This is a genomic window from Flavonifractor sp. An52, assembly GCF_002159385.1.
GTDB lineage: Bacteria > Bacillota > Clostridia > Oscillospirales > Oscillospiraceae > Flavonifractor > Flavonifractor avicola.
Window position 1 is genome coordinate 1 of the sequence record NZ_NFIB01000003.1, and the last position, 57,671, is coordinate 57,671.

Consider the following 57,671-nt stretch of genomic DNA (forward strand, 5'->3'; position numbering starts at 1 on the left):
ATCTCTATTACATCACGATCTTTTTTTCCACGTTCCAGCATCTCCCTCACCTCCACCTCTATCTTATCTCATCTAAATGAAAAAGCCCAGCTTTTGCTGGACTTTTTCGACAGGCTGAAAGGTGCCCTCCATAGGAGGGCACCTTTTTTATCAGAAATTGTGGCTCTTCCTTCTGTGGGGCGGCATCTCCGCTCCGGCCCCGGCTTGGCTAAGCACCGGCAGCAGCACAACACCTACAACGATACCGCTCAGCCCCTGCACCACATTGAAGGGCACGCCCGCCAGCACCGCTGTTGCGGCGGCAGTCAGGTTACTGCCTGCCAGCGCCATCATTCCCACTTCATAGAGGAAATAACCGGCGACCATCACCGCTTCTGCCGGAATGCCGCACAAAATCACACGCAACGGCGGGGCGATGTGTTCCCGGCTCAGGCAAAGGCGATACAGGCTCCCGCCCACCAGCGCCGTCAGCGCCTTGATGGCAAAGGTCCCCGGCGCCCATGCCGTAAAGCCGCCGAACAGGTCGGCCAGCATTGACCCGATTCCGGCCGCCGCCGCGCCCAGTCCCGGCCCCAGCAGGATGCCGCAGAGCAGCACCATGCTGTCACCCAGATGGATGTACCCCAGGGTCGGGGTGGGGATCCGGATCACCATGGTAGCCGCGGTGGTCAGTGCTGCAAGCAGCGCCGCCATGACCATACGTCTGGTTTTTTGATTTACCATACCGGAACGCCTTCCTTCTGTTTTTCTTCTGTGCCTCCAGTATAGTTCTAATCTGATCTTTTTAAAAGTGTCAATTTTATTCTATTTTATAAGGTCAGATTTACAAAACAGAAGCGCCCGCCGGCAATGCCAGCGGGCGCTGATTTCATAACTTATACCCGGGTCCAGGTGGTTCCTTCCTTGCTGTCCTTGATCTCCACGCCCATCTCCTTGAGCTGATCCCGGATGGCATCGGCGGTAGCCCAATCCTTGGCCTTCTTGGCCTCCAGCCGCTTAGCAATGAGAGCCTCGATCTCCTCGGCACCCTCCACCGGGGCGGACGCCTTCTCGTTCAGGGCGGCGGCTTTTTTCAGCAGGTCCAGACCCAGCACTTGGTCAAAGCTGTCGATGAGGGCCCGCTTGGTGGCGTCGTTGGTGTTGGCCTTGAGCACGTCGTACAGAGCGGTAACACCCAGAGAGGTGTTTATATCGTTGCCCACCGCCTCGATGAACTGGCCCTTGTACTGATCGAAGGCAGCCTGATCCACTTCTCCCTCCTCTGACAGAGCGGCCACCCGGGCCACCAGCTTATCGTAGGCCACCTTGGCGTTGTCCAGGTTCTCCCAGGAGAACACCAGGCTCTTGCGGTAGTGGGACTGGAGGCAGAAGAAGCGGTAGACCAGAGGATCGTACCCCTTCTCCTCCAGCAGAGAGACGGTAAGGAACTCGCCTTTGGACTTGCTCATCTTGCCGTCGTTGGTATTCAGATGGTGGACGTGCATCCAGTATTTGCACCAGGGATGGCCCAGATAGGCCTCAGACTGGGCGATCTCATTGGTGTGGTGGGGGAAGGCGTTGTCGATGCCGCCGCAGTGGATGTCCAGATACTCACCGGCATACTTCATGGAGATGCAGGAGCACTCGATGTGCCAGCCGGGATAGCCCACGCCCCAGGGGGAGTCCCACTTCAGGGCCTGATCCTCAAACTTGGACTTGGTGAACCACAGTACAAAGTCGTTCTTGTTGCGCTTGTTGGTATCCTCCTCCACGCCCTCACGGACGCCCACCGCCAGGTCCTCCTCGTCGTGGTCGTTGAATACATAGTATTTCTCCAGCTTGGAGGTGTCAAAATACACGTTGCCCCCCGCCACATAGGCGTAGCCGGTGTCCAGCAGCTTGGTGATAACCTTGATATAATCGTCGATCATGCCGGTGGCGGGCTGCACCACGTCGGGGTACTTGATGTTCAGCTTCTTGCAGTCGGCAAAGAAGGCGTCGGTGTAGAACTGGGCAATCTCCATGACGCTCTTGTGCTCCCGCTTGGCGCCCTTCACCATCTTGTCCTCGCCGGTATCGGCGTCGGAGGCCAAATGGCCCACGTCGGTAATATTCATAATCCGCTTCACATCATAGCCGTCATAGCGGAGAAACTTCTCCAGCACATCCTCCATCAGGTAGCTGCGCAGGTTGCCGATATGGGCGAAGTGGTACACCGTGGGGCCACAGGTGTACATGGTCACCTTGCCCGGCTCGTGGGGAACAAACTCTTCCTTTTTGTGGCTTGCGGAGTTATACAGTTTCATAGCAATTCGCTCCTTATTGATTTTGGCTTCTGGCCTGTTCATCCATCAGCTTTTCCAGCCACTCCAGCCGGGAACTGATGGCTTGCAATTCTTTCTGTACCGGGTCGGTAACGTGGATCTGGTCCACGGAGGAGGCGTAGTCCACCTTCTCCCCGGCAATGCGCACCACCCGGGCGGGCACACCCACGGCGGTGGCGTTGGGCGGGATCTCGCTGAGTACCACCGCGTTGGCGGCAATGCGGGAGTTATCCCCCACCTTGAAAGGGCCCAGCACCTTAGCGCCGGTGGACACCAGCACGTTGTTGCCCAGGGTGGGGTGGCGCTTGCCTTGGTCCTTGCCGGTACCGCCCAAGGTGACGCCGTGATAGATGAGGCAGTCGTCGCCGATCTCGGCAGTCTCGCCGATAACGATGCCCATGCCGTGGTCAATGACGAACCGGCGGCCGATTTTGGCCCCGGGGTGGATCTCAATGCCGGTCCAGAACCGGCTCCACTGGCTGACAAACCGGGCCAGGAACTTCAGGTGGTGCCGGTAGAGGAAATGGGCCAGCCGGTGATAGATGATGGCGTGTACGCCAGGATAGAGCAAAAAGATTTCCAGACGGCTCCGTGCCGCCGGGTCGCGGGCCTGATAGGCCCGCAGGGTCTCGCCAAGTCGGGTCAGGGAAAACACCTCCAAAGAAAAACGCCTCTTACGCATACGCATAAGAGGCGACAAGATCGCGGTTCCACTCTCATTTCTCACTCAAAGGCCGATAACGGGGCCAGCCGGGGGGCATCCACATCCCCCGCGCTCCCGGACGCACATTCTCCAGTTACCCCCTGGGACCGCTCTCAGCCGGTGACGTTCCCTCTCTGGCGGGTACTCGCTGGATACTATTTCCGTTCCTCGCGCTATTTGGTTACCATAGTATACTACCACGTTTTCTATTTGGTGTCAAGTCAACGAACACCTGGGTCATACTTGGCGCAGAAGGATGCCACGTCGTCAAAGTCCCGCAGCCGCTCCCGCAGCTCTTCATGGCTCCAGTCCCACCACTGGATGCGCAGGAGGGCGGCGATGGTATCCTCATCGTACCGCCAGCCGATGTGTCGGGCGGGCACGCCTCCCACGATCTCATAGGGGGCCACATCGTGGGTGACCACAGCCCCTGCCCCCACCACCGCGCCATGGCCCAGGGTGACCCCCGCCATGATGACGGCGTTGTGGCCGATCCACACGTCGTTGCCCGTGGTCACATGGTGGTTGTCCCGCCGCCATTGGAGCAGAGCCTGATCATCCGGCCCGAAGCCGTAGTGGGCGCAGCGGTAGGTGAAATGGTGGGCTGCCGCCCGAGTCTTGGCCGGGTGCTGTACCGGGTTGATGCGTACCCCTGTGGCAATGGAGTTGAACTTACCGATATGGGAGTAGATCACATCGTTGGACCCGAAGAGGTAGGTGTAGTCCCCCACATGGGTCTCCTCCACGATACAGTGGTCCCCCAGCTCCACATAGCGGCCAAAAGTGCAGTTTTTCACCACACAGGTGGGATGGATGAGGGGCCGGTCCTCCTCCAAAGTTCTGGTAAAGTCCAGCATTATACTTTACTCCAGTCGATAACGTCCTTATTTTTTACAAAATACTCGATACCGGAATAGATGGTGGTAGCCAAAATAATGGCCACGCATACCACATCCAGGGTCAGGTTGTGGAACATCAGCATAATGCAGATGCACACCATGGTGGAGGCGGTCTTGATCTTGCCCGACCAGGCAGCGGCAATGACCCTTCCCCGCTCCACGGCGATCAGCCGCAGGCCGGTAACGGCAAACTCCCGCACCACCACAATGAGCAGAGCCCAAGCGGGGAAACGGTTCATCTCCACGAACCACAGCAGGGCGGCCATGACCAGCATCTTGTCCGCCAGAGGGTCCATGAACTTGCCGAAATCGGTAATCATGTTGTAGTGACGGGCAATATAGCCGTCCACAAAATCAGTGACGCTGGCCAGGATGAACACAGCCAGGGCATAGTACATATGGAAGGGGAACTGGAGGTAGAGCACCACCAGAAAGACGGGGATGAGCAGTACCCGAAGCAAAGTCAGCTTATTGGCGGTATTCAAAACACGTCACTCCTCTATTTCCCCGGTCAGGTCACCATCGCTGGTACCGGTAATACGCACGTTGACAAAGGTCCCCGCAGGCACCAGACCGGCGGCGGTAAAGAACACCTTGCCGTCCACGTCGGGGGAATCGGCATAGGAGCGGCCAGCGTAGCAGCCCATCTCCTGGTCAAAGCCCTCGCACAGCACCTCCAGGGTCTCCCCCAGGCGACTCTCGTTCCAGGCGTCCATCACCCGGCTCTGGAGCTCCACCAGCAGCTCCACACGCCGCTTGGCGGTATCCGGGTCCACCTGATCAGGCATGACGGCGGCGGGGGTCCCCTCCTCAGGAGAGAACTGGAAGATACCCGCCCGCTCAATACCGCTCTCCCGCAGGAAGTCACACAGCTCCTCAAACTCCTCCTCCGTCTCGCCGGGCAGGCCGCAGATGAGGGAGGTACGCAGCACCAGACCGGGCAACCGCTCCCGCAGCTTCTTCAGCAGGGCGATGATCTCCGCCTTGGTGGAGCGCCGGTTCATGGCCTTGAGGATACGGTCATTGATATGCTGGAGGGGGATGTCAATATACTTGAGGATCTTATGCTCCCGGGCAATGACGTCGATGAGGGCGTCATCCAGCTCATCGGGGTACAGGTAGTGGAGCCGCACCCAGTGGAAGGGCAGCTTGCACAGCTCGGTCAGCAGTTCCGGCAGCATCCGCTTACGGTACAGATCGGTGCCGTACCGGGTGATGTCCTGAGCGATGACGATGAGCTCCTTCACCCCGTCGTCGGCCAGCTTCTTGGCCTCAGCCAGCAGTGACTCCATGGTGCGGCTGCGGTATCGGCCCCGGAGGGAGGGAATCACGCAGTAGGCACACCGGTTGTCGCACCCCTCGGCAATCTTCAGGAACGCGGTATAGGGGGGCGTGGAGACGATGCGCGCACCGTCCTCGATGGTATGGTCGATATCCCCGAAGTAGGTGGGGGTATCCCCTTCCATGACAGACTCGATAGCGGGCACGATGTCGGTATAACTGCCGGTACCCAGAATGCCGTCGATCTCGGGCAGTTCCTCCAGGATCTCGTCCCGGTAGCGCTGGGTCAGACAGCCCGCCACCAGCAGCTTGCCCAGCTTACCCTGGTCCTTCAGGGCAGCCAGCTCCAAAATATTCTGGATGGCCTCGCTCTTGGCGGAATCGATAAAGCCGCAGGTATTGAGCACCGCCACATCGGCCCCCTCGGGGTCGCCGGTAACGGTATGGCCGGCAGCCTTCACCAGGGCCATCATCTGCTCGGTATTCACCAAATTCTTGGCACAGCCAAGGGATACAAATGCAATCTTCAAGAGACTGCCTCCTTATACGATGGTATATCTGCCCTCCCGGCGGGGAGGCATTTGGGGCTGCTGATCAGGATAGCCCAGGGTAATGGCCGCCACAAATTCTCCCTTGTCAGGAGCAAACCGCTCCTGAAAGGCGGGGCCGAAGCCCATCCGCTGGGGCGCGGACAGCCAACAGGAGCCGATCCCCTTGTCCCAGGCAGCCAGCAGTACATTTTCAATGGCGGCGGACACACTCTGCATGGCGCCGTCCCGGTCTGGATAGTCAGGTTTCAGGAAGAACACCAGTACACATACCGGCGCCCCTCCCAGAGTGGACAGGAACTTGTTGGTGATACCCACCTGCTCCGGGTTGCGGGCAAAGCGCTGCTCCAGCACCGGGGTGAACTTCTCCACTACCCCGCCCATGATGGTCTTGACCTCCTCCAGCGCTTCGGGGCTCTGAACGGCTACAAAGTACCAGTGCTGCAGGTTGATAGCGGACGGGGCAGCCAAACCGGCCTCCAGGATGTCCTTCAAATCGGCCTCCGGAATGGGGTCGGCCTTATAGCGGCGGATGCTGCGGCGGGTCATCAGGGCTTCGCGGGTATCCATCAGAATTCCTCCTCCAGTGCCCCGCCGTACCGGCGCAGGCCCTCTTTGATATCCTCCCACCGGAACCCCCGGCGGGCCAGGGCGTTGGCCGCCCGTTGATAACTTTTGGGGTCGGCGAGATCCGCCCCACGGAGTTTTTTCTGCAAAAAAGCGTCAATAGCGTCGTCAGGAGCCTCCAGATCCTCCAGGGCTTCGTCCCAATAGTCCCGGGGCACACCCCGGCGGTAGAGTTCGTCCCGGATGCGGGCCGGGCCCCAGCCCTTGGCAGCATAGTGGTCGGCCACCGTACGGGCATAGGCCTCATCGTTCAGGTAGCCCAGTTCCTCCAGCCGGTCGGCCACCGCTTCAGCGGTCTCCCGGTCAGCCAGCGGTTCCTTCTCACGGTTCCGGGGCCGGGCAGTCAGCTTGTCCACCAGTTCCTTCCGGGACAGGGGTCGGGCAGCCAGCAGGTCCAGAGCCTTGTCCCGCACAGCGGCGGCTTTGGCAGCCCGTTCCACCTGCTCTAACTGCTCCTGGCTCAGCTCCAGGCCTGAGCACAGCCCAAAGGCGACGATCTCATTTTCTGTGATGCGGAGGATGGTCCCATCCTCCAGGTGGCACAGCCAGCGGCCTTGAATGCGCTCCGAGGGGGCCAGCTTACTGATCCGCATCCTCGAAGTCCTCGGCGGATACATCCACCGCCCGGCCAGCAGCACGGGCAGCGGCCCGGGCCTGGCTGCTCATCAGCTTGTAGGAGTTCTTCCGAATGTCGGCCTCCAGCCGATCGCATACCTCCGGGTTGTCCTTCAGGTACTGCTTGGCAGCATCCCGGCCCTGACCCAGACGGGTCTCACCCATGGCAAACCAGGAACCCGACTTCTGAACCAGGTCCAGCTTGGTGGCCAGATCCAGGATCTCGCCCACCTTGGAGATGCCCTCGCCGTACATGATGTCAAACTCCGCCTCCTTGAAGGGAGGAGAAACCTTGTTCTTGACCACCTTGACCCGGGTACGGTTACCAATGATCTCAGAGCCATTCTTCAAAGACTCCACCCGGCGCACATCCATACGGACGGAGGCATAGAACTTCAGAGCCCGGCCGCCGGTGGTGACCTCCGGGTTGCCGTACATAACGCCCACCTTTTCGCGCAGCTGGTTGATAAAGATGACCACGCAGTTGGTCTTGGCAATGGAGCCGGCCAGCTTCCGCAGAGCCTGGCTCATGAGGCGGGCCAGCAGACCCACATGGGAGTCGCCCATGTCGCCCTCGATCTCGGCACGGGGGGTCAGGGCGGCCACCGAGTCCACCACCACCACGTCGATGGCGCCGGAGCGGACCAAGGCTTCACAGATTTCCAGGCCCTGCTCGCCGGTGTCGGGCTGGGAGATAAGCATGGAGTCGATGTCCACGCCCAGAGCCCGGGCATAGTAGGGATCCAGGGCGTGCTCGGCGTCGATAAAGGCCACCTCGCCACCCCGCTTCTGGGCCTCGGCCACAATGTGGAGGGCCAGGGTGGTTTTACCGGAGGACTCGGGGCCATAGATCTCGATGATACGTCCCTTGGGGACGCCGCCGATGCCCAGGGCCAGGTCCAGGGACAGAGAGCCGGTAGGGATGGCCTCCACCACAATGTCGGCGTTGTCGCCCAAGCGCATGATGGAGCCCTTGCCGTAGGCCTTCTCGATCTGGGCCATGGCGGTCTCCAGCGCCTTTTTCTTGTCAGAGGCGGGAGCGGCGCTCTCCACCACAGATTTCTTCTTGTCTGCCATGTATCCTTTTCATCCTTTCACGGCGGGCCAGAAGCCCGCCCTTACCGATTCAAAACGCCTTCCACCACACGCCAGATGCCCTGGGTGTCCTGACTGGACTGCACGTTAGAGAAGCCCTGCTCAATCAGCAGCTGCTCCACATCCGGAGCCTGTCCAATCCCCACCTCAAAAAGGAGGGAGCCGCCCAGCCGCAAAGCGGGGCCCCACTGGGCAGTCACCGCCCGGTAGAAATCCAGGCCGTCGGCGCCGCCGTCCAGAGCGGTACGAGGCTCAAAATCCCGGACAGAGCGGTCCAGCCCGGCAATATCTCCGGTGGGAATGTATGGCGGGTTGCAGGCAATGACGTCAAAATCCCACAGCGCTCCGTCCGGAGGCTGAAGGGCGTCGGCCTGGAAGCAGGTCACCCGGGCATTCAGGTCACACCGTCGGATATTCTGCTTACAGGTTTTCAGGGCCGCCTCGCTCAGGTCAGCCAGCACCACCCGGCAGTCGGGCACGTTGGAGGCCACCGCCAGACCCACGCAGCCGCTGCCAGCGCACAGATCCAGCACCCGTGCCCCCTCCCCTGCCGCCCGGGCCAGCAGAATGGCCCGCTCAGCCAGCAGTTCAGTATCCATGCGGGGGATGAGTACATCCCGGTTGACGGTGAGAGACAGGCCGTAAAATTCCCACTCTCCAATGATGTAGGCCACCGGTTCTCCGGACAGCCGCCGCTCCACCAGCTCCTTCAGCTTCTCCTCCACCGCGTCAGAAGCATAGAGGGCCATATCCCGGTAATACTGCTCCCGGTTCTTTCCGGCGGCAGCGCACACCAACTCCCGGGCCTCCAGCTGGGCACCCTCCACCCCTGCTTCCCGCAGGCGGCGGCGTACGTCCAGATAGAGGTTGTTGTAGGTGGTTGCCATGCTGTAACCACTCCTCGTCTCTCTTGTTCTCTCTCAAAACACCTTTATTGGGTGTTACCACCGATCTTTGCCCTGCTCCTGAGGCAGCACCAGGGTAAAGGCCCGGATGCCCACCTCGATCATGGAATCGTCCGGCTCAAAGGTGGTCCAGTTCTGGAGCCACATACCGGGGGCGGACATCGCACGGGTAAACCAGTTGTCATGCCGGCCTACCAGACGGTTGAACTCATAGGTCAGGCTGACGATTACCGGCAGCATCAGCAGATGCAGGCCCATCCGCAGGAAGGTGTTGGTCACCTCCACAAAGGAGAACACCACGCTGGACAGCAGGATACTCACCACGATGACCACAAAGAGGAAGCTGGTACCGCAGCGGGGATGGTGCCGGGGCTGCTTGCGGACGTTCTCCACCGTCAGGGGCAGACCGTGTTCATAGCAGAAGATGGTCTTATGCTCCGCCCCGTGATATTGGAATACCCGATGGATATCCTTCATGCGGGAGCACAGGATCAGATAGCCCACAAAGATCACAATACGAACCACACCCTCCAGCACGTTGCGCAGCCACATGGCCAGAGGGGTAAAGTGGCCCAATAGGCCCACCAGGGCGGTAGGCAGCAGAATAAAGAGTCCCACCGAGAAGCAGATACCCAGCACCACCGCCAGGGTCACCAGGGCGGAGGCCGCCTTTTCGCTGCCCAGATGTTTATCCAGCCACTGCTCAAATTTAGAGGGTTCCTCCGGCTCCTCCTCGTCCTCAGGCACAAAGGACGCCGAGTACATCAGTGCCTTGACGCCGTTGGCCATGGAGGAACAGAAATTAAAGACGCCCCGGATGAAGGGCACACCCAGCACCGGATGCTTGTCCTTGATGAGCACCCGCTCCTCCACCTGCTCGGCCAGTTCCCCGTCCGGCTTGCGGACCACCACGGCCTTTTTCTCCGGCCCCAGCATCATGATGCCTTCGATCAGGGCCTGACCGCCGATCATGGTCTTATACGGCGTGTCGCAGGCACGTTTCGTCTGTTTTGACATTCGTTCCATGTTCTCCTTGCTATTTGGATTCATATCTAACATATTGTATCAGACCCGCACCCCGATTGCAAGGGGTGCGGGTCTCTTTTTTAAAACAGATGTTCGATTTGCCTAAGATTTCCTCACTGAGTCTGGATGGGCAGACGAACGGTAACGATACAGCCGCCCCCCTCGGCGTTGCCGATCTCCAGTACACCCTCATGGCGGCTGACAATCTCATCGCACACCGCCAGGCCGATGCCGGAACCTCTGGCTTTGGAGGAACCCTTGTAGAACTTGTATTTGACGTGGGGCAGCTCCTCCTCGGGGATACCAGGACCGTAATCCCGGATGGTGATAACCACCATATCCTCCTCCCTGCGGATGGCGGTATCAATGCGTTTACCCGAGCCGCCGTGCTTGGCGGCGTTGTCCAGTAGGTTGCAGAATACCTGCCGCAGCCGCTCCGGATCACCTTCAATGGGCGGAAACTCCTCGTCGCAGTCGAAATGGTTGAGCTCGATGCCCTCCCGGCGGAAGAACTCCCGGTAGGTGTATACCGCGTCCTCCAGCTCCGCCTTGATGTCCATGGGCTCCACCGACAGGGTGAAACGACCGTCCTGGATGCGGGAGAACTCCAGCAGCTCCTCCACCATGTTGGTCAGCCGCCGGGCCTCAGAGACGATGATGCCCATGCCCTTCTTCACATCGGCACCGTCCCGCACCTCGCCGTTCATGATGGTCTCCGCCCAGCCGTTGATGGCCGTCAGAGGGGTACGCAGCTCGTGGGACACTGAGGAGATAAATTCATTCTTCATCTTCTCGCTCTGGTTGATCTTCAGAGACATATCATTGATGGCGTCGGTCAAATCACCGATCTCGTCGTCAAAGCGCTTTTCGATCTGCACGCCGTAGGACCCGGCGGCGATGCGCTTGGCGGTCTCCGTGATTCCCGCCACCGGCTCCACAATGGAGCGGACAAAGTACAGGTTGGAAAAGTAAACAATAGCCAGGATCACCATACCGATGCCCAGGGAGATGGCTACCACAATAACGATCTGCCAGTCCACGTTCCGCAGAGAGGTAACGTAGCGCATGGCACCCACCACTTCCCCGTCGATGATGAGGGGGCTGGTGGCAGCCATAATGTGCTCCCCAGTGCTGGGATCGGAGCCGGTCCACACCTCGGTCTTGCCCTGGCTCAGCGCCTTGGAGATATCAGGGGTACCCGGAGAACGGAAGGCAGTCAGGTCCGAACTGGAGTAGCGGATCTGACCGCTGGCGTCCAGGAACTCCACCTCCAGCTGGTCGCTGGACTGGTCGCTGCCCACCAGCGTCCGGGCATACTCATAGTAGGAGTCGCCGCTGGCCCGGTAGTAGTTGAAGCTGCGCACCGCGCTTTCCGCCTTTTGGGACAGAGATTCGCTAAGGGTCGAATAGTAGTAGCTGCCCATGGCTGCGGAAAAGGCAGTCACCGCCAGCAGCACGATGAAGAGTACCACGCTGATGGAGTTGACCATCCACCGCTTCCGAATGCCGCGGATGCCTTTGATTTTCTTCATAGGTCGATGTTTCACCACCTGGGTTTGATAAAAAATAGCGCGTCACAGGGTTGGGCGGCCGCCGTCAGAAGCCCCACTTGTAGCCGTAGCCCCATACCGTCGTTATAAAGGTAGGATTCGTCGGGTCGTCCTCGATTTTGATCCGCAGGCGGCGGATATTCACGTCCACGATTTTCAGCTCGCCGAAATAGTCCCGGCCCCACACGGAGTCCAGGATCTCCTCCCGGGACAGAGCCTTCCCCGGATTATCCATAAACAGCTTCATAATGGAATACTCCACCTGGGTCAGCTTGACCCGCTGTCCGTTCTTCTCCAGAGTTCGGTTACGGGTGTTCAGCAGGAAGGGCGGCTGACTGATCTCGCCGGTGTCCACCGCCTCCGCCCCGCCGGTACGGCGGTACAGGGCATCAATGCGGGCGGTGAGCTCCGCCGGGGAAAAGGGCTTGGTCACATAGTCGTCGGCGCCGGTCATCAGCCCGGTGACCTTATCCATCTCCTGAGTGCGGGCGGTAAGCATAATGATGCCGATGTTATTGTCCCCCGCCCGGATACGGCGGCATACCTCAAAGCCGTCCATATCAGGCAGCATGATGTCCAGCAGCGCTACCTTGATATCCGGGTTGCGCTTGAGTTGGGCCAGGGCCTCCTCGCCGGTCTCGGCCTCGATGGCCTCATAACCGGCCCGCTTCAGGTTGATGACCACAAAGCTGCGGATGTTGGCCTCGTCTTCCAGTACGAGTACCTTTTTCATCCCATTCCCTCCTTATATTCCTGTCCGTGTCAGGACCAGTCGTTGGTAATCAGTGCAAAGTGTGCCTTCACGCCGCTCTCGTCCAGTCCGCAATCCCAGCTGTTCTGGATGAAGCGGGCGGCATAGATGGTGTCGCTGTCGTCATCCCCCTCCAGCAGCCGGAAGCGGCCCGACATATTGGCCCGCATATAGCGGTTGTCACCCCGCAGGGTGTAGATCACCAGGAAGGGGGCCGGGTCCACACTGGCGTCTCCCTCCCAGTAGGAGAAGATGACCGCCCGCTCTCCCCCGCCGGCCACGTCGTTGCGGGACAATGTGATCTTGCCGTCCCAGCTATCCGGCAGGATAAAATACCAGCCGTCCTGATCGTTGTAGTAGGTGGAGAAGACCGGATGGGAGTTGCCGTTGATATCGTACTGCCGCCAGCGGATGGCCCAGAAGTTCACCGCAATGCTGGTGCTGCTGGGATCAGGCAGCGCATAGGGGTCAGGCAGCTCCATAATGCCGTCATTATTGATGTCTTTTGCTGTCACCGCTGTATACCAACGGATGGTATTGTCACTCTCCCCTGTCTCAGGATCCAGGGTGATGTTCTGGATCCGTCCGTTTTTCCAGGCGAAAATATCGGTGATCTGCCCGGTCTGGCTGTAGGCGGTGCTGGAATCGTAATCGGTCTCGCTGCCGCTGCGGCCATAGGCAGAGCTGACAAAAACCGCCGGGATGTTATCCTGCAAATATCCAGTCTTAACTCCGCCCTCCGGCAGGCTGGTAACATTGTGGGACAGGAGCGCCGAGGAGTCCAATCCCAAGATGCCGTTCTTGTAGTTATACAGCTCCACCCGGTTGCTCTCCTCTGTGGCGCCGGTCTGGATCACCACGACCTCGTCCTGGCCATCCTGGTCCATATCGCAGATCTGGAAATTGGTATAATTGGTACGCATCAGCTCCAGTACCTGGCCGTTATGAATGGAATAGGCAGCCAGGGAGTGGTTCTGATCGCTCATCATCTGCCAGCTGACGATGATCTCCTTGCTGGGACTGTCGTCCAAATTCTCATAGGAGACATAGTTGATGGCCGAACCCTCGCCTTCAATAATGGCCGCCACCTCATAGTCGTCTCCGGTCTGACGATAAATGTAGATCTTCAGGGGGCGCTCCGACGAACTGACCCGGAAAAAAGCGATGGCCTCCTGAACACCGTCGCCATCCAGATCCTGAAGCTGTACCTTCTGGGTCAGTTCTCCGGTGAGGGGGGCGGCGTACTCGCCGCCGGCGTTAAGGACTTCGTTGATCTTATTATCCAGCTTCAGATAGTCGTCCGGCGCTCTGGGCGGGGCGTAAAGGTCGTCCACCGACTGGGAAAAGCAGCCTGTCAGCAGCATTAACAGCCCTGCCGCCAAAATCAGTCTGAGTTTTTTCATGGATTTTCTGCCCTCCGTGGGAATTTTCGATAGTGTTATCATAACACATCTTCCGGTGAAATGGTATGGCGTTTTCTGAATTTATTCCGATTACAGGGCTTGCCATCTGTCCGCAATTCGTGTATAATACCATCCAGACCGCATATAGGACGCCGGTGTGATGGAATGGTAGACGTGACGGATTCAAAATCCGTTGGTGGCAACACCGTGTGGGTTCGAGTCCCACCACCGGCACCACGCCGGAGCAGGCTTTGTATCGCTTGCTCCGACGTCTTTTTATGCCGATAACAAACGGAAGGCACACCCAACGGTGTGCCTTCCGTTTTCTGCTTCATCGGGACAAAATACCTACCAACTGCTGTTCCAGTTCCTCTGCCCGGACACAGATCTGGTTGATGCTCTCCAGCATCTCATCCAGCTGTTCCTTCTCCTTGGAGCCGGATACCTGCTGCTGGGCCAGCTCCACCTTGATCTGGGTCAGCTGGTTCTGGGTATCCTCCAGAATATTTTCAGTCTCCTTGCGGATCTTCTCCTTCAGAGCACCAAACGCCTCGTCCACCTGCCGGCGCACCGTCTCGGCGAAGTTGTTCTCACCCTTCATCCGCTGGATCTCTTCCAGCACCTGCGCCTTGAAGGATGCCTTGTAGGTCTCGATCTTCTCTCGGGAGAAGGTCTTGTCCACCACCCACTTACTGCTGAAAAGGCTGAGGGTACCTACCACCAGGGAGCCAACAATCACTACCGGCCAGGTGATCGGAATGGCCAGCGCAGGCATCAGCAGGCCGAACACACCGATGTTGCCCAGGGCCATGCCGCCCACACCGGTGGCGCCGCCCAGCAGCGCCCCCTTCCAGCCGGCCTCCTTGAAGCCTACATACACACCGCCGATGCCGAAACCAACCAGCGAGTTGGCTACCACACCGATCACCGAGTCGCCTCCCGACGCGCTGGTACGTTGGGGCATAAACATTCCATGGATGCGCTCGGTGGCCTGGAAGAAGTAATTCTCAAAGCCGGCCAGGCGCTGGGCCTCCCCCTCCAGTGCCACATTGATTGCATTCTGGATGCGCTCACTTACTGTCTGGCTTACCTTGGCCACAGCATTTTTCACCTGGTTGGTCAGCGCCTGCGCCGTAGCGGCGGCATTTTCCTTCTTCAGGTCGGAGTTGCTGATGGGATAGGCGTCAATGGCATCGGATACCGCCTGCTCCACTGTATCCCAGTAACTGTCGATCATGGGCAGCAGGCCCGCAAAGGCCTTGTCGGCATTTTCATTGACGGTATCAAATTCCCGGCTGCGCTCCTTTCGGACCGACTCAATCTCCCCCAGCGCAGCTGTATATTTCTTTTCAAACTCGCTGGCCATCATGTCCATGCTGCTCATCCGCAGCTGAATGGCCTTCACCAGCTCCATGGAGGCGGTTTTGATCCGGCTCACCGGCACGCTGAGGGTAATCGCTCCCCGCTCCTCCGACAAGAACTTCTCCAGTGCCGCTTCAAACGTGGGGAAGCAGCTGTCCTCCAGCATCTGCACATCGCCCTTGACCTTGGCCTTCAGCGCCTTCTTGGCAGACAGGCCGTACAGATTGATGTTGCCCAGCTTGCGCTGATAGGTCTGATACTCCCGGGAATCCACGCCATAGACGCTTTCCGCCTTCTTCAGCACGTGCTCCTGGATGCGGCGCTTGATGTTCTCCAGGACCCGATCCACATCCTCCTCGTCCAGCAGATCGATGCCGGTGACCACGAACAGCACCCGCCCCAGATCGCTGGTGATGATCTTGCTCTCCAGGAAGTCCCGCTCCGACTCGGAGAAGGGCGCCTGAGCCATAATAACCATCAGGGCGGCGTCAATGGTAGGCAGTACCGACATGGTCACCTCGGTCATAGCCGCGTCGTCGTTGAGGCCGGGGGTATCGATGATGGTAACGCCATTTTTGCAGTAGTTGATAGGATAATAAACCACTGCCTCCTTGATGGTCTTGGCCCGCTCCTCGCTCTCCCGGGTCAGCTTGGTGACGTAGTTGTCCAGCTCCTCAATGCCGATCTGCTCCTTGCGTCCGTCCTTATATTCCACGGTGACAAAGGGCGTCACATTGTAGGTGATCTTATTGAGGGTGGCGGTAGTAGGCAGCACGTCCACCGGTAGGATGTTTTTACCCAGCAGGGCATTGATAACGGTGCTCTTGCCCCGCTTGAACTCACCCACAATGGCCACGTTGAAGTTATCATTGGCCATCCGCTTGAGGATCTCGTCAATGCCATTGATGTTGCCGTTCAGATCCAGCTTCTCACTGTACTCCCGCAGTTTCTTCAGATCGGTAGTAATGCTGGTCATGGTCTGCTTATAGTTGATAAATCCGCTGAATGAAGTCTCCTGGCTGTTCTTCTCCTCTGCCATAGGTGTTCCCGCCTTTCTCTCTGTCAATGGCGCCGGAAAAGTGGGTCTCCTTTTCCGGTCGTTCTCTGTATCTTATCCAACTCTGGGACCGTCTTCCCACTCCCGCAGCAAAGCCTGGGTATTACTCCAGGCCTGATTGACCGTCTGGCGCAGATTGTCCAGATTCTGCTCGTAGGCCCTGCGCTGACCGTCCAGCTGGCGATACTGCTCCTGCTGCCTCTGGGCCAGGCGTTCCCGCAGTGGTTCATTGCGCTCCGGCAGCTGAGCGCAACAGCTGCCCTTCACCGCCTCGGCGGTGTCTACAATTCGCTGAGCCATGGCTTGCACCGAGCGCTGCAAATAGGGGCGGAAATAGCGGATGAAGTTGCAGTGAGCCAGATCCGGCACGTTGGGATAAGGGCCGTCCACCCAAACAAAGCTCTGGGCAGTCCATGTATCCTCTGCTTCCTGCAACAGATAGCCGTACTCCTTCATCAGCGGCTCATCCACACCGGCCTGGTTGCCCACCACGCTGATCTGCTCCAGCACCTGGGCAAGCCGGCTGAGCAGCATGGGTTTTAATTGTTGCTGCCAGCAGCCATCCATCTGTTCCGGGATCTGCAAGATCACCGGATTGATCGCCTGGAATACCACCATATGTTCCGCAACCCTGACCCCGCTCAGCGCCCGGATCACAGCGGCTGTCGCCTTCTCTTTCTCCTGACGCAGGGGCTCCAGCACCAGCTCCATGACGTCCGGCTGCTGCCGGAAAAGTTCCTCCAGCTGTTGGGAAAAATCCCCAAAAAAGCGTTGGGTACGCCGCTGCATCTCCCGAAGTCTATCCTCTTCCCGCCGGAAAAAGCCCTCCCGCTCCCGCTGGGCCTCCTCCAGATGGGTCACTACCCACTCCATACCGGCAGCCGCCTTCCAGACGGCACACTCCATCTGGCGGCCTGCCAGAGTCTTTTTCAGGTCGTTGAGAAAACCTTCAAAATGACTCTGAGCCAGCAGCTTTTTCTGGTTGCTCACGAAGGACTTCAGGGCCAGGGAGGCCGAGACACCGCTGAGCCGAACCTGGTCCAGAACTCGGTGGGCCTTCCGCAGCACCTCTTCTGAGGCCCGGCGTTCCTCCAGCGCCCTAAAAACCTCCTGCCGGATGCGGCGGCTCACCGCCTCCACGTAGTCCTCGTACACATAGTCGTCCTCGTCCAGCTGGTCCAGAAAGGTCATGACGAAGATAATGTCATCGATGTTTTTGCTCTCCAGCATCTGACAAACAAAGTCCCGCTCGGTGCTGCTGAAGGGTACCCGGGCGTGGATGGGCATAATGACCGCATCCACCTGGGGCAGAGTCTCCAGGGTAATGCGGGTCATTTCCCGCTCGTCGTTCAGGCCCGGAGTGTCAATGATCTCAATATGGTTCTGACAGATAACGCTGGGATAGTACAGCACCGTCTCCTGTACGGTCTCAGAGACCGCCCGGCCCTCCTCCGTCAGCTTGGTCACATAGTCCGCCAGCCGGTCCACCGGGATCTCCTGCTCCCGACCGTCCCGGAAGCGCACCACCGCCCGCTCCTCCACTCCGTAGGTAATACGGTTTACGGTAGCAGTGGTGGGGGTAGCGTCCGCCGGCAGCACCGGCAGACCCAACATGGCGTTGATGAGGGTACTCTTTCCCCGCTTAAACTCCCCCATCACCGCCACGCGGTAGCGCTTGGTGCGAATCAGCTCTTTACACTCCTCTAACCGCTCCGTCAGGGCCGGATCCAGCTCCATGACCTCCAGCATCTTCTGCATCTGGACCAAATCCTCATATAATTGAAACTCAACCGCCTTGACAGAGTGCTCCATCGTCCGTACCTCCACCTTGATGTCTGGTCAGCCGTGCGATGAGGTTCTCTGTCTCCAGCAGCAGCTTGTCCAGGCTGCCGCCCCGCTCGTCCGCCATGGATTCCGCCGGTTTTCTGGTCTGTGTATCCAACCAGAGTTCCTTCCGCTGCATGATCTCGCCGCACATCCGGCGGTAGGCCTGATTGATGTTTTGCTCAGCGGCGGAAATTGCCCGTTTGGTAAACTGCTCCACCTGTCCCTTGACCGCTTCCAGCACCTTGCCCCTCTGCACGTCCACACTGGAGCGGAATACCTTCTCACCCAGCACCGTGCTGCCCGCGCCCAGGCACAGATTGGTAACAATGGCAGCTGGACCGCCTGTACCGGCCAGCAGTACATACCCGGCGGCAGTAGCCAGGGTTCGTCCTACCTGAAAGTTGACCTTTTTCTTCTGGATGTCCTCCAGTCCGGCGATCTGTTCGCCGCTGCCGATATCGATCAGATCCTTGTCCATGATGCCGATGCGGCCCACCGACAGGGTCTGCCGGTAGTTGCGGGCCATAGTCTCGTTGATTCCCCGAAGATCATCGCTGAAGGTCCTGGCAAACTCCTGCTCCATGGCGGTGGAAAATCCGGTCATCTCCATTTTCATCCGGTAGGGGTAGTCCTCCTCCCACCACCGCTTGGGTTCACTGACATGGGACAGCTCATATTGGAATTTCTCCAGCAGCAGCTGCTCCTTCTCAGCGGCAAAGCCGCGGATGCTGCTGATACACGCCGGGGCCCGGTCCTTCAGTTCGGAAATCATCATGTCCCACAGCTGTCCCGCCTGCTCTGCGGCTTGTCTGGCTGCCTGCTGCTGGTCCTGAACCTTTTGGGTTCGTTGATTCCTGGCTTGCTCCGCCCGGCAGCGCAGATCGTCGGCCGCTATGGTCAACAACCCAGCCAGCCGGTCCCGGGCCGCCTGCTCCCGCAGCTGGCTGTGCTCCGGGGCATCTGCCCAGTCCATCAGCCGTCTGATGATCTGCTCTCGGCCGCCGGGGACTCCCTCTTCCCCGCTCCAGCCATGGGCCACGAACACCTCCACCACCGGACTGATCTCCCGGACCTTGTCCCGGATATGGGCCACTACCCTGGCCCGGGACTCCTCCTCGATCTGGTCCAGCTTGGTGATGACCACCATGATGCGGGGCACTTCCCGGGCCAGCAGCCGGCTCTGGATCCATTTGCGCTCCGTGCCGCTGACCGGCGTACGGGCCGAGACGGCAATGATCACGCCGTCCGCGCCGGTGAGGGCCTCCTCCGCCAGGATGGTCCGCCGCTCCACAAGATCCCCGGTGCCCGGAGTGTCCACCAGCTCCAGCCGGTGCTGACCCAGCCAGGGAATGTCCACGCCCACATAGAGGGCGCCCTGCGGGTCCGCTCTGCCCTCTCCGGCCAGAAACTGCTGCCATGCCTGCTCTTTCAGCGGGTAACCCGTCTTTTTTCCATCGGGGCCTACATGGACCAGCATCTCCTTATTATGGTAGGTCACTGTGGTACGCAGGGCGGTCGTGGGCAGGGTCCTGACCGGCAAAATCGGCCGGTCCAGCAGCTCGTTGATAAGACGGCTTTTACCTCGGGAGAACTCCCCCACCACCACTACGCTGAATTTACGGGCATTCACCCAGCGATGGAGCCCCTCCGCCTGCTTGGCCAGCTTGGCATAGCGCCCTGCCGCCAAAATACTGCAGGCCTGGGTATATTCCTCTTTCCACACGTCTGCCCACCCTCTTCTCTATGATAATCTCTTCCGTGCCTTCAGATGGGACAGAAGAAGCGATAAAATCTCTGATCGATCCGCAGATACTGGGGGTACTGGTCCGGCTCCATCAGACGGCAGAACAGAGCCCCCATCTCCTCCCGGGCAGTAAAGGGCTTACCCTGAAGAATGGCCCGTACCATCTCATCGTAATAGTCATACAAGCAGGCACACAAAGCCTGGTATTCCTTTCGCCCTATCCCCGCAAGGGCCTCATGGGGAAAAGATCCCACAGGCTTTGACCAGTCCAGGTCCTGCCAGCCCTGCTGATGGGGATAAACGGTATAATCCAACAGCATATCCGGGTTGCCCAGGGGCACTGTGGCCGAACAGTACAAGGGATAAAGGATGGTCTTATCCCCCGCCCGTCCCCGGGCATAATAGGGGATGGTCACACACAGGGTCTTGCCCAGCCGCCGGATGGCAGGCCAGCCGGACACCAGTTCCTGGGGAATGCTTTTTCGCCGGAATTCGCCCCGGTTAAAGCTGCGGATCAGCTGATAAACAGATGGTATCTGCATCTCTTGCATCGCACTTTGCTCCTTTCACCAATGACACGTCTGTTCCCTCAGGCGTAAGCCTCCACCATATAGCAGCCGCTGTCCTCCCAGGCGTCCATAAACTCGTCCAGAGGGACCTGAGCGCCGCCGCCGTTGGAGGCGCCGGGGTCATTGAGGATCACCATAGGCTCATCCGGGTCGGTATAGTCGATGCCAATGACCTGTACCGCGTGATCGGCCTGCATACCGGGACCGAAGTTATCGTCATTGACCCCTTCCCACAGCTCGCTGCTGTCCACCGCCACAATGACCTGACCGCCGTCCTGGAGACATTGAGCGATATCATCGATGGAATTGCCCTGGCTGCGCTCCACGTCCAGTCCCATATGCTCCAGGATGTTGCCCACGTCGTCCATGGGGGTACCCGCCTGGGGCATATACCAGCCGTTAGCCTCGGCCAGATCCCGCAGGTCCGACTCCTCAAATTCCTGCCCGGTAAGCTCCTCCAGCACAAACTCCTGGGAGGCTACCGCACAGCTGCTTCCAGTCTCCTGCCAGTGCCAGTTCTCCATGGCACTTTCCGGATCACCGATTACCTTATCAGGGTCGGCCTCATCGGGGTCAAAGGGTTCAAAATTGGGAACTGCGCCATAGCCGGGGTCGGGCTGAGGCTCCACTTCCGCCTGAGGTTCAGGCTCGTAGAAGGGGTCCGCCTCGTCGTCAAAGATCTGATCGTCCTGATCATCGGGACGATTTTGGTCGTCCGCCTGAGGTTCACGGTCGTCGGGCGCAAGCTCCACACCGTGGAACACGCCGTCGCCATCCAGGTCCTCCGTCATCTGGAATGCATCGAAGCGGCCGTCTCCATCTGTGTCCATGGCCGTATGGGCCATATCAAAGACGCCGTCTCCGTCCAGATCCACAAACTGGTCCAGGCGTTCAAACACACCATCCCCATCCAGATCCATACCCATCTGCTGATAATCAGCCAGACCGTCTCCATCCAGGTCCACAGCAACGGTATCCACATTCAGATCGGCAACTCCGTCCAGGTCACCGTCCACACCCACACTTACCCGCTGGGCATCGATGATGCCGTCTCCATCCAGGTCAAAAGCCTGGTTGACCAGCTGGGTCTCCAGAATGCCATCCCCATCCAAATCCACTCCCTGCTGTTGGACTACCATGTCAGGGATGCCGTCCCCGTCCAGGTCCACCAGTACCGGGTCACTGTTCTGCTCCTGACCTCCCGCCTGGGACATAAGCCCATCGTCCGGCTCCTTCGGCAGGTCATCCAGGTCAAACAGGTCCATGAAGTTGTCCAACATATCCGCAAACATGATCATGCTCCTCTCTGCACTCATCTCTGGATTGATACCGCTGATTGCGTCTTGGGAAAGGGCTGTTTCGGCCTGGGCAGGCCGGTCCGCCCACCATTTCTTTCCTCGTTTCACTGTCTTCCCTCCGTGTGCCGCCACCGGCCCACAGTTCCGACCAGTTCCGACTGGATTCTGCAATTTTATCTCTTCCAGTATACCCAATTTATTCCTCTCTGACAATAGAAAGATGGACGCACCTTACAGAATATCCGAATTTCACAGAGCCGCATATGCAAAATCCCCCGGCGCTGAACGCGCCGGGGGATTTCAGCCGTATGAAGTTGAACTGCCTTACACCTGGCTCAGGAAACGGAGGAAGGCCTCCTTGCCCTCCGGGGTACGGGCGTAAACGCCGGCGTGCTCCAGCACCTTGGCAAACACCAGGCCAGTCTCGTGGTAGACCACGTCCAGGGCGTTGTCAGGAGTAATCTGGGAGGCAAAGCCCTCCGCCCAGTCAGCGTGGGATGCGGTCAGCGGGTCGGAGCGCAGGTCGCCGCCCTGCGCCAGCTTGTCCGCCACCGCCGCCAGTTCGGTCTTGAGCCGGGCAGGCAGTACCGCCAGGCCCATGACCTCGATGAGGCCGATGTTCTCCTTCTTGATGTGGTGGAGCTCGGCATGGGGGTGGTAGACACCCAGGGGATGCTCTTCGGTGGTGATGTTGTTGCGCAGCACCAGGTCCAGCTCGTAATCGCTCCCCCGCCGCCGGGCGATGGGGGTAATGGTGTTGTGAGGCTCACCGTCGGTCTCGGCGTAGATGAAAGCGCTCTCATCGGTATAGCCCCGCCACAGGGTCAGGATGCGGTCGGCCAGATCGATAAGCCGCTGCGGCTGGGCGCAGGTGAGGCGCACCACCGACATGGGCCACTTGATAATGCCGGCCTGCACATCCTCATAGCCCGGGAAGGTGAAGGGGGTCTCCACCGGTGCTTTCTCCATGGCGAAGGTATAGCGGCCGCCCTGGAAATGGTCGTGGGCCAGGATGGAGCCGCCTACAATGGGCAGGTCGGCGTTGGACCCCACGAAGTAGTGGGGGAACTGACCCACGAAGTCCAGCAGCTTGCCGAAGCAGGCCTTGTCGATTTTCATGGGAGTATGGACACTGTTCAGGCAGATGCAGTGTTCATTGTAATACACATAGGGAGAATACTGCAAAAACCAAGGGGAACCATTGATGGTAATGGGCACAATGCGGTGGTTTTGGCGGGCGGGATGGTTTACCCGTCCGGCATATCCCTCATTCTCGGCACACAGCTGGCACCGGGGATAGGCCGAAGCGGGCAGGTTGCGGGCCGCCGCAATGGCTTTGGGGTCCTTCTCCGGCTTGGACAGATTGATGGTAATATCCAACTCGCCGTACTCGGTCTGGGCCTTCCACTGCACGTCCTTGGCAATGCGGTCCCGGCGGATATAGTTGGTGTCCTGGCTGAATTTGTAGTACCAATCGGTGGCCGCCTTGGGGTCCTGACGGTACAGGTCGTTGAAGGTGTCAATGACCTGGGCGGGACGGGGCGTAAGGGCACCCATAAGCCGGGTGTCAAACAGGTCCCGGTAAGTTACGGTGTCCTCGGGCAGCATTCCCCGGGCACAGGCGTCGTCGGTGAGGGCGCCCAAAATAGCGGGCAGTTCCTCCTCCCCTACCGGTCCCACTTCCGGCAGGGCGCAGCTGTCCACCCGCAGGATGTCCAGCAGGGTGTTTACTGCCCAGATCCGCTCCTCAGGCCGGACAAGACCCTTCTCCACGGCGTAGGACACCAGCTTGGCAATAGCCTGGTCACGCTCCATGCTCAGCCCTCCTCAAAGCCGTTGGGATGGCTCTTATGCCAGGCCCAGGCGGAGGCCACGATGGTGTTCAGGTCGTTGTACTGAGGCTTCCAGCCCAGCACCTTGATGGCCTTCTCCGAAGAGGCGATGAGCTGAGCGGGATCGCCCGCCCGGCGGGGAGCCATCTTGGCGGGGATGGGGTGTCCGGTAACTGCCCGGGCCACGTCCACTACTTCCTTTACGGTAAAGCCCACACCGTTGCCCAGGTTGAACACGTTGTTCTCCCCGCCCTTGAGCAGGTAATCCAGAGCCAGAATATGGGCCTGAGCCAGGTCGGTGACATGGATATAATCCCGGATGCAGGTGCCGTCCTTGGTGGGATAGTCGTCGCCAAACACGCTGACCGCCTCTCGCTGTCCCAGGGGCACCTGGAGAATGATGGGGATCAGATGGGTCTCAGGATTGTGGGCCTCGCCGATCTGGCCGGAGATATGGGCACCGCAGGCGTTGAAGTAGCGCAGGGCCACGTATTTCAGGCCGTGGGCCTTGGAAACCCAGCTCATCATGTGCTCCATGGACAGCTTGGTCTCGCCGTAGCAGTTGGTGGGCACAGTACGGTCGTCCTCCAGGATGGGCACCCGCTCCGGCTCACCGTAGGTGGCGGCGGTGGAAGAGAATACGATCTTGTCCACGCCGTGGGCCACCATGGACTGGAGGAGCACCATGGTGCCGTGGAGGTTGTTGTCATAGTACTTCAGAGGATCGGACATGGACTCTCCCACCTGGGAGGAGGCGGCAAAGTGGATGACGCCCTCGATGTCCTCGGCCTGGAACAGGGTATCCAGAGCCCCCCGATCCCGGATGTCCAGCTGATAGAATTTTGCCTTGGGATGGACTGCGGCTTTGAAGCCAGTCTGCAGGTTGTCGGCCACCACCACGTCCCGGCCGGCGTCAATCAGTTCATATACCGTATGGGAGCCGATGTATCCGGCTCCGCCCAATACCAAAATCGCCATTGTTCAGACGCGCTCCTTTCACTTCACTGTATGCACTTGTTCAGGGCCAGAGAACGGTGCCGCCCACAGGGCGGATGGACAGCACATGACAGCTGCCGTCACCCAGGCAGGCCTCCACCTGCTTGCGGAAACGCTCCAGCAGATCCAGCGGCACAAAGGCCTGGATGGTACCGGCAAAGCCGCCGCCGTGAACCCGGCAAGCGCCCCGGCCGGACAGAGCCCGCTCCGCCACGGTGAGCGCCACCGCCATGGCCTGCTCCTTCACCGCGCCCATGGGAGTAATATTCTGGAGCAGATCCCAGGAGGAACGGCCCGACTGTTTCACCACTTCCAGGAAGGTATCCATATCTCCCTGCTCCAGGGCGTCGGCCTCCAGCTTCACCCGCTTGTCGTCGGCAAAGAAGTGGAGGGCACGGAGCACCGCCCGGTCCCCTACCGCCTTCCGCAGCTGGGGCAGGGCCTGGATCACCTGATCCTCCTCCACTTCCCGCAGCACCTGTTTACCAAAGTAGGCTGCCACCGCCCCCATCTCCTGAGGCACCGCAGCGTACTCAGCCGTCAGGTCGGCGTGGCTGGCCCCCGAGTCAATGATACACAGGGCATAGCCCAGGCCGGCCAAATCCACCGCCACCGTCCGCACCACAGGGGCGGCAGGGTCGGCAAAATCGATGGCCACCGCGCCGCCCACGGAGGAAGCTGTCTGGTCCATTAGGCCGCTGGGCTTACCGAAGTAAATGTTCTCTGCCTTCTGGCCCATCTGGGCAATGGTCACCGGGTCCAGTTCGTCCCGGCAGAACAGATGATTCTCGATGACACCCAGCAGCACCTCGCAGGCCGCCGAGGAGGACAGGCCGGAGCCGGGCAGCACCTCAGAGGTGGCATATACATCAAAGCCGGATACAGGATAGCCCCGCTGGGCAGCCTGCGCCGCCATACCCCGGACCAGAGAAGCAGTGGACTCTTTCTCCTCCTCCTTGGGCTCCAGGGTGTCCAGGTTCACCTCCACCAGGGGCCAGCTCTCAGACTGGAACCGGATGGTGTTGGTGCCGTTGGGGGCGGCGCAAGCCAAAAAGTCCAGGTCCACCGCGCCGGCCAGCACCCGGCCGTGCTGATGATCGGTATGGTTGCCGCAGATCTCGGTGCGGCCCGGGGCGGAGCACAGAGTCACAGGTGTGTTCTCCCCCGCCCCAAAGGTCTTTTGAAACCCATCCAGCAGATCCGCCACCCGTTTCCGGCCGGCGGTAAGGTCATGACACAGCAGGCCCTTCAGCGGGCCATCCAGCTCCCCTGCGTTCAGTGCGTTACGCACAGCGCCCAGTTCTTGCATGGTTCTTCTCTCCTTTTGCGTTCCGGACAGAGCGGGCAGGCCCCACTCCTCGGACTGTTTCTTTCATCATAGCACATTCCGCCCTCAAATCCAATCCCTGACAGAGCGGTGTACAAAGAAAAACCGCTGCAAAGCAGAGCGGTCCCCCGCGTCTGCCCTGCAGCGGCTTCGCGCTTTTGCTTGATGGAATTACTTCTTCTGCACGTACTTCAGGCAGTCCAGCATAACAGCCACGAGGATGATGATGCCGGAGAACACAAACTGCAGGTTAGTGTCGATGCCCAGAGTGGTCAGAGAGTAGGTCAGGGCGGTGAAGATGAACACGCCCACCACACAGCCGGAGATCTTACCGATGCCGCCGGTGAAGGAGATGCCGCCCACCACGCAGGCCGCGATGGCATCCATTTCCCAGCCCTGGCCATAAGCGGCGGAGCCGGAACCGGTCATGCGCAGGCACTCCAGCCAGGAACCGAAGCCGTAGAGCACACCGGCCAGGACGAAGGCGCCCACAGTGACCTTGAACACGGAGATACCGGAAACCGCGGCGGCCTCAGGGTTGCCGCCCACAGCGAACAGGTTCTTGCCGAAGGTGGTCTTGTTCCAGATGAACCACACCACCGCCACGGCGGCTACCGCCCACAGGATGATGGTGGGGAAGCCGTTGATGCGGGGAATGACCATGCCGGGAATGGTGGAGTCAATGCCGCCGAAGGACACGCCCTTGGTGGAATAGGTCACCAGGCCGAAGATGACCAGCATGGTAGCCATGGTGGAAATGAAGGGGTGCATCTTGAACTTGGCGGTGAAGAAGCCGGCGATGGTGGTGAAGATGGTGCACAGCACGATGCAGACCACCAGAGCCAGGAACACCCGGACGATCACGGGGATGCCGGAGAAGTCAAAGAGGTAACCGAACACGCCGCCGGTATTGGGGCCGGAGTGCATTACGATGGTGGCTGCCGTCATGCCCATACCAACCATACGGCCGATGGACAGGTCGGTACCAGCCAGCAGGATGAGTCCCGCCACGCCCAGAGCCAGGAACATTCTGGGAGAGGCCTGAGACAGAATGTTGAGCACGTTGTTTACCGTCAGCAGCTGGACATTCTTGATGATCGGGGTGGCAATACAAAGGGCAATGAAAATAATGATAATGGCGATGTACAGGCCGTTTCTCAGCAGGAAGTCACGGCGGTTGAAGGTGTACTTGTAGTTCTCCCACTTCTGAGACATGGTCTCACCGAAGGTGAACTTGCTCATCCGCAGCATATCGATCAGGTGGAACTTGTGATCGAAGGCGGCATGGCGGCGGTCCTTGACCTCCTGCAGGTCCTTGGTCCGCTTCATCTTGGCGTCAAACAGGCGGTTCTTGTGGACGTATTTCTCGTCCTTGATCTCGTGGGGATCGCTCAGCTTGGAGAGGGTCGCCTGATGCTCCTTATTGAGCTGATCCACCGCTGCGGCGTAATTGGTCAGGGCCTGCTGCTTCTCTTCTTTGCAGCTGGCGGTGACCGCCTGATAATAGTCGGTGTCAAAGTGTGCTTTCAGATAGGCCTCGGCATCGCCAATCAGCTTGGAAACCTGCTCCTTGTTCTTGGCCTCCACCTCTTTGGCCTTTGCCAGCTCTGCCTGATACTCCTTCAGCTTGGCAGCCTTCTCCTGGGCCGTATAGATCTTATCCCGCTTCAGGCTGTCAATGCTATTCTGAATGTCGATAACCTTGTCTGTGCCGTCCGCCCGCAGGGCGTCGATCTGTGCCTGGATCTTACCGACATACTCGTCAATAGGCTGACGCAGTTTTTCCTCCTGCTCAGCCGTCAGAATTTTCGAATTATTTGCTACCATAAGCAATTTCTCCCACTATAATGTCGCTCAGATCATCCGCTGTACGGGTGATCTGCGGGGCCTTACCATATCATGGCGTTCAGCCTTTGTTGCAATACACACAAAGCACGTATGCTTTGTCCCCTCCACCATTACAGGTACTTTGCACTCAAGCGCAAAAGCTCCTCCTGATTGGTCTCCTTGGTGTTGACGATACCGGACAGGTGTCCGTTGGACATCACGCCGATCCGGTTGGTGATGCCCAGAATCTCAGGCATTTCGGAAGAGACCACGATGATGGTCTTTCCCTGCTTGGCCATTTGAATGATCAGCTCATAGATCTCATACTTGGCGCCCACGTCGATGCCGCGGGTAGGCTCGTCCATCATAAATACCTGGGGCTCCCGCTCCAGCCACTTGCCGAAGATGACCTTCTGCTGGTTACCGCCGGACAGGCTGGTAATCATGTCGTCCGGTCCCATGCACTTGGTGTGCATGACCTTGATCTCCTTGTTGGTGGCCTTCACCATCTTGGGCGTGGACAGAGCCATACCGGACTTGTACTGCTGCAGGTTGGCAATGGTGGTGTTAAAGGTAAGGTCACACTTGAGGAACAGGCCGTTGGCCTTACGCTCTTCGGTGATCATGGCGAAGCCGTGTTCAATAGCCTCTTTGGCGCTGTTGAAGTTCATCAGCCGGTTTTTGAAATACACCCGCCCAGCCGCGCGGGTACGCACACCGAAGATGGTCTCCAGAAGCTCGGTACGACCGGCGCCCACCAGGCCATACAGGCCGAAGATCTCGCCCTCCCGGACGTCAAAGGTGATGTCCTGAAGATGAGGCGCGTACTTAGTGGACAGGTGCTGCACCGAGAGGATAGTGTCTCCCGGCTGATTGTCCACCGGCGGGAAGCGGCTCTCCAGGGAGCGGCCCACCATGGCGGTGATCAGCTCGTTCATATTGGTCTCCTTGGAGGGCTTGGTCATGACCAGATTACCGTCCCGCAGGACCGAGATCTCATCGCAGATCTCAAAGATCTCGTCCATCTTGTGGGAGATGTAGATCAGGGCAATGCCTTGCTCCTTCAGCATCCGCATCATCTCAAAGAGCTTGTCCACTTCCTGCACGGTCAGAGAGGAAGTGGGCTCGTCCAGCACGATCACCTGCGAATTGTAGGAAATTGCTTTGGCGATCTCACACATCTGCCGCTGCGAAACGGACATATTCCGCATTGGCTGGGTCAGGTTGACGGTCATACCGAGCTTTCGGAACAGCTCGGAGGCCTTTTTCTTCATCCCGCCTTCATCCACAATACCTGCGGAGTTGGTGGGATAGCGGCCCAGGAACAGGTTATCGATGACGTTCCGTTCCAGGCACTGGTTTAACTCCTGGTGCACCATGGCAATCCCGTTTTCCAGGGCGTCCTTGGGGCCGGAAAAGCTGATCTCCTTACCATTGAGGAAGATCTTGCCTTCGTCCTTTTGGTAGGTACCAAAGAGGCACTTCATCATGGTAGACTTACCGGCGCCGTTCTCGCCCATAAGTCCCATGACCGTGCCCCGCTTCACATCCAGATTGATGTGGTCCAGCACCCGGTTCCGGCCAAAGGATTTGCACATACCACGGATTGACAGGACAATATCATCTTTCGCATCTGCCATTCTCGTTACTCCCGTTTTGCATATTAGCAGTTTCAGCGAAAAGTCTGATTCTGCCGGTTTTTCACTAAAATGCGCTATTAGGGAGAATTCCTTCTCCCGAACGGAGAGTTCCTCCTCCCGTACGGAGAATTCCTTCTCCCTAATAGCAAGCGGTTCTTAGTTCTGATTCAGTTTGACCTTAGCGGCCGCACTCACAATTACTGGCTCAGAATGCCGGTGTAGGAAGCGGCGTTGTCAGTCTTCACCATGTTGATGGCGAAGGCGTCATAGGCGCTGGGGTTGCCCAGACGGTTGGTGATGTTGGACTCGGTCTGACCGTCGCCAGCGATGTACTCCACGTTCAGGTTCAGCAGATCGTCGTACTTCTGCAGCAGGGGCTGATAGGTGGAGCCCAGGAAGTTATCAGCGGAGTTGTAGATGTTCAGCCACACGTTCTTGGTGGGGTGAGCAGTGGCGTCCAGCTGATTGGAGACGGGAGCGTAGGTCACAGTGGAATCCAGGAAGTCCTGATAGTTGTCGGCGGTGACAGCCACGTTCAGAGCGTAGTAAGAACGGGTCGCCTCGTCATAATAGAACACGTCGTCGGTCAGCACGTTGCCGGCGTCGTCCTCGGTGCCGATACCCATGTCAACGTCCACGCCGTCCAGAGCGTTACGCAGCACACGCAGGGTCAGGTAGGCCTGCACGTCGGCGTGCTGGCTGATGGTGCCGCCGTAACCTTCCGCGATAGCGGCAACGGCGTCAGAGTTTGCGTCATAGCCGAAGGTGGGAACCTTGTTCTCCTTGGACCAGGCGTTGAACATGGACATACCCATGCCGTCGTTGTTGGAGACAACGATGTCGATCTGATCGCCGAAGGAGGAAGCCCAGGTGCCGATGGCGTTGCCGGCGGTGGCAGCGTCCCAAGTGGCGCCGGCGGAGTTCTTCATCTCCTGAGAGGCCAGCTCGCGGATGGTGTAAGTGGTGCCGTCCACCTCGATGGAGCCGTCCTTCACGACGGTGGAGGAGCCGTCAGCGTTGGTGCCGACAGGAGTGCTGTCGATGGCACCGTCCTTCTCAACGCCGGTGCCCAGAGCAGCGCGGACGCCGCGGGTACGGGCAATGGAGTCGTTGTGGCCGATGTCACCCACGGCCAGCACGTAGCCGATGATGCCGTCGCCGTTGCGGTCGATCTCAGCAGCATGAGCCTTGATGTAGTCCACGATCATGGTGCCCTGCAGCTCAGCGCCCTGGTTGGCGTCAAAACCCACATAGTAGGTGTTGTCGTTAAAGGTCAGAGCAGTCATGTCCAGCTCGCCGGTGGAGCTGTTGGAGGGCTGACGGTTGAACCACACCAGGGGCTTATCCTTGTTGGCAACCTCGGTGGTGGAAGCGCCGCCGCCGCTGGTCTCCTGGGAACCGGAGGGCTGGGTGCCGCTGTCGCCACCGCCACAAGCAGCCAGACTGAGTGCCATGGCAGCGGACAGGGACAGTGCAAGAATTCTCTTCTTCATAGCAATTCTCCTTTTTCCTTGGGATTTTGCGGGGTTCTTCCTCATATCCCCGCCTTACACCTCATAATCTTAGTGGAAATTCTCTGGAAAAACAAGGTGAAATTTCACTGAAAGAGGGGTAAAAATTTATGGGAATTGAACAATCTACAAAAAATCTCGTTCTGCAAACTGTGCAAACTGCTAATTCCAACGTTTTTCGAAAGTAAACAGCGCTTTTTGACTGTCCATGGTAAAAAGATTGTCCCTGTCCACGATCTTGGTGGAGGTATCTACCGTCTGCTCCACGCTGCCCTGGCCGGCCAGCAGCTTATAGGCGCTCTCTACCCCCAGATAACCCATGGCGTAGGGATTTTGCACGATGAGGGCGTCTACCGAACCCTCCTGCAGGCCGTCAATGGTGATCACATTGGAATCGAAGCCCACCAGGAACAGGTCATCCGAGCGTCCTGCCTCTTCCACTGCTCTGGCCGCACCCACACTGGTGGGCTCATTGAAGGCCACCAGCACGTTGATCTCTGAGTATGCCCGCAACAGAGCGGCGGTATCCGTCTGCGCTTGTTCTGCCTCAGCTAGCGTGTTAATGACCGAGACGATCTCCGCCCGACCACTCTTCAAAAAGAGGTCGGTGGCTCCCCGCTCCCGCTCCTGACCGTTGGCGCTGCTGATGTCGTAATTGACCACCCCCACCTTCAACGGACCTTCCACCCGGTCCAATGCGGCCTGGGCCGCCATCTGTCCGGCAGCGTAGTTGTCCGTACCGATGTAGGTACTCACCTGGTCGGATGCCACATTGCTGTCGATGGCCACAATCCTGACGCCTTGCTGGGCCGCACTGTCAATGGAGGCAGCATTGTTTTCAAAGTCAATGGCGGAAAAAACAATGGCATCCGCGCCGTCCTTGGCCGCCGCCTCCACCATCTGGTTCTGGGTCTCGTAGTCCTCCTCGGTCTCCGGTCCCACGATGGTCAGCTCCATATTGTACTCTGTAGCAGCCGCCTCCGCCCCGGCAAACACCGACAGCCAGAATTCCGTCTGGGTGGATTTGGCCACCAACGCCACGGTATACTGCTCCGTGGTCCCTCCGCTTCCCCCGCAGCCGCCCAGTGTCATACCAAACAGGGCTGCCAGCAGCAGGGGGATGTATTTATTTCGCCTCATAATCCCCCTCCTGTATCTTGGGCATCAGGATCTCCACGCAGGTGCCCACGTCGGGCTCGCTGCTGATATGCAGCCCGTAGTGCTTGCCGAAGTAGATCTTCAGCCGGTCGTTAACGTTCTTAATGCCGATGCCGGTGCGATCTTTGGGATCGTGCTGGAGGATGGAACTGAGCTGCTCCTTGCTCATGCCAACCCCGTTGTCCAGCACACGGAACAGGATATCCTCCCCTTCCTGCAGCACCTGTACCCAGATATGTCCCTCATCCACCATCAGATCCAGGCCGTGGTTGATGGCGTTCTCAATGATGGGCTGAAGGGTGATCTTATTGCAATAATAATCCAGGCAATCGGGGTCCACGTTAAATTCATAAGTAAACTGATTTTTGTAACGGTACTTCTGGATCTGAAGATAGCTCTCGGCGTGTTCGATCTCCTTGGCGATAGGGATGAGTTCATGGCCCTTGCTGATGCTGATGCGGAACAGCCGGGCCAGGGCGTGGACCATCTTGACGGCCTCGGCGTTGCGGCCCTGCTCGCACATCCAGGCGATGGAATCCAGCGTGTTATAAAGGAAGTGGGGATTGATCTGAGCCTGGAGGGCCTTCAGCTCCGTCTTGCGCAGATTGACCTCCTCCTCCCGCACGGTGGTCATCAGCCGCTGGATCCGCAGTACCATGTGCTCAAAGGAGTCGGACAGCTCCTGTACCTCCCGGGTACCGCCCACCGGATGATAGGTAAAGTGGTCTGCGTCGGTCTCGAAGTTCTCCATGGCAGAAGCCAGTCCCCGCAGGGGGCGGCCCAGCAGGCGGAAGAGCAGCCAGCTGGTCAGCACTGCCGCCGCCAGCACTACAACCGCCAAAAACAGAGACAGTTGGATCATTTCCCGTACACCGCGGTTGACCAGCTCGTCCACATAGCTGACGCCCACCACCCGCCAGTCGCTGCCCGCCACGCCGGTCAGGCTGTAGATCACCGTATCATCTGCATAGGAGCCGTCGTCCAGTCCGGCCAACGCCGAGGTATTCTCAGTTTTGAGACCGGCGTACAGCAATTGCTGCTGGGGATGGTAGACGATATTGCCCGCCCCGTCCATCAAAAAGCAGTAGCCCCGTTGGCCGATACTGATATTATTGATATAGCTTGAAATGCCGGAAAAACTCAGATCCAAAGAGACCCAGGCGGCCCCTCCCCCCTGCTCCAGCGGAGCAGTCATGGTCACCACCCAGGGGTAGTAACTCTCAAAAATAGTCTCCACATGGGGCGCCATCATATAGGGAGCCTGTGCGGTCCTGGCTTTCTCCAGATCAAAGGAGAGGTTCTCGTAGATGGTCTCTCTGGGTTCCCGCCCCAGGGACCAGCAGTCCAGCAGCGCTCCGTCGGAGGAGTAGCTGGTCACCGCCACCACGTCAGGCCGGAAATTCAAAAAGGCGGTGAGCAGCTTATCCCGGCTATCCGCACTTTCCAGCATGGACTGCTCCACCAGCTCCATGGCCTGGTCCATATCTCCCAGATAGTTGGCCACTGTAGTGGACACCTGGGACACCGCCTGGCTGCTGCTGGTGCGGGCATTCTGCACCATAGCGTCCCGATAACGGTCCAAAAACAGCAGGATGCAGCAGCAGAGGATGACTGCCACCACTCCCACCACCATGGCCACCAGAATGGTGGTGATACGCAGGCCTTTCCGGGCCGTGCCGCGCCCTTTCACGCGTCCTCACCCAGCCTTTCCTGCTCCAGCCTGCGGCGCATGGCGTTGGGGGATTCCCCACAGTATTTTTTAAAACAGTAGCTGAAATAGTGCTGGTCGGTATAGCCGCAGCGCTGGGCCACCTCCTGTACCTTCAGTCCGGAGGTAGTCAACAGTTCCCGGGCAGCCTCCATTCGCTTGCGGATCAGGATGTTAATGAAGGTCTCACCGGTGTACTTCTTGATGCAGGCGCTGAGATGATTGGGGCTGACGGTCAGCATCCCGCTAAGGGACACCAGAGACAAATCGGCCTCCATATAGTGCTGGTCCAGGGCCTCCAACGCCCGCTTGCACAGCAATTCGCCGCCCTTGGCGGCGGGAGCCAGATCGCTGATAAATTGGGCTCCTCCCTCCGTCCTGTCTCCCTGGCGCAGAGCCTCCATGGCCTCCCGATAGGCACCATGCAGATCGGTCAGCGCTCTTACCACCCGGCTGACACCGATGCGGCAGCGCTTGCCCAACACCCTGTCCGCCATCTGAGGGATCTCGTCGGCCAGGATGTGGAGATATTCGTCAAAGTCCGACGCATTGCCAAGCAGCACCGAAATCACCTTTCCCGATGCAAAAAAGCTGACGCTCCGCAGGTACTTGGAGGCCAACCGGTCCACCGAGGCCACAAAGGATGGCTCGGTGACGTTGCCGCCGTCCTCATTGAGCAGGGTGGATACCATTACGGTATAGCCCGGTTTGTCATCCATATCCCGCAACAGGCCGCACTGCCGGGCATAGCCCTCTGCCTGGACCTCCCCTTCCAGCTCGGCGTAGTCGTCCAGCACCAGGGGCATCAGCATGGCTGTCCGTAGGTCGGACCCATCGGTACGAGGCCCGGTCTGCCGGAACATGGCATATTGGGCGTCGATCTTTTTTCGGATGGTACACAGTTCCGCGCCCAATCCTTCCATAGTCAGAGGCTTGAGCATATAGCTGATGATGTTATACTGAATGGCCTGCTTGGCGTATTCAAAATCGTCATAGCCGCTCAAAAAGGCGATGTTGGTGGCGGGACGCACCTCCCGCACCTGCCGGGCCAGCTCAATCCCTGAAATAAAAGGCATCCGGATATCGGTAAGCAGCAGGTCAGGGGCGTGCGTTTCCACCAGCTGGAGGGCGTCCAGTCCGTTGCTGGCGCTCCCCACCAGACGAAACCCATAGTCCTGCCAGGGGATCATGGTACACACCGCTTCTCTCAGCTCGTCCTCATCGTCGGCCACGACCACGGTATACTGCGTCTTTGCAGCCATTGGGGCACCTATCCTTTCTATCAGGGCGCCGGGCAGTCCGCTCCCTGTTCTTGGATTCCGTTAGACACATTATACCAGATCGTTTGCCGGCTCTCAACACCTCTCATCGTACCCTGTCATTTCTTTCCAAAGTATAAAAGAACCGGACGCTGACAACGTCCGGTTCTTTTCCTGGAATATAGAAGTTTACAGTCCTTCTTCCACCACTTGAGCCTTAATCAGGTTGGTGGTGCCCGACTTGCCCAAGGGCACGCCGGCGGTGATGACCACGGTCTCGCCGGGCTTCACCACCCCCTCCTTCCGGGCCACATCCACAGCCAGGGAGAACATCCGGTCGGTGGAATCCACCTCGCCGCAAAGATAGGGGTGGACACCCCAGGAGATGGCCAGCTGACGGCGGGTGGACTCGCTTTGAGTCAGGGAAATGATGTTGCAGCCGGGACGGAAACGGGAGATCACCTTGGCGGTGTAGCCCGACTTGGTGGGGGCCAGAATGGCCGTCGCCCCCAGGTCCATGGCGGTCAGACAGCAGGTGTGGGTGATGGCATCGCTGATGCCGCCGATCTCCGGCAGCAGATTGCGCTCCCGGAACCGGCCCCAGTAGTCGATGGCCTCCTCGGCGGCGGTGACGGTGGCTACCATGGTCTCCAGAGCCTCGATCGGATACTTGCCGGAGGCAGTCTCGCCGGAAAGCATGACGCAGGAAGTGCCGTCAAACACAGCGTTGGCCACATCGGACACCTCGGCACGGGTGGGTCGGGGGTTGCGGATCATAGAGTCCAGCATCTGGGTGGCAGTGATGACCGGCAGACCCTTCTGGGTGGCGGCCTTGATCATCTGCTTCTGGAGGATGGGCACCTCGTGGGCAGGGATCTCCACACCCAGGTCGCCCCGGGCCACCATGATGCCGTCGGAGGCGGCGATGATGGACTCGATGTTGTCCACGCCCTCTCGGTTCTCGATTTTGGCGATGATCTGGACCTTGTCGCCCCCCTCATGCTTGTGGAGCTCAGCCCGGATATCCTCTACATCGCTGGCCTTGCGAACAAAAGAGGCGGCGATGAAGTCAAAGTCGTTCTCCACGGCGAACTTGATATCGTCCCGGTCCTTGTCGGTGAGGGAGGGCAGGTGGATATGTACGTCGGGGATGTTGATAGACTTGTTACTGGACAGGGGGCCGCCGTTCTCCACCTCGCAAACAATGCTGGCGCCTTCGATGCGCTCCACTTTCAGCTCAATGAGGCCGTCATCCACCAGGATACGGCAGCCAGGTCCCACTTCGTTATGCAGGTTCTGATAGGTCACCGACACCTGATTCTGATCACCGGGCACATCGTCGGTGTGGAGCACAAAGGTCTGTCCCCGCTCCAAGGTCACTGGGCTGTTTTCAAAGGTCTTGACCCGGATCTCGGGGCCCTTGGTATCCAGAATGGTGGCCACCGGCGCGCCCAATCCGTCCCGGACCCGCTTCAGCTTGGTGAGCTGGGCCAGGTGGGTCTCATGGGTGCCGTGAGAAAAGTTGAAGCGGGCGGCGTTCATGCCCTTGAGAATCAGCTTGCGCAGGGTCTCCTCGTCGTCCACTGCCGGACCGAGGGTGCAGATGATTTTCGTCTTTCTCATGTCCTACCTCCATAACAGATGTGGTCCCTGTGGGGCTTAACATATCTGGGTATATTTTACCTGATTTCACCTGAAATGGAAAGAAGGATTTTTCATCCTACCATGTGGAAATTTCCATGGTCCTTTACAGTGTCACGCCGTCCTTGAAGATAGCGATCCCCCGGCGGCCAGCCTCCTCGCTTTTGGTGGGAGCGCCTCCGGCCGTGCGGAGCACCAGATGGAACAGCCGCCGCGCCGCCTGATCAATGCTCTCCCCTTCCGCCACGGTACCGGCGTCAAAGTCGATCCACCGGGGCTTATGGGCAGCCAACGCCATGTTGCTGGAGATCTTCAGTGTGGGAGCAGGCGCGCCGAAAGGCGTGCCCCGCCCGGTGGTGAAGAGGATCAGGTGGGCTCCCGCCGCGCTGAGGGCGGTGGTGGACACCAGGTCGTTACCCGGACCCCACAGCAGATTTAATCCGTGCCGCACTACCTGCCCGCCATAGGGCACCACCCCCACGATGGGGGCTGTGCCCCCCTTCTGAACACAGCCGCAGGACTTGTCCTCCAGGGTGGTAATCCCTCCACTCTTATTGCCGGGGGAGGGATTTTCGTAGACGTTCTCGCCGTGAGAGACAAAATAATCCCGGAAGCCCTGGAGCATCTCCGCTGTCTGACGGAACACCTCTTCATCGGCACAGCGGCCCAGCAGCAGTTCCTCGGCTCCAAACATCTCGGGTACCTCGGTGAGAATGGTGCTGCCTCCCCGGGCCACCAGCAGATCGCTGAACCTGCCCACCACCGGGTTGGCGGTGATGCCGGACAGGCCGTCGGAGCCGCCGCACTTGAGGCCCACCACCAGCTTGCTCACCGGCACCGGTTGGCGCTGGAACTGAGCGGCATAGGCGGCACACTTCTCCAGCAAGGCCCGGCCTGCCGCCAGTTCGTCCTCCACCTGCTGGCACACCAGGAACTTCACCCGCTCCGCTGCCTCCGCTCCCAGATCCTCCATCAGCTGACTGCATTGCAGGTTCTCACACCCCAGTCCCACCACCAGCACCGCCGCCGCGTTGGGATGGCGGGCCAGTCCAGCCAGGATGGCCCGGGTGTTGGCGTGGTCCGTCCCCGTCTGGCTGCATCCGTAGGGGTGAGGAAAGGCGTAAAGCCCTTCCACGCTCCCCCCCACCAGGTCCTGGTTGCCGGCCGCCAGCTGGCAGGCGATCTCGTTGACGCAGCCCACGGTGGGCAGTACCCAGATCTCGTTGCGTGTTGCCACCCGGCCATTCGGCCGCAGATAGCCCAGAAACTGCTCCGGCTCCTCCGACTCCAGAGCCTGTACCGTCGGGCGGTAGGAGAAGTGGGTGTGGGCGGACAAATTGGTGGTCATGTTGTGGGTGTGGACCCACCCGCCTGCCGGCACGGGAGTGGTGACCCGCCCGATGGCGCAGCCATATTTGTATACCAAATCTCCCGGCTTCAGCGGCACAAGCGCCAGCTTATGGCCCTGAGGGATGGACTCCGCCGCTGTCAGAGTCCATACCCCAACGCTTACCTGCTCCCCCGCCTCCACTGGGGACAGGGCCACCGCCACATTGTCTCCCATCTGAATCTGGATCAGCTTCATGCGTTTTCCTCCAGACAGGCGGCATATGCGGCCAGCACCCCATCGGTCCGGATCTTCTCCAGATCCGCCGTCACCGCTGCCGTCAGGCCGTCCACCGACGTCAGGTCCATACCCCACATCTGCTCGTGGCTCAGGATGGCCCGCACCAGTTCCCCGGCACTGTCCCCCCGGTGGGCCCAGCAAAACTCCAGCACCCATCGGTCATCGAACACGGTGTAGGCCGTGCCATCGCTCCGGCGACAGACCAGCCCCTGATCGGTCAGTTCCTCCATGTGCCCGCAGTAAAACTGAATGGCCGCCGCCAGACTCATGGTGAGGCAGGGTGGCAGCTGTCCCGTCTGCCGCTGGTAGGCCAGCAGGCTGGGCAGATTCCGCGCCCGCCACTTGGACACGGTGTTCAGGCAGATGCTCAGCAGGGCGTGGTCCACAAAGGGATTGTCAAACCGGTCCTCCACCGCTTTGGCAAACTGCTCCAGGTCGGTCCGGTCCAGCTCCAGGGTGGGGATGATCTCCCGGTAGAGCATTTGCTCCAGAAAGCCCCGCACCACCGGGTGGGCCATGCAGTCCCGGACGATATCGAAGCCTGCCAGGTAGGCCCCCGGCACAAAGCCGGTGTGGCCGCCGTTGAGTATCCGCACCTTCCGGTGCTTGTAGGGGGTCACGTCGGGCACCACCGGGCAGTTGAGCCCGGCGGCACGGAAAGGCAGCTTGTCCGCCAGCCACTCCGGCCCCTGGATCACCCAGACGCCGAACACCTCCCCCACGTCCAACAGGGGATCGGCGTAGCCCAGCTCCCCCTCCAGCTCAGCCTGCTCCTCCCGGTCCCGGATACGGCCGGGCACGATGCGGTCCACCAGGGTAGAGCAGAAAGTACATCCCTTTAGCCACTCCACAAAGGTCTCCTCCAGCCCCCACTGGGCGGCGTGGCGCTCCACACAGTCCTGCAGAATCGTTCCGTTGCTGTCGATCAGCTCACAGGACAGGATCACCAGGCCCGGCTGCCCCGCCTGCCAGCGACGGTAAAGCACCTGGGTCAGCTTGGCGGGAAAGGATGCAGGAGGCTGATCCTCCAGCTTACAGGTAGGGTCGTAGACGATGCCCGCCTCGGTGGTGTTGGACACGATGTACTCCAGCTCCGGGGAGATAGCCACCTCCAGCATGGCCTGATAGTCCTCCCCCTCATAGGGGTTGAGGCAGCGGCTCACCGCCGAGATCACCCGCCGCCGGTCCACCGGCTGGCCGTTTTCCCGTCCCCGCAGGCACAGGGTATACAGCCCCTGCTGGGCGTTGATCTCTTTTGCCAAGCCCTGGGGGATGGGCTGGACCAGCACACACTTACCGTTCCACCCCACCCGCTCGTTGGCCAGATCAAACCAGCAGTCTGCAAAAGCCCGCAGGAAGTTGCCCTCTCCGAACTGGAGCACCTTTTCCGGCCCCTCCTCCAGCACATAGCCGGTATAGCCGGTCTCTTTGAGCACCTGATAGTTTAGTGTTTTCATCCCGACCCTCCTTTGAAACAGACAGCTGGACCAAATGGTCCAGCTGTCCATTTTTCTGTTACCGCTGTACCCGGCCGGAGCCGTCGCCCCCGGCCAGCTTCTCCACCTCGGCCACGGTGACCCGGTTGTAGTCCCCCTCCACCGAGTGCTTCAGGGCGGAGGCCGCCACGGCGAACTCGATGGTCTCCTGCGCGGACTTGCCGGACAGCAGGGCGTAGATCAGCCCGGCGCCGAAGGAGTCGCCGCCGCCCACCCGGTCCACGATGCGGAGGTGGTACTCCTTGGAGAAGCAGCAATTCTTACCGTCGTACAGCATTCCGGCCCAGTCGTTGTCGCTGGCGGAGATGGAGGTACGCAGGGTGATGGCCACCTTCTCAAAGCCGAACTTGTCCATCAGCTGCCTGGCCACGCTCTCATAGCCCGCCTTGTTCAGCTTGCCGCCATAGATATCGCTGCCCTCGGCCTCGATGCCGAAGACATCCTTGGCGTCCTCCTCGTTGGAGATGCACACATTCACATAGCGGCACAGGTCGGTCATAGCCGCCCGGGCCTCTTCCCGGGTCCACAGCTTGCCCCGGTAGTTCAGGTCGCAGGAGATCTTGACGCCCCGGGCCTTGGCAGCCTCACAGGCCTGGCGGCACAGCTCCACCAGATTGGGGCCCAGAGCGGGGGTAATGCCGGTAAAATGGAACCAGTCGGCCCCCTCAAAGATGGCATCCCAGTCGAAGTCGCCGGACCGGGCCTCGGCAATGGCGGAGTGAGCCCGGTCGTAAATGCACACGCTTCCCCGCTGGGAGGCTCCCTTCTCCAGGTAGTAAATGCCTACCCGGTCGCCGCCCCGGACAATCTTGGAGGTATCCACGCCAAAGTACCGCAGAGAGTCCACGGCAGCCTGACCGATGGCGTGGGCAGGCAGCTTGGTGACATACACGCTGTCCAGGCCGTAGTTGGCCAGGGAGACCGCCACGTTGGCCTCGCCGCCGCCGAAGGTGGCCTGCATCTGATCGTTCTGGAAGAAGCGGTAGTAGCCGTTGGGGGCCAGGCGGAGCATCAGCTCGCCAAACGTAACAACTTTAGCCATTTCGTACCTCCTTGACGATGGCCACCGACTGCTGACACAGTGCGGTGATCTCGTCCCACTTGTGATTGTCGATGAGATCGGCGGTGACCATATAGGAGCCGCCGCAGGCGCACACCACCGGGCTGGACAGATACTCCTTCAGGTTTTTCAGGGAGATGCCGCCGGTGGGCATGATCTTGAACATGGGGAAGGGGGCGCTCATGGCCTTGATCTTGGCCAGACCGCCGGACTGCTCCGCGGGGAAGAACTTCAGTACCTCCAGCCCCAGCTTATTGGCAGTATGGTAGTCGGTAGGGGTAGTGCAGCCAGGGAACACGGGCACACCCTTGCTCTGGCAATAGGTAACGATATCCGGGTCCAGGCCGGGGGTGACAATGAATTTGGCCCCGGCCTCCAGAGCCTGGTCCACCTGATCGGTGGTAAGGACGGTACCCGCCCCCACCAGCATATCCGGGCAGGCTTCGGTCATAAGGCGGATGGCCTGGGCAGCTCCGGCGGCCCGGAAGGTGACCTCCGCCACCGGCACCCCGCCGGCACACAGGGCATGGGCCAGCGGAGCGGCGTCCTCCTGGGGATGGTTAAGTTTGATGACCGGCACCACGCCGATCTCAGAAATACGCTTGGAAATGGCGTCCATATAGGCGTCCACAGCGGCCACGTTGTTCACGTGGGCGTCGGCGCGGCCGGTGTTGAGCTGCTCCATTGCGGCGGTCAGGTCGCCGTCAGCGGTGGTGGCGCCATACCGCTGGGCAATCTGGCCGGCGGCGGAGGAGGGGGAGTTGATGCACAGCTTGCCGTCCAGATCATCAAAGGAAGTGATCTCGGTGTTGTCGCCGTTGACCACCAGGCAGTAGGGGTTCTCAGCGTAGGCGATGGAGCAGGCATACTTCTCCTGGCGCTCGGGGTTGGGGTTCACGCCGCAGATAACGATGTCATAGCGGGCGGCGTCCAGACCGGCCAGCACGGGGTCCCAGCTGTCGGAGATCTGGAACTCGGCCTCCACGCCCAGGCGGGCGGCCACTTCCTTGGCTACCTCAACCTCGAAGCCGGTGAGTTCACCGGTGCCGTCCTCGTTGTACACATAGGGGATCCAGTTGCCCTCGGCGCCGATGGTCAGCTTGCCGGCGTCCAGGACGCGCTGCAGGGAGCCGTCGCCCTCGGTCTGAGCCGGGGTGGTCTCGCTCTGGGCGGGGGTAGTCTCATTCTGAGCGGGAGTGTTGGCGCTGCCGCTGCCGCCGCCGCAGGCGGCCAGGGAAAAGACCAGTGCAAGAGAGAGGACCGAGGGGATCAATCTTTTCAGCTTCATGATGTTCACCTTTCCTTACATTTGATTTTATTTACCGATGGGGCGCATCGGGAAATAACGCTCAATCCTCCAGGAACCGCTCCAGTACCCGGAGGTTTTTCCGGTCTGCCTGGAAGGGGTCGGAGAAGTAGTGCTCATCCGCCACCTCCTGCACCAGATAGCCGGTATAGTTCCATTGGTTCATAATTTGAATCTGTTGGGACAAGGAGGTGTTGCCGTCTCCCCAGATGTTGTGGAGCCAGGGGTCGCCGTCCAGAAAGTGCATATGGATCAGGTCCGAGCCGAAAGCTCTGAACCAATCCTCCAGGCTCTCCCCCGCCGCTCCGGTGGCAATGTTGTCCACCATCATTTTCAGGCTGGGGTGATCCACCTCCCGGTACATCCGCACAGCTCGCTCCAGGTTATAGACCAGGTTGCTCTCGTCGTCCCGCAGGGATTCCATCACCAGGTTTACACCCAGGGGCTGGGCCACCCGGCACAGCCGGGACAGATGATCCCGGCACCGGTTCCACATGGTGTCCTCGTCCTCCCCCAGGTAACCCCAGCCGGAGTTGACCACCACCCGGTCGGCCCCCAGTTCAGCGGCAAGATGGATGGCGTTGGAGAAGTAACGGAAGGAGTATTCCAGCTGCTCCCTGTCCTGGGCCGCGTACTGGTACTGGTAGGCCATGCTGGGGGCGGTAATGGATACCACCTTCACGCCGTGGTCCTTCAGCTTGCCCTTCAGTACCGATACGTCATCGTAGCCGGTGTGGTCCAGCCAGAAATGAGAAGCGCCACACCACAGCTCGATCTGACGAAAGCCCAGCTTCTGCTGGCAGTCCAGGAAGCAGTCCAGAGAGAACCGGCGGTAGTGCTGGTTCATGTTCACCAGCTGGTCGCGTCGGATACCCTTCATGTCCTCCCCCCTGTTCTCAGCGCCGCCAGGACCTGCCTCAGCGGATGGCCGGGCCTGTCCACATAGCGCTCGCCGGGCAGCAGCAGGGAGAGTTCTCCCCGGTACCCTGCCGCCTCCAGCTGTTCCAGATAGCGGTCCATGGGCAGACATCCCTCCCCCCAGGCCCGCCAGCCGTGGTAATTGCCGTCGCACAGCCGGACCAGATCGGTGCAGGTCCCCAGCCGGGCAAACCAGCCGGGGATATCGTCTCCCCACACACTCATAGCGTTGGTATCCAGACAGGTCCCCAGCCAGGGGCTGTCCACCCGGCGGATCATGCCCAGGATCTCCTCCGCCGGCCCCAGCACGGGAGACTGGGCGGCCAGAGGGGCGTCGGGCCCCAGCACCGGCATGAGCAGCAGCTTCACTCCGGCTGCCGCCGCCGTGGGACACAGCCTGTCCAGCAACTCCGCCGCCTGGTCCAGCAGCCGGTCCCGTTCCAGATCCCAGCAGGCCCCCTCCGCCCCCAGCACCACCCGGTCAGCCCCCAGGGAGGCCGCCAGCAGGATACAGCGGCGGTAATAGTCCAGGGTGAACTGCCGCTGCATCCCCGCCGGGGCGGTGATGGAATAGCGGTAGGGCGGCGGGGTGACCACCGCGGCCCGCAGGCCTCTCTCCTCCAGCATCCGCCGGAGGGCGGCGGCGTCCCCCATCTCAGCATGACTGCACCAGAAATGGGGCGTCTGGGGTACAAAGTCCAGGGCCGTCAACCCAAGCTCCGCCAGTTCATCCAGACAGGCCTCCAGGGGCACATGGCTGTAGGTGCTGTTGGAGCCCAGCAGCTCCCAATTCCGGGCCATCCTTACTTGATCTCGCCGGGATAGCCGTTCTCACACAGCTCGAACCACACATAGGCGAACTTCTCGCCCTCGGCGCACTCGCTGCCGTGGTGGGAGCCGTGGGGGGTGTAGGTCACGTCGCCGCCCACCACATGGATCTTCTCATCCTCAGCGGTGTAGGTGAAGGAGGCGCCGGGCAGCATGATATACCACTGCTCCAGCTCGTTGTGGATGTGCTGGCCGATGTAGTTGGGGCCGGTGCCGAAGTTGGCGCCCATGGACAGGCGGCCCAGGTTGCGGTGCTCGATGAGCATCATCTGCTGAATATCGGCGCCGGTGAAGTCCTCCTTGTAATGCCAGGCCTGGGACACACCCCGGAACCGGGGCAGAGTCAGGTGGGACTCCTTCAGGCAGGTCTTGTCGTAGTCGCTCAGCTCGGTGACGAAGTGGACAATCTCCATATTTTCCTTGGCGTCGGCGGCGCAATGGAAGGTAAACTGCTCCTTGTCAAAGTCGGGCACGAACACAGAGACCTCGGTGATGTTGAACACCCGGCGGGGGGTGACGATGTAGCCCTTGCCGGCGGTGATGAGAAACACCTGATTGTGCTCCTGACGGGAGAAGATCTCCGGGGTCAGGTCGGCGCCGGGCTGGATGGAGATGCGCTCCACCGTCGCGTCATGGTAAGCGCCCTCCAAGATAGGCACTCGGGACACGCCGTCCACATAGTTGTGCTTGACCTCAGCGCCTCTCGAAATCTGAACCAGAGCCATGGTACATTCCCCTTTTCATTGAAATAGATAATGTGTAGTGGATGGATATCTTACTTGATCTCGCCGGGATAGCCGTCAATGCACATCTCGAACCAGATGTAGTCGCAGGTCTTGTCCGCTTCCACCTTGCTGCCGTGCCAGAAGCCGGTGGGGGTGAAGGACAGGTCGCCGCCGGTCATCTTAACCTCTTCCCCGCCGACGGTGTAGATAAACTCAGAGCCGGGCAGGGGGAAGTACCACTGGGCCAGTTCGTTGTGGATGTGCTGACCGATCTCAACCGGGCCCTTGCCCCGGACGCAGCCCATGGACAGACGGCCCAGGTTGCGGTGCTCCAGCAGCATGATGGAGGTGGTGATGTCGTTGTCCTTGAAGTCCTCGTCATAGGTCCAGCCCTGGGAAATACCGCGGAACCGGGGCAGCACCATGCGGGACTCCACCAGACAGGTCTTGTCGTAGTCGCTCAGCTCGGTGATGATGTGCAGGTACTCCAGGGGCTGCTTGCTGTCGGCGGAGCAGGTGATGGTGAAGTGTTCGGTATCAAACTCAGGAACGAACACACCGGGCTCCACAATGTTCCAGGCCTGACGGGGGGTGGTCACGTAGCCCTTGCCCTTGGTGAAGATGAACAGCTGATTGTGCTCCTTCACAGAGTAGATGTCAGGGGTCACGGAGCAGCCGGGCTGCAGGGCGCAGTGGGCGAAGTGGGCCTGGTCGAACTCCCCTTCCAGCACCGGCACCTTGGCAAAGCCGTTGACAAAGTCGTACTTCACATCACTGTAACGAGCTACCTTGATCTGAGACATGGTTCGTTTCCTCCTTAATATAATGAAGATCAGAGCATTTTGCTCAAGAACTCCTGAAGCCGCTTATTCTTGGGATGGCTGAAGAACTCCTCGGGCTCGCTGTCCTCCACGATGTAGCCGCCGTCAATGAAGATCACACGGTCGGCAGCCTCACGGGCAAAGCCCATCTCGTGGGTAACCACCAGCATGGTCATGCCCTCCGCAGCCAGCTTCTTCATCACGTCCAATACCTCGCCTACCATCTCGGGGTCCAGAGCGGAGGTGGGCTCGTCGAAGAGCATGACCTCCGGCTTCATGGCCAGAGCCCGGGCAATGGCGATGCGCTGTTGCTGGCCGCCGGAGAGCTGGTTGGGGTAGGCATTCTTCTTGTCCTCCAGGCCCACGGTCTTGAGCAGTGCCATGGCCTGCTCCTGGCTGGTCTGCTTGTCCTGTCCCTTAACCATGGTGGGGGCCAGCATGATGTTGTCCAGCACCGTCAGGTGGGGAAACAGGTTGAACTGCTGGAACACCATGCCCATACCGAGCAGTACCTTGGTGGCCGTCTTGGCGTCGGCGCTGACCAGATCCACGTCGTGGTAGAGTATCTGTCCACCGGAGGGCTTCTCCAGCAGGTTGAGGCAGCGCAGGAAGGTGGACTTGCCGCAGCCGGAGGGCCCTACGATGGCCACCACCTCACCTGGCTGGATCTCAATATCAATACCCTTGAGCACCTCATGGTTCTTAAAACTCTTTTTCAACCCCTTGACGCTGATCATACTCATAGCTTCTCCGCCCCCCGTAAATGATACTGTTCCAAGCCAAAGTAACGAATGCTGTTGCGGTAACAGATGTCGGCCGTCATGCCATCCAGCGCTGCCCGGTCATCGGGCAGCTGTCCGCTTTCCACCCAGCCGCCCAGCAGCTCACACAGGATGCGCCGGAAATATTCATGCCGGGTATAGGAGAGGAAGCTGCGGGAATCGGTGAGCATCCCCACAAAGTTCCCCAGCAGGCCGTTGGCCGCCAGGGCCTTCATCTGGGCCTCCATACCGCCCTTATTGTCGTTGAACCACCAGGCCGCGCCGTGCTGCATCTTCCCGGCCACGCCCGGTCCCTGGAAGCAGCCCATCAGGGTGATGAGTCCTGCGTTGTCGTTGGGATCCAGAGAGTAGAGGATTGTCTTGGGCAGAGCCCCCTCCTCCTCCAGGGTGCTGAGGAAGGCGGCCAGATCGGGCAGGTTTACTCCTGGCCCGATGCTGTCATATCCGGTATCCGGTCCCAAAAGCCGGTACATCTTGGTGTTGTTATTGCGCTGAGCGGCAAAGTGAAGCTGCATCACCCAGTTTCGTTTGGCATAGCCTCTTCCGAAGAAAAGAAGCAGGGCTGTCTTGTACTTCCACTTCTCTTCCCCGGTCACCTCTTCCCCGGCCAGCCGCCGTTTCAGGATGGCGTCCAGCTCTTCCGTGCCAGCGGGCCGATAGCAGATATTGTCCAGTCCGTGGTCGGCCACCCGGCAGCCGTTGGTATGGAAGAAGTCCATCCGGTTCTCCAGCGCCCCCAGCAGGCTGTCCCAGCCGTCGATCTTCACGCCGGCCGCCTGGCCCAGCCGCTCCAGGTAGGCGGCAAACTCCGGCTTCTCCAGGTTCACCGCCTGATCGGGCCGGAAGGCGGGCAGCACGCGGGTCTCCAGGGTGGCATCGGTAGCCATTTTGGCGTGCCACTCCAGGCTGTCCGCCGGGTCGTCGGTGGTACACAGCAGGGTCACATTGGATTTTTTCAGGATATCCCGGACGGACATCCCATCTCCAATCACCTTGCTGCAGTGGTCCCACACCTCTTTGGCGTTGGCCCCGGTCAGATGGCCGTCATACCGGAAATAGCGGCGCAGCTCCAGGTGGCTCCAATGATAGAGTGGATTACCCGGAGCCCGCTCCAACGCTTTGGCCCAGGTCTGGAACTTTTCAAAGGGATCGGCGTCGCCGGTCACCAGTCGTTCCTCCGCCCCGTTAGCCCGCATCAACCGCCACTTATAATGGTCCCCTTCCAGCCAGAGCTGGGTCAGGTCATGAAAGACCCGGTTTTCGGCAATTTCCCGGGGACTGACGTGACAGTGATAATCCAGGATGGGCACCTGCTCCGCCACTGTGTGGTACAGCGACCTGGCTGTATCGGTGGTCAGCAGAAAATCTTCGTCCAAAAAGGGCTTCGCCCTGCTCATATCGTTCCCTCCCATAGTTCGGTCCGGGCTGATATCCAGATGATATATTGCTGATATATTTTATGGTTTGAAGATATCACAGTTTATTCGACCTGTCAACCCATAAACCGACGATTCTGCCAAAGAAATTCATTTTCAGTTTCTCCTTCTTGTGATAATATGACAACAAGATGTTCTAAAAATGTCCTTAAATCCCCTATCATAATTCCGATGCCTCCCTTCTTTTTCGCAAAGTAATGCGGTCATTCTCATTTTGCAACTATTTCCCCTCCCACTTGACGGGTCCTTCCAAGACTGGTATACTTCAGTTGAATGATATATTACATGAATGTACAGTTGATATATCAGCCACTTGACTCTGGTATGTCGCTGTGGAAGGAAGTTGCCTATGGCACCTATTAATACCAAACGGGAGGCCAGTCTGTCCAAGCAGGCATACGACCAAATTAAGTCCATGATCCTGCAAAAGGAACTTGCTCCCGGCCAATTTGTGAATGAGTCTCAGCTTCAGGAATCCCTGGGGCTGGGCCGGACGCCGGTACGGGAGGCCGTTCTGGCGCTGGCCCAGGACAATCTGGTGCAAATTCACCCCCGCAAAGGCATCGAGATCACCCGTCCCACCCCCAAGAGCATCCATGATATCTTCGAGATCCGTTCCCTGTTAGAGCCCATGATCCTCCGGCAGTGCTTCTATCAGGTGGATCTCCAGTGGGCCACCGATATGCGGACCCTGCTGCTGGAGCACCAGGACGATGAGGCAGGCCGGGCCGGACAGACCGCCTCTCCCCTGATTGAACTGGACAATAAATTTCACCTGGAGCTGGTGGATACCCTTCATAATCAGTATGCCTCCCAGCTGATGCGCAGTCTGGTGGACTATCTGAACCTGATCCGCATCACCGCATGGCGCCCCCTGCGCTATCAGGTGAGCAATCAGGAGCATATCGCCATTCTGGACGCCATTCTTCAGCAGCAGCAGGAAACTGCCTGCCAGCTGCTCACCGAGCACATCCAGCTCTCCTATCAGGAGGCCATCAATACCATGATGCACTCCTCTCTCTGACGCAAAAAAGCCGCGCCGGCTTCCCTCATGGAAGCCGGTGCGGCTTTTTCATTGATATATTGATTATTTATTTACATTTCCTCCTCGTCCTCTTCGTCGTCCATATCCGGCTGCTGCTCCTTGATATAGGGCCGGAAAATCCGCTCCAGTAGGAAGGCGTGCAGACAAGTCACGATAGTGGGCAGCAGCATGACCAGAATGGGCACATTGGAGCATACGATGAGGGCAACAAAGGCGATCACCGCCATCAGCACGGTGCTGGGCAAGTGTGCGATGGCCAGCTTGCCGCAGTTGACCAGCAGCCCGCTGACCTGAAAGGTAAACCGGGAGAGCACCGGAAAGAGGTAGCAGATAAAGCCGATGGGCAGTAGCAGAAAGACCCGGTAGGCAAAAAACAGCGTATAGCCCACATCGTCCGTCAGGGCCATCTGATAGAGCACCTCGTGGAGGATGACCAGCACCGCCATCAGCGGGACTACCACCAGGCTGGTCAGTGCACCCACCTTGAAATTTTGCTTGAAGGTACGGAAAAACAGGACCCAGCTGTTACGCTCATCGCCCAGGATACAGCGTACCACCGTGTTGTAGAGCGCGGTGGTGGCTGGCCCCAGCGTCACCAGGGGAATGGAACACACCAGCCAAAACACACTCAAAATCACCAGATCGGCTATCTTTTCCGTCAGGCGGTAGATACCGTGCTCCGGGTTAAAGATTCCCATGGCAATGCCTCCCTGCAAAAGTCGATACCTGATTCTACTCTATTTTTCAAAAAGATGCAATTCCCAGCTTGTGGTCAGCCGTCGATGTGGATGGGCACCCCGTTGACCTCCACTTCCCCTTCCGCCGGAATGAGGATGTACTTTTTCCCATTGATAGAGCGAGTCTCCACCAGAGCGCTGTACTCCGGGGACACCTTGATGGTTACGTCGGGCATGGAGACCTGGACCTGCTTGGCGTCCACCAGGTTCCGGGGACTGAGCCGGGTCTCCGCTCCAAAGCTGTCGTCGTAGCGGCTGTCAAAGGCGTTTACATGACTCTCGGACACGCCGCAGGACAGCAGCACACACTTCACCGCCCCCTTAGACACCATCAGAGGCTCCTCTTCCTTATTCTCCTTGTGCTCCTCTACCAGCTCCCGCAGCTGGTCATGGACCGCCTGGACCACGTCGTAGCTGCACTCCTCCCCCAAAGTCTCCCCCAGAATGGACTGGAAGGTCTCCTTCTGGGCCTGGGCGGGCATGGGGATGGGAGAGGCAAATACCGCCTGAGCAAAATCCTCGTGGTTCTCCCCCACGTCTCGATTGTAGTACAACGCGTCATAGAGGTTGGTGGTACGGTCATCAAAGGCAGGGAACAGGAAACCCACCTCCGGCGGGGACACCAGCCAGTCAGCCTGGCGGTTATAGAAGCGGCTCTCCCGGGCCTGGAAACTGAGAGCAGGCTTGGTCTGCTTCACCGGGCAGATGCTGCACAGGATGTAGGAATAGACCTCCTCGGAGGCGTCTTTCTGGGTCTCGCCGTCCTTGGCCCGGTAGGGTACGTCGTACCGGTCATGAGCCAGCAGGATCAGATAGCTGCCTTCCAGATCCAGGCTGTCAATGGCCTTCTGGAAAAAGGCCTGGACAGCCTCCTCATCCCCCAGTCCGGAATCCCGCAGGGCCATGAGCAGCTTGTGCTCCTCCCCCTCCGCCACCTGCTTGGTGGCAAAGCTGATGTCGATCAGATTGCGGTCGATGCCGCCGGAGAGGGTGCGGCGCAGAATGGCCAGCAGCTTTTCGCTCTCCTCCTCGCTCATCAGCGCCAGGGACTGATCAAACTGAGAGACGATCTCCTTCTTTTCGTTGACGTAGCAGCCCCGCACATGGGTGATGGCACTCTTGTCCGCCTTGAACCGGCGGCGCAGCTCCCCTACTTCCTTTTCATTCATGGTCCTGGTCCTCCATTTCCGGGATAATGGCGGCCCATCTTGCATCGGGCCGTATCAATGTCTTTCATTTCTTGCAGTATTTAAAACCGGCCCTTTGGGCCGTCGGCGCTTTTGCGCCGTACGAGCGTTTTGGGCTGTCAGCCCAAAACCTCGGCGCAGGGGCAATTCACTTGCCCCGAGCATTTTGATTTCTTGAGGTATCCAAAAAAGAAGGACATCCTTTACGGATGTCCTTCTTTTTTGGTGCGCGAGGCGGGACTTGAACCCGCACGTGCGTAATGCACACTAGAACCTGAATCTAGCGAGTCTGCCAATTCCACCACTCGCGCATATGGTGCGGATGACGGGACTCGAACCCGTACGGCCGTGGGCCACTAGCACCTCAAGCTAGCCAGTCTACCAGTTCCAGCACATCCGCAAAACACAGCCCCGTCAAAAGACTGCTCGGTTATTATAGCGCCCCGACCAGGCTTTGTCAACACTTATTTTTTCTTTCCCGGGAAATTATCGATTTTTCTCCCACTCCAGCAGAGCGGTGATCACATCATTATACACCCGCTCCGGCTCCTCCTTGAAGCCCTTGGCCATCCGCTGGGCCTGTTCCCGGGTACCGCAGAACAGCTCCAGCGTAAACAGGTTGCCCTTGTCGTCGTCCAGCTCCATCTTCACCGTGCTGCCTCCCTCCGGCCGGTCCTCCACATGGGCGCGCACCTGGGCGTTGCGCCGGAGGATGCCGTTGATCCGGGCCAGATTGACACCGCACTTCTGCTTGACGGTGTAGGGCAGGCTGCTCTCACAGGCGGCGCCGTTGGAACGTCCCTTGTCGGTGATGGCGTACAGGTCGTTCTCCAGGGTCAGGTGCCCGGTTTCCACCAGTTCGGAGACCGCCTCGGCAAACTCGAAGTAGTCCACCCCATCATCGCACATGGTCAGGTCAGTAAGGGCGTGAAAATCGATGGGAGATGCCACCCGTGCCATGATGTAGAGGATCAGGAACTTGATATCCAGTTTGTCGTGGATAAAACCGTGACGTGCCATGGAGTTCTCCTTTCCGAAGCGCTTGCCGCTTACTAATCATTATACCCAAGCCCGAGTAAAATCACAAGTGCAATTTCCCGGCTCCGGCCACCTTGACGGGAACCTGTCCCACAGAGTATGATAAAGGTACCACACTGCGGAGCCCCGGCCCCCACGGCGGGCGCCCGGCAAGAAAACGGAGGATACCGTCATGGGAAAAAAACTGCTGCCCCTGCTGCTTACGCTGCCCCTGCTGCTCTCCGCCTGCGGTGGGTCTCCGGAACCGGAGGACTCCCCCGCGCCGCCCACTTCCTCCGCCCCCGTGGTGGAAAGTGTTACGCCCACACCCACCGAGACCCCTTATGACGGTCCCCTCAACCCACTCACCGGCCTGCCCATGGGCGAAGAGTGGGTCAACCGCCGGCCGGTGGCCATCATGCTCAACAATCTGAAGCAGGCCCTCCCCCAGCTGGGCCAGTCGCAGGCTGACATCATCTATGAGATCCCCGCCGAGGGCGGCATTACCCGCATGGTGGGCGTCTATCAGTCTCTGGACGGGGTAGGCACCATCGGCTCTATCCGTTCCGCCCGTCCCTACTATCTGGAGGTTGCCCTGGGCCACGACGCCGTGTTCCTCCATGCCGGCGGCAGCGAGGACGCCTACAGCAAAATCAAGACCTGGGGCGTCACCGCCCTGGACGCGGTACGAGGCCCCTATCTGGGCAGTACGGAAAACAGCAACCTGATGTGGCGTGACCCGGTGCGCAAGCAAAGCTACAGCCTGGAGCACACGGTGGTCACCACCGGCCAGTCCATCATGGGCCGGCTGCCCACCTACAACATCCGTCTGGACCATAAGGACGGCTACGTCTATGAGATGAACTTCGCTGAGGACGGTACTCCCGCCGACGGCGTGGACGCCACCCAGATCACCGTTCCCGTCTCCAGCTACAAGACCGGCCGTTTTGTCTACAATGAGAACACCGGTAAGTACGGTGTAGAGGAGTACGGCGCGGCCTACATAGACGGCAACACCCAGCAGCAGGTAGAGGTCACCAACGTAGTCATTATCAAGACCGCCTGCCGCAACACCGGCGACTATCTGGGCCACATCACCGTGGACCTGTCCAGCGGCGGCAAGGGCTACTTTGCCTGCGGCGGCAAGATCACCGAGCTGACCTGGAGCAAGCAGGCCCCCAGCGGCCAGTTCTATTATGAGGATGCCGACGGCAACCCCATTACCTTTGGTGTGGGCACCACCTACGTGTGCGTGGTCCCCACCGACTGCAACGTGAGTTTCTCCTAAAGATAGAAAGGACGCCGCGGCAATATGCCGCGGCGTCCTTTCTATAATTGACTGGGATCGATGGTAATATCACCTGCCGGAACCTTGGCCCAGTCGAAGTCCTTGGCCAGCTCCGCCGGACGCACCGGCTCCGGCTTGTCCAGCTGCCCGGCCCAGAAGGCCAGCAGGCCGGTCAGCCCCTCCGGGGTGAACCGCTGCCGCAGGGCCCCCATATCCAGGTCCCGCTCCCGTTTGGACAGCCGTCTGCCGTCGGGGGCCAGCAGCAGAGGCACGTGGCAGAACTCCGGCGGGGTCAGTCCCAACAGCTCGTAGAGATAGATCTGCCGGGGGGTGGAGTCCAGCAGATCCCGCCCCCGCACCACCTGATTGATCTCCATGGCCCCGTCGTCGTATACCACCGCCAGCTGGTAGGCATACACCCCGTCAGACCGGCGCACAATGAAGTCTCCGCAGTCTTTGAGCAGGTTTTCGGTATAGGCTCCTTGCAGTTTATCTGTAAAGCTAATATTCCTGTCAGGCACCATCAAACGCCAGGCGGGACAACGTTTTTCACCCAATTCCGCCCGCTCTTTCTCTGTCAAGCGTCTACACTTGCCACCATAGATCACCTGTCCGTCGCTCCTGTGGGGCGCTGAGGCAGCCAGCCGCTCCGCCCGAGTGCAGAAGCAGGGGTAGATCAGCCCTCTTTTCTCCAGATCTCGGAAGGCGTCCGCATACAATTCTGTACGGTCACTTTGGGTATAGGGTCCATGAGGTCCTCCGGTCTGATAACCCTCGTCCCAGTCCAGACCCAGCCAGCGCAGATCGTCAGCCAGCTGATCGGCGTATTCCGCCCGGCACCGGTCCGAGTCCAGGTCCTCCATCCGCAGCACCATAGTCCCCCCGGCGGAGCGCACCGATAACCAGGCCAGCAGCCCGGAAAACAGATTGCCCAGGTGCATCCGCCCGCTGGGACTGGGGGCAAACCGTCCCCGCAGCTCTCTCATGCTCCTCTCCCCTTTCTTTCTGTAGTGTACCACACCCGTGCCACCTTGGCCATTGCAATCTAACAAAAAATGTGGTATGCTGATGAAAATTGAGTGTGCTCCGAGCGGAACCGCCTAAGGGCCTGGCCTATGGCGTACCGCCAGGGTCGTTCTGGAAACGGCACGGCCTTCCGTCTTTGAAAAGGAGTCTCTTTCACAGGGGGGTATTGTACCCTTCTGTCCAGAGGTACCGGATCGGACGGTACCTCTTTTTGTTTACTGGGAGGAACAGATGATGAAACTGATCGATACCCGCGACGCGGTGGGCCATGTGCTCTGCCACGACCTGACCCAGATCATTCGTGGCGTTACCAAGGACGCCCGGTTCCGCAAGGGCCATGTGGTCACCGAGGAGGATATCCCGGTGCTGCTGAGCATGGGCAAGGAGCACCTCTATGTGTGGGAGCGCCAGCCCGGGATGCTCCATGAGGACGAGGCCGCCCTCCGCCTTCAGGCCCTGTGCCAGAATGAGCATATGCACGGTACCGCTGTGAAGGAGGGCAAGATCGAGCTCATCGCCGACATCGACGGCCTGTTTCAGGTGGATGTAGAGCGGCTCAACGCCCTCAACGGTGAGGACGAGATCATGATCGCCACCCGCCACACCAACACCGCCGTTCACAAGGGGGACAAGCTGGCGGGCACCCGCATTATCCCTCTGGTCATCGCCGAGGACAAGCTGAAGGCGGTGGAGGAGCGAGCCGGCACCGGTCCCATCCTCTCCCTCACCCCCTGGAAGCTGAAAACCTGCGGTCTCATCACTACCGGCAGTGAGGTGGCCAAGGTCCTCATTGAGGACACCTTTACCCCCGTTATCATCGACAAGCTGGCTGCCTACGACATCCAGGTCACGGAGCACTGCCTCCCCGGCGACGACATGGCCGCCATCACCGCCGCCGCCCTGGACTATAAGGCCAAGGGGGTGGACCTGATCCTGTGCACCGGCGGCATGAGCGTGGACCCGGACGACAAGACCCCCAAGGCCATCAAGGACACTGGTGCGGACATCGTGTCCTACGGCGCCCCAGTGCTGCCGGGAGCCATGTTCCTGCTGGGCTACTTTGCCGACGGTACCCCCATTCTGGGCCTGCCCGGCTGCGTCATGTACGCCAAGGCCACCGTATTTGACCTGGTACTCCCCCGCATCGCCGCTGGAGTCAAGGTAAGCCGTGCTGACCTGAAGGCCCTGGGCCATGGCGGTCTGTGCCTGGGCTGCCCGGAGTGCCACTATCCCATCTGCCCCTTCGGCAAGGGGTGCTGACTATGGTCACGGGCATTTCGCTGGAACAGGCAGTTGAGCTGATAACCGGTAAACTGTCCCCGCTGGGATCGGAGACACTGCCCGCCCTTCAGGCTCTGGGCCGTACCCTGGCATCTGACGTAACTGCCCCTGTTGACCAGCCACCTTTTGACCGCTCCCCTCTGGACGGCTATGCTCTCCGCTCTGCTGACATCGCCGGGGCGGACCGGGACCACCCCATCTGTCTGCCGGTGGTAGATACCCTGTATGCGGGAGATGAAGCAAAATCCCCTCTTCTGCCCGGACAGGCCATCCGCATCATGACGGGAGCCATGCTGCCCCAAGGCTGTGACTGCGTACTCCGTCAGGAGGATACTGACCGAGGCGACCCGGTGTCCATCTACGCCTCTCTCCCCCCTTATAAGAATTATGTCTACCAAGGTGAGGACTACCGGACAGGCAGCCTGCTGCTCTCGGCAGGCACCCGGCTGGATGCCGCCGCCCTTGGCGTACTGGCCAGCGCCGGTATCACAGAGGTAGCCGTGCGACGCAGGCCCAAAGTGGGGCTGCTCACCACCGGAGACGAAGTGGTGGAGGCCGGTCAGCCCCTCCCTCCCGGGAAGATTTACGGCTCCAACGGAGCCCTGCTCACCGCCCGGCTGACGGAGCTTGGTATGCCTTCCTTTTGCCGTCATGCCGCCGACTCCCCCGCCGCTGTGGCGAAGGCCATGGAGGGAATGCTGGAGGGCTGTGACCTGCTCATCACCACCGGCGGCGTGTCGGTAGGTGACAAGGATATCTTTCATCAGGCCCTCCCCCTGCTGGGGGCGGAGCGGGTATTTTGGAAGGTGGACCTGAAGCCGGGCACCCCGGCTATGTTCTCCCAGTATAAGGGTAAGCCGATCCTGTCTCTGTCTGGCAACCCCTTTGCCGCTTTCACCACCTTTGAATTGCTGGCCCAGCCCCTGCTGGCCGCGCTGGCAGGAGAGCCCCACCTGCTCCCCCGACGGCAGCAGGCCGTCCTGACCACCCCCTATGACAAACCCAGTCCCCGGCGTCGTTTCCTCCGTGGCCGATACGAGGACGGGCAGGTGACGCTGCCGGTGGGTCACTCCTCCGGCCAGCTGGCCTCCCTGGTGGGGTGCAACTGTTTGGCGGAGCTGCCGGCAGGCACTCCACCGGTGGAGGCTGGACAGGCCATCCAGGTGTGGCTGCTGTGAGCACCTGATATCGATTCTATAAGGAGGTTATTATGGAACCTGCTTTCAATCATTTTGACGAGGCCGGCAACGCCATAATGGTGGACGTGACCGGCAAGGAGCCCACCTATCGCACAGCGATGGCCGAGGGCACCATCAAAGTCACCCCGCCCATCCTGGCCGCTATTACCGGACGCACTGCCGCCAAAGGCGACGTGCTGGGGGTGGCCCGGGTAGCGGGCATTATGGCCGCCAAGCGCACCTGGGAGCTGATCCCCCTGTGCCACCCCCTGCTGCTCAGCCACCTGTCGGTGGATTTTGAAATTCTGGAAGAGGCCTGCGCCGTGCGGGCTACCTGCACCGTCAAGCTCTCCGGCAAAACCGGCGTGGAAATGGAGGCCCTCACCGGCGTCTCTGTAGCTCTGCTTACCATCTACGATATGTGTAAGGCCCTGGACAAGGGGATGGAATTGGGCGACATCCACCTGGTCCACAAGGAAGGCGGCAAGTCGGGGGTGTATGACCGTGGCTAAGCCCCTGGTGGTGGCGGTATCCGGGGTAAAAAACTCCGGCAAAACCACCCTCATTGAAGCCATGCTCCCCCTGCTGGAGGAGTCGGGCCTCACCGTGGCGGTAGTCAAGCACGATGGCCACTCCTTTGACGCAGACCCGCCCGGCACCGATACCGGCCGCTTCATGGCCGCCGGTGCGGCAGGCACCGCCATCTTTGACGGGGAAAAGTTTAAGATCGTGAAGAAGCAGCCCGTAACAGAGGACTTCCTCATCATGCAATTCCCCGAAGCGGATCTGATCCTGCTGGAGGGCTTCAAGCACACCGGCTGGCCCAAGCTGGAGGTGGTGCGGAAGGGCAACTCGGAGGAGCCGGTATCTGATCCTGCTACCCTGCTGGCTCTGGTCACCGATTTGCCTCTGGAGGTACCCGGCGTACCGGTGCTGCCCCTGGACCAGCCCCATGAGGCAGCCCGTTTTCTGCTCCGCCTGGTAAAGGAGGATAGCGGCCATGCTTGACCAATTTGGACGAAACATCCGCTATCTGCGGGTGTCGGTCACCGACCGGTGCAATTTGCGCTGCCGCTACTGTATGCCCAAGGAGGGCGTAGAGTGGGTGGACCACAGCGCCATCCTCACCTATGAGCAGATCATCCGCCTGGTGCGTCTGGCCGCCTCTCTGGGGGTGGAAAAGGTGCGCCTCACCGGCGGCGAGCCTTTGGTCCGCAAGGGTCTGGCCAATCTGGTGCAGGAGTTAAAAGCCATCGACGGCATCCGCACCGTCAGCCTTACCACCAACGGGGTACTGCTGGCCAACCAGCTGCCCGACCTTTTGAAGGCCGGGCTGGATGGAGTCAATCTCAGCCTGGACACCCTGGACCGGGCCCAGTTTGCTGCCCTCACCCGGCGAGACGAGCTGCCCCGGGCTTTGGCTGGATTGGAGGCCGCCCTGGCCGCGCCGG

50 protein-coding genes, 3 tRNA genes and 1 riboswitch (1 of these 54 running past the window's edge) are annotated in these 57,671 nt (G+C 59.7%); of the genes, 8 read left to right on the forward strand and 45 right to left on the reverse strand.

Features of this window, described 5'->3' with window-relative positions:
* Window positions 1-150: 150 nt before the first annotated feature.
* The 14 genes from B5G06_RS01510 to B5G06_RS01575 all read right to left on the reverse strand — a co-directional run bounded on the left by B5G06_RS01510 (window position 151) and on the right by B5G06_RS01575 (window position 13,706).
* Window positions 151-723 (reverse strand): ECF transporter S component, encoded by a 573-nt coding sequence (locus B5G06_RS01510; RefSeq protein WP_087187348.1) that lies wholly within the window; start codon window positions 721-723, stop codon window positions 151-153.
* Window positions 724-875: 152 nt separating this feature from the next.
* Window positions 876-2,285, reverse strand: coding sequence for a cysteine--tRNA ligase (gene cysS / locus B5G06_RS01515; protein ID WP_087187349.1), 1,410 nt, complete (start codon window positions 2,283-2,285; stop codon window positions 876-878).
* A gap of 13 nt (window positions 2,286-2,298) precedes the next feature.
* Window positions 2,299-2,985 carry a serine O-acetyltransferase EpsC gene (gene epsC, locus B5G06_RS01520; RefSeq protein ID WP_191433340.1) on the reverse strand — a complete coding sequence of 229 codons (687 nt, stop codon included), beginning with the start codon at window positions 2,983-2,985 and terminating at the stop codon, window positions 2,299-2,301.
* Between the two features lie 242 nt (window positions 2,986-3,227).
* On the reverse strand, window positions 3,228-3,863 hold the full coding sequence (locus B5G06_RS01525; protein ID WP_087187351.1) for a DapH/DapD/GlmU-related protein: 636 nt from the start codon (window positions 3,861-3,863) through the stop codon (window positions 3,228-3,230).
* On the reverse strand, window positions 3,863-4,390 hold the full coding sequence (gene pgsA, locus B5G06_RS01530; RefSeq protein WP_087187352.1) for a CDP-diacylglycerol--glycerol-3-phosphate 3-phosphatidyltransferase: 528 nt from the start codon (window positions 4,388-4,390) through the stop codon (window positions 3,863-3,865). Before pgsA ends, B5G06_RS01525 begins: the two co-directional genes overlap by 1 nt.
* A gap of 6 nt (window positions 4,391-4,396) precedes the next feature.
* A complete protein-coding gene (gene rimO / locus B5G06_RS01535) occupies window positions 4,397-5,716 on the reverse strand; it encodes a 30S ribosomal protein S12 methylthiotransferase RimO (RefSeq protein WP_087187353.1) in 1,320 nt (439 codons plus the stop codon).
* A 12-nt stretch (window positions 5,717-5,728) separates the two neighbouring features.
* Complete coding sequence (locus tag B5G06_RS01540) at window positions 5,729-6,304, reverse strand: nitroreductase family protein (RefSeq protein ID WP_087187354.1); 576 nt, start codon at window positions 6,302-6,304, stop codon at window positions 5,729-5,731.
* Window positions 6,304-6,954, reverse strand: coding sequence for a regulatory protein RecX (locus B5G06_RS01545; protein WP_087187355.1), 651 nt, complete (start codon window positions 6,952-6,954; stop codon window positions 6,304-6,306). Before B5G06_RS01545 ends, B5G06_RS01540 begins: the two co-directional genes overlap by 1 nt.
* Complete coding sequence (recA, locus tag B5G06_RS01550) at window positions 6,941-8,053, reverse strand: recombinase RecA (RefSeq protein WP_087187356.1); 1,113 nt, start codon at window positions 8,051-8,053, stop codon at window positions 6,941-6,943. Before recA ends, B5G06_RS01545 begins: the two co-directional genes overlap by 14 nt.
* Window positions 8,054-8,094: 41 nt before the next feature.
* Entirely contained in the window at window positions 8,095-8,958 is an 864-nt protein-coding gene (gene prmC, locus B5G06_RS01555) for a peptide chain release factor N(5)-glutamine methyltransferase (RefSeq protein ID WP_087187357.1), read from the reverse strand.
* Between the two features lie 54 nt (window positions 8,959-9,012).
* A complete protein-coding gene (locus tag B5G06_RS01560; RefSeq protein ID WP_087187358.1) occupies window positions 9,013-9,993 on the reverse strand; it encodes a DUF1385 domain-containing protein in 981 nt (326 codons plus the stop codon).
* A 122-nt stretch (window positions 9,994-10,115) separates the two neighbouring features.
* A complete protein-coding gene (locus B5G06_RS01565; RefSeq protein WP_242955306.1) occupies window positions 10,116-11,534 on the reverse strand; it encodes a sensor histidine kinase in 1,419 nt (472 codons plus the stop codon).
* A 64-nt stretch (window positions 11,535-11,598) separates the two neighbouring features.
* Window positions 11,599-12,285, reverse strand: coding sequence for a response regulator transcription factor (locus tag B5G06_RS01570; RefSeq protein ID WP_087187359.1), 687 nt, complete (start codon window positions 12,283-12,285; stop codon window positions 11,599-11,601).
* A gap of 29 nt (window positions 12,286-12,314) precedes the next feature.
* Window positions 12,315-13,706: a hypothetical protein gene (locus B5G06_RS01575; protein WP_087187360.1), complete on the reverse strand. Its 1,392-nt coding sequence runs from the start codon at window positions 13,704-13,706 to the stop codon at window positions 12,315-12,317.
* A gap of 151 nt (window positions 13,707-13,857) precedes the next feature.
* On the opposite strand from B5G06_RS01575, the gene B5G06_RS01580 reads away from it, so the two are divergent.
* Window positions 13,858-13,943: transfer RNA gene (locus B5G06_RS01580), tRNA-Leu, on the forward strand.
* A gap of 94 nt (window positions 13,944-14,037) precedes the next feature.
* On the opposite strand, the gene B5G06_RS01585 is transcribed toward B5G06_RS01580, so the two are convergent.
* From B5G06_RS01585 to uxaC, 25 genes are all read right to left on the reverse strand, one after another.
* Window positions 14,038-16,107 carry a dynamin family protein gene (locus B5G06_RS01585; RefSeq protein ID WP_087187361.1) on the reverse strand — a complete coding sequence of 690 codons (2,070 nt, stop codon included), beginning with the start codon at window positions 16,105-16,107 and terminating at the stop codon, window positions 14,038-14,040.
* Window positions 16,108-16,179: 72 nt separating this feature from the next.
* Window positions 16,180-17,937, reverse strand: a complete 1,758-nt coding sequence (locus B5G06_RS01590; RefSeq protein ID WP_087187362.1) for a dynamin family protein — start codon at window positions 17,935-17,937, stop codon at window positions 16,180-16,182.
* Complete coding sequence (locus B5G06_RS01595; protein ID WP_087187363.1) at window positions 17,912-19,675, reverse strand: dynamin family protein; 1,764 nt, start codon at window positions 19,673-19,675, stop codon at window positions 17,912-17,914. Before B5G06_RS01595 ends, B5G06_RS01590 begins: the two co-directional genes overlap by 26 nt.
* Before the next feature lie 41 nt (window positions 19,676-19,716).
* Complete coding sequence (locus tag B5G06_RS01600) at window positions 19,717-20,247, reverse strand: hypothetical protein (protein WP_087187364.1); 531 nt, start codon at window positions 20,245-20,247, stop codon at window positions 19,717-19,719.
* Between the two features lie 38 nt (window positions 20,248-20,285).
* Window positions 20,286-21,557 (reverse strand): hypothetical protein, encoded by a 1,272-nt coding sequence (locus tag B5G06_RS01605; RefSeq protein ID WP_087187365.1) that lies wholly within the window; start codon window positions 21,555-21,557, stop codon window positions 20,286-20,288.
* A 330-nt stretch (window positions 21,558-21,887) separates the two neighbouring features.
* Window positions 21,888-23,378: a UDP-glucose--hexose-1-phosphate uridylyltransferase gene (gene galT, locus B5G06_RS01610; RefSeq protein WP_087187366.1), complete on the reverse strand. Its 1,491-nt coding sequence runs from the start codon at window positions 23,376-23,378 to the stop codon at window positions 21,888-21,890.
* Window positions 23,379-23,380: 2 nt separating this feature from the next.
* Window positions 23,381-24,373 carry a UDP-glucose 4-epimerase GalE gene (gene galE, locus B5G06_RS01615; RefSeq protein ID WP_087187367.1) on the reverse strand — a complete coding sequence of 331 codons (993 nt, stop codon included), beginning with the start codon at window positions 24,371-24,373 and terminating at the stop codon, window positions 23,381-23,383.
* Window positions 24,374-24,413: 40 nt separating this feature from the next.
* The gene (locus B5G06_RS01620) at window positions 24,414-25,700 is read right to left on the reverse strand and encodes a galactokinase (RefSeq protein WP_087187368.1); all 1,287 of its coding nucleotides are present in this window, start codon (window positions 25,698-25,700) and stop codon (window positions 24,414-24,416) included.
* Window positions 25,701-25,889: 189 nt separating this feature from the next.
* Window positions 25,890-27,545 carry an ABC transporter permease subunit gene (locus tag B5G06_RS01625; protein ID WP_087187369.1) on the reverse strand — a complete coding sequence of 552 codons (1,656 nt, stop codon included), beginning with the start codon at window positions 27,543-27,545 and terminating at the stop codon, window positions 25,890-25,892.
* Between the two features lie 131 nt (window positions 27,546-27,676).
* Entirely contained in the window at window positions 27,677-29,185 is a 1,509-nt protein-coding gene (locus B5G06_RS01630) for a sugar ABC transporter ATP-binding protein (protein ID WP_087187370.1), read from the reverse strand.
* A 197-nt stretch (window positions 29,186-29,382) separates the two neighbouring features.
* Entirely contained in the window at window positions 29,383-30,678 is a 1,296-nt protein-coding gene (locus tag B5G06_RS01635) for a substrate-binding domain-containing protein (protein WP_087187371.1), read from the reverse strand.
* 180 nt (window positions 30,679-30,858) lie between these two features.
* Window positions 30,859-31,836 (reverse strand): substrate-binding domain-containing protein, encoded by a 978-nt coding sequence (locus B5G06_RS01640; RefSeq protein WP_087187372.1) that lies wholly within the window; start codon window positions 31,834-31,836, stop codon window positions 30,859-30,861.
* Window positions 31,823-33,544 carry a cache domain-containing sensor histidine kinase gene (locus B5G06_RS01645; protein WP_343286345.1) on the reverse strand — a complete coding sequence of 574 codons (1,722 nt, stop codon included), beginning with the start codon at window positions 33,542-33,544 and terminating at the stop codon, window positions 31,823-31,825. The genes B5G06_RS01640 and B5G06_RS01645 overlap by 14 nt, the downstream gene beginning before the upstream one ends.
* On the reverse strand, window positions 33,541-34,824 hold the full coding sequence (locus B5G06_RS01650; protein ID WP_087187373.1) for a response regulator transcription factor: 1,284 nt from the start codon (window positions 34,822-34,824) through the stop codon (window positions 33,541-33,543). The genes B5G06_RS01645 and B5G06_RS01650 overlap by 4 nt, the downstream gene beginning before the upstream one ends.
* Window positions 34,825-35,010: 186 nt before the next feature.
* On the reverse strand, window positions 35,011-36,444 hold the full coding sequence (gene pyk / locus B5G06_RS01655; RefSeq protein WP_087187374.1) for a pyruvate kinase: 1,434 nt from the start codon (window positions 36,442-36,444) through the stop codon (window positions 35,011-35,013).
* Window positions 36,445-36,568: 124 nt separating this feature from the next.
* Window positions 36,569-38,047 carry a UxaA family hydrolase gene (locus B5G06_RS01660; RefSeq protein ID WP_087187375.1) on the reverse strand — a complete coding sequence of 493 codons (1,479 nt, stop codon included), beginning with the start codon at window positions 38,045-38,047 and terminating at the stop codon, window positions 36,569-36,571.
* On the reverse strand, window positions 38,044-39,546 hold the full coding sequence (locus B5G06_RS01665; protein WP_087187376.1) for a tagaturonate reductase: 1,503 nt from the start codon (window positions 39,544-39,546) through the stop codon (window positions 38,044-38,046). Before B5G06_RS01665 ends, B5G06_RS01660 begins: the two co-directional genes overlap by 4 nt.
* Window positions 39,547-39,604: 58 nt before the next feature.
* Complete coding sequence (locus tag B5G06_RS01670) at window positions 39,605-40,627, reverse strand: sugar kinase (RefSeq protein ID WP_087187377.1); 1,023 nt, start codon at window positions 40,625-40,627, stop codon at window positions 39,605-39,607.
* Window positions 40,620-41,933, reverse strand: a complete 1,314-nt coding sequence (gene eda, locus B5G06_RS14595) for a bifunctional 4-hydroxy-2-oxoglutarate aldolase/2-dehydro-3-deoxy-phosphogluconate aldolase (protein ID WP_204220717.1) — start codon at window positions 41,931-41,933, stop codon at window positions 40,620-40,622. Before eda ends, B5G06_RS01670 begins: the two co-directional genes overlap by 8 nt.
* Window positions 41,934-41,994: 61 nt before the next feature.
* Window positions 41,995-42,831, reverse strand: coding sequence for a sugar phosphate isomerase/epimerase family protein (locus B5G06_RS01680; RefSeq protein ID WP_158094651.1), 837 nt, complete (start codon window positions 42,829-42,831; stop codon window positions 41,995-41,997).
* Window positions 42,828-43,670: a sugar phosphate isomerase/epimerase family protein gene (locus tag B5G06_RS01685; RefSeq protein WP_087187379.1), complete on the reverse strand. Its 843-nt coding sequence runs from the start codon at window positions 43,668-43,670 to the stop codon at window positions 42,828-42,830. The genes B5G06_RS01680 and B5G06_RS01685 overlap by 4 nt, the downstream gene beginning before the upstream one ends.
* A 2-nt stretch (window positions 43,671-43,672) precedes the next feature.
* Complete coding sequence (locus B5G06_RS01690; RefSeq protein WP_087187380.1) at window positions 43,673-44,422, reverse strand: cupin domain-containing protein; 750 nt, start codon at window positions 44,420-44,422, stop codon at window positions 43,673-43,675.
* Between the two features lie 50 nt (window positions 44,423-44,472).
* Window positions 44,473-45,225, reverse strand: coding sequence for a cupin domain-containing protein (locus B5G06_RS01695; RefSeq protein WP_087187381.1), 753 nt, complete (start codon window positions 45,223-45,225; stop codon window positions 44,473-44,475).
* A gap of 29 nt (window positions 45,226-45,254) precedes the next feature.
* Window positions 45,255-45,980, reverse strand: coding sequence for an amino acid ABC transporter ATP-binding protein (locus B5G06_RS01700; RefSeq protein WP_087187382.1), 726 nt, complete (start codon window positions 45,978-45,980; stop codon window positions 45,255-45,257).
* A gap of 2 nt (window positions 45,981-45,982) precedes the next feature.
* The gene (uxaC, locus tag B5G06_RS01705) at window positions 45,983-47,422 is read right to left on the reverse strand and encodes a glucuronate isomerase (RefSeq protein ID WP_087187383.1); all 1,440 of its coding nucleotides are present in this window, start codon (window positions 47,420-47,422) and stop codon (window positions 45,983-45,985) included.
* A 388-nt stretch (window positions 47,423-47,810) separates the two neighbouring features.
* On the opposite strand from uxaC, the gene B5G06_RS01710 reads away from it, so the two are divergent.
* Window positions 47,811-48,485 carry a GntR family transcriptional regulator gene (locus tag B5G06_RS01710; protein ID WP_087187384.1) on the forward strand — a complete coding sequence of 225 codons (675 nt, stop codon included), beginning with the start codon at window positions 47,811-47,813 and terminating at the stop codon, window positions 48,483-48,485.
* A gap of 71 nt (window positions 48,486-48,556) precedes the next feature.
* Here the strand turns inward: B5G06_RS01710 and B5G06_RS01715 are convergent, their stop codons facing one another.
* The 5 genes from B5G06_RS01715 to B5G06_RS01735 form a co-directional block, all read right to left on the reverse strand.
* Window positions 48,557-49,204: a YesL family protein gene (locus tag B5G06_RS01715; RefSeq protein ID WP_242955307.1), complete on the reverse strand. Its 648-nt coding sequence runs from the start codon at window positions 49,202-49,204 to the stop codon at window positions 48,557-48,559.
* 74 nt (window positions 49,205-49,278) lie between these two features.
* Entirely contained in the window at window positions 49,279-50,412 is a 1,134-nt protein-coding gene (locus tag B5G06_RS01720; protein ID WP_087187385.1) for a DUF4317 domain-containing protein, read from the reverse strand.
* A gap of 241 nt (window positions 50,413-50,653) precedes the next feature.
* A tRNA-Leu gene (locus B5G06_RS01725) sits at window positions 50,654-50,741 on the reverse strand.
* A 3-nt stretch (window positions 50,742-50,744) separates the two neighbouring features.
* Window positions 50,745-50,830: transfer RNA gene (locus tag B5G06_RS01730), tRNA-Leu, on the reverse strand.
* Between the two features lie 86 nt (window positions 50,831-50,916).
* Entirely contained in the window at window positions 50,917-51,450 is a 534-nt protein-coding gene (locus tag B5G06_RS01735) for a DUF4364 family protein (protein WP_087187386.1), read from the reverse strand.
* A gap of 190 nt (window positions 51,451-51,640) precedes the next feature.
* Between B5G06_RS01735 and B5G06_RS01740 the strand changes: the two genes are divergently transcribed.
* A complete protein-coding gene (locus tag B5G06_RS01740) occupies window positions 51,641-52,735 on the forward strand; it encodes a DUF3048 domain-containing protein (RefSeq protein ID WP_087187387.1) in 1,095 nt (364 codons plus the stop codon).
* Between the two features lie 41 nt (window positions 52,736-52,776).
* Here the strand turns inward: B5G06_RS01740 and gluQRS are convergent, their stop codons facing one another.
* Window positions 52,777-53,721, reverse strand: coding sequence for a tRNA glutamyl-Q(34) synthetase GluQRS (gene gluQRS / locus B5G06_RS01745; protein ID WP_087187388.1), 945 nt, complete (start codon window positions 53,719-53,721; stop codon window positions 52,777-52,779).
* An 86-nt stretch (window positions 53,722-53,807) separates the two neighbouring features.
* Window positions 53,808-53,924, forward strand: a riboswitch (molybdenum cofactor riboswitch).
* A gap of 71 nt (window positions 53,925-53,995) precedes the next feature.
* On the opposite strand from gluQRS, the gene B5G06_RS01750 reads away from it, so the two are divergent.
* The 5 genes in view from B5G06_RS01750 to moaA are tightly spaced (at most 32 nt apart) and all read left to right on the forward strand, a layout consistent with a single transcriptional unit that may run on beyond the window.
* Window positions 53,996-55,021 (forward strand): molybdopterin-binding protein, encoded by a 1,026-nt coding sequence (locus B5G06_RS01750; protein WP_087187389.1) that lies wholly within the window; start codon window positions 53,996-53,998, stop codon window positions 55,019-55,021.
* A 2-nt stretch (window positions 55,022-55,023) separates the two neighbouring features.
* On the forward strand, window positions 55,024-56,220 hold the full coding sequence (glp, locus tag B5G06_RS01755) for a molybdopterin molybdotransferase MoeA (RefSeq protein ID WP_087187390.1): 1,197 nt from the start codon (window positions 55,024-55,026) through the stop codon (window positions 56,218-56,220).
* A gap of 32 nt (window positions 56,221-56,252) precedes the next feature.
* Window positions 56,253-56,732, forward strand: coding sequence for a cyclic pyranopterin monophosphate synthase MoaC (gene moaC / locus B5G06_RS01760; protein ID WP_087187391.1), 480 nt, complete (start codon window positions 56,253-56,255; stop codon window positions 56,730-56,732).
* A complete protein-coding gene (mobB, locus tag B5G06_RS01765; protein WP_087187392.1) occupies window positions 56,719-57,228 on the forward strand; it encodes a molybdopterin-guanine dinucleotide biosynthesis protein B in 510 nt (169 codons plus the stop codon). Before moaC ends, mobB begins: the two co-directional genes overlap by 14 nt.
* Window positions 57,221-57,671: the 5' end (the start) of a GTP 3',8-cyclase MoaA gene (gene moaA, locus B5G06_RS01770; RefSeq protein WP_087187393.1), read on the forward strand. 524 nt of this gene lie beyond the right edge of the window; only the first 451 of its 975 coding nucleotides appear in the window; its start codon is at window positions 57,221-57,223; the stop codon falls past the right edge of the window. The genes mobB and moaA overlap by 8 nt, the downstream gene beginning before the upstream one ends.

Coding starts and splice junctions, on each gene's coding strand:
- B5G06_RS01510 (WP_087187348.1), bottom strand. CDS start 723: ATGGTAAATCAAAAAACCAGACGTATGGTCATGGCGGCGCTGCTTGCA.
- cysS (WP_087187349.1), bottom strand. CDS start 2,285: ATGAAACTGTATAACTCCGCAAGCCACAAAAAGGAAGAGTTTGTTCCC.
- epsC (WP_191433340.1), bottom strand. CDS start 2,985: ATGCGTAAGAGGCGTTTTTCTTTGGAGGTGTTTTCCCTGACCCGACTT.
- B5G06_RS01525 (WP_087187351.1), bottom strand. CDS start 3,863: ATGCTGGACTTTACCAGAACTTTGGAGGAGGACCGGCCCCTCATCCAT.
- B5G06_RS01540 (WP_087187354.1), bottom strand. CDS start 6,304: ATGGATACCCGCGAAGCCCTGATGACCCGCCGCAGCATCCGCCGCTAT.
- B5G06_RS01545 (WP_087187355.1), bottom strand. CDS start 6,954: ATGCGGATCAGTAAGCTGGCCCCCTCGGAGCGCATTCAAGGCCGCTGG.
- recA (WP_087187356.1), bottom strand. CDS start 8,053: ATGGCAGACAAGAAGAAATCTGTGGTGGAGAGCGCCGCTCCCGCCTCT.
- prmC (WP_087187357.1), bottom strand. CDS start 8,958: ATGGCAACCACCTACAACAACCTCTATCTGGACGTACGCCGCCGCCTG.
- B5G06_RS01560 (WP_087187358.1), bottom strand. CDS start 9,993: ATGTCAAAACAGACGAAACGTGCCTGCGACACGCCGTATAAGACCATG.
- B5G06_RS01565 (WP_242955306.1), bottom strand. CDS start 11,534: ATGAAGAAAATCAAAGGCATCCGCGGCATTCGGAAGCGGTGGATGGTC.
- B5G06_RS01570 (WP_087187359.1), bottom strand. CDS start 12,285: ATGAAAAAGGTACTCGTACTGGAAGACGAGGCCAACATCCGCAGCTTT.
- B5G06_RS01575 (WP_087187360.1), bottom strand. CDS start 13,706: ATGAAAAAACTCAGACTGATTTTGGCGGCAGGGCTGTTAATGCTGCTG.
- B5G06_RS01585 (WP_087187361.1), bottom strand. CDS start 16,107: ATGGCAGAGGAGAAGAACAGCCAGGAGACTTCATTCAGCGGATTTATC.
- B5G06_RS01590 (WP_087187362.1), bottom strand. CDS start 17,937: ATGGAGCACTCTGTCAAGGCGGTTGAGTTTCAATTATATGAGGATTTG.
- B5G06_RS01600 (WP_087187364.1), bottom strand. CDS start 20,247: ATGCAAGAGATGCAGATACCATCTGTTTATCAGCTGATCCGCAGCTTT.
- B5G06_RS01605 (WP_087187365.1), bottom strand. CDS start 21,557: ATGTTTGCGGATATGTTGGACAACTTCATGGACCTGTTTGACCTGGAT.
- galT (WP_087187366.1), bottom strand. CDS start 23,378: ATGGAGCGTGACCAGGCTATTGCCAAGCTGGTGTCCTACGCCGTGGAG.
- galE (WP_087187367.1), bottom strand. CDS start 24,373: ATGGCGATTTTGGTATTGGGCGGAGCCGGATACATCGGCTCCCATACG.
- B5G06_RS01620 (WP_087187368.1), bottom strand. CDS start 25,700: ATGCAAGAACTGGGCGCTGTGCGTAACGCACTGAACGCAGGGGAGCTG.
- B5G06_RS01625 (WP_087187369.1), bottom strand. CDS start 27,545: ATGGTAGCAAATAATTCGAAAATTCTGACGGCTGAGCAGGAGGAAAAA.
- B5G06_RS01630 (WP_087187370.1), bottom strand. CDS start 29,185: ATGGCAGATGCGAAAGATGATATTGTCCTGTCAATCCGTGGTATGTGC.
- B5G06_RS01635 (WP_087187371.1), bottom strand. CDS start 30,678: ATGAAGAAGAGAATTCTTGCACTGTCCCTGTCCGCTGCCATGGCACTC.
- B5G06_RS01640 (WP_087187372.1), bottom strand. CDS start 31,836: ATGAGGCGAAATAAATACATCCCCCTGCTGCTGGCAGCCCTGTTTGGT.
- B5G06_RS01650 (WP_087187373.1), bottom strand. CDS start 34,824: ATGGCTGCAAAGACGCAGTATACCGTGGTCGTGGCCGACGATGAGGAC.
- pyk (WP_087187374.1), bottom strand. CDS start 36,444: ATGAGAAAGACGAAAATCATCTGCACCCTCGGTCCGGCAGTGGACGAC.
- B5G06_RS01660 (WP_087187375.1), bottom strand. CDS start 38,047: ATGAAGCTGATCCAGATTCAGATGGGAGACAATGTGGCGGTGGCCCTG.
- B5G06_RS01665 (WP_087187376.1), bottom strand. CDS start 39,546: ATGAAAACACTAAACTATCAGGTGCTCAAAGAGACCGGCTATACCGGC.
- B5G06_RS01670 (WP_087187377.1), bottom strand. CDS start 40,627: ATGGCTAAAGTTGTTACGTTTGGCGAGCTGATGCTCCGCCTGGCCCCC.
- eda (WP_204220717.1), bottom strand. CDS start 41,933: ATGAAGCTGAAAAGATTGATCCCCTCGGTCCTCTCTCTTGCACTGGTC.
- B5G06_RS01680 (WP_158094651.1), bottom strand. CDS start 42,831: ATGAAGGGTATCCGACGCGACCAGCTGGTGAACATGAACCAGCACTAC.
- B5G06_RS01685 (WP_087187379.1), bottom strand. CDS start 43,670: ATGGCCCGGAATTGGGAGCTGCTGGGCTCCAACAGCACCTACAGCCAT.
- B5G06_RS01690 (WP_087187380.1), bottom strand. CDS start 44,422: ATGGCTCTGGTTCAGATTTCGAGAGGCGCTGAGGTCAAGCACAACTAT.
- B5G06_RS01695 (WP_087187381.1), bottom strand. CDS start 45,225: ATGTCTCAGATCAAGGTAGCTCGTTACAGTGATGTGAAGTACGACTTT.
- B5G06_RS01700 (WP_087187382.1), bottom strand. CDS start 45,980: ATGATCAGCGTCAAGGGGTTGAAAAAGAGTTTTAAGAACCATGAGGTG.
- uxaC (WP_087187383.1), bottom strand. CDS start 47,422: ATGAGCAGGGCGAAGCCCTTTTTGGACGAAGATTTTCTGCTGACCACC.
- B5G06_RS01710 (WP_087187384.1), top strand. CDS start 47,811: ATGGCACCTATTAATACCAAACGGGAGGCCAGTCTGTCCAAGCAGGCA.
- B5G06_RS01715 (WP_242955307.1), bottom strand. CDS start 49,204: ATGGGAATCTTTAACCCGGAGCACGGTATCTACCGCCTGACGGAAAAG.
- B5G06_RS01720 (WP_087187385.1), bottom strand. CDS start 50,412: ATGAATGAAAAGGAAGTAGGGGAGCTGCGCCGCCGGTTCAAGGCGGAC.
- B5G06_RS01735 (WP_087187386.1), bottom strand. CDS start 51,450: ATGGCACGTCACGGTTTTATCCACGACAAACTGGATATCAAGTTCCTG.
- B5G06_RS01740 (WP_087187387.1), top strand. CDS start 51,641: ATGGGAAAAAAACTGCTGCCCCTGCTGCTTACGCTGCCCCTGCTGCTC.
- gluQRS (WP_087187388.1), bottom strand. CDS start 53,721: ATGAGAGAGCTGCGGGGACGGTTTGCCCCCAGTCCCAGCGGGCGGATG.
- B5G06_RS01750 (WP_087187389.1), top strand. CDS start 53,996: ATGAAACTGATCGATACCCGCGACGCGGTGGGCCATGTGCTCTGCCAC.
- glp (WP_087187390.1), top strand. CDS start 55,024: ATGGTCACGGGCATTTCGCTGGAACAGGCAGTTGAGCTGATAACCGGT.
- moaC (WP_087187391.1), top strand. CDS start 56,253: ATGGAACCTGCTTTCAATCATTTTGACGAGGCCGGCAACGCCATAATG.
- mobB (WP_087187392.1), top strand. CDS start 56,719: ATGACCGTGGCTAAGCCCCTGGTGGTGGCGGTATCCGGGGTAAAAAAC.